This is a genomic window from uncultured Stenotrophomonas sp., from assembly GCF_963519125.1.
Lineage (GTDB): Bacteria > Pseudomonadota > Gammaproteobacteria > Xanthomonadales > Xanthomonadaceae > Stenotrophomonas.
In genome coordinates this window covers 115344-170443 of the sequence record NZ_CAUQLJ010000010.1, presented here as the reverse complement: position 1 = coordinate 170443, position 55100 = coordinate 115344, and the positions used below count along the sequence as shown (strand labels likewise).

The 55100-nt window shown below is 67.4% G+C and carries 54 protein-coding genes and 1 pseudogene (1 of these 55 only partly in view); 3 read left to right on the top strand and 52 right to left on the bottom strand.

All coding sequences use genetic code 11. From position 1 onward, the window contains the following. The 52 genes and pseudogenes from RYM47_RS10970 to RYM47_RS10715 form a co-directional block, all read right to left on the bottom strand. Nucleotides 1-595: pseudogene (locus RYM47_RS10970) on the bottom strand (hypothetical protein); the annotation flags it as partial. Beyond that, on the bottom strand, nt 592-1374 hold the full coding sequence (locus tag RYM47_RS10965; RefSeq protein ID WP_315387859.1) for a ParA family protein: 783 nt from the start codon (nt 1372-1374) through the stop codon (nt 592-594). The gene RYM47_RS10965 and the pseudogene RYM47_RS10970, both read right to left, overlap by 4 nt. A gap of 4 nt (nt 1375-1378) precedes the next feature. After that, entirely contained in the window at nt 1379-2377 is a 999-nt protein-coding gene (gene motD / locus RYM47_RS10960; RefSeq protein WP_315387858.1) for a flagellar motor protein MotD, read from the bottom strand. A gap of 1 nt (nt 2378) precedes the next feature. Further along, nucleotides 2379-3119, bottom strand: a complete 741-nt coding sequence (locus RYM47_RS10955; RefSeq protein ID WP_315387857.1) for a flagellar motor protein — start codon at nt 3117-3119, stop codon at nt 2379-2381. A 137-nt stretch (nt 3120-3256) separates the two neighbouring features. Continuing rightward, a complete protein-coding gene (locus RYM47_RS10950) occupies nt 3257-5071 on the bottom strand; it encodes a chemotaxis protein CheA (RefSeq protein WP_315387856.1) in 1815 nt (604 codons plus the stop codon). Between the two features lie 4 nt (nt 5072-5075). Then, a complete protein-coding gene (locus RYM47_RS10945; protein ID WP_315387854.1) occupies nt 5076-5690 on the bottom strand; it encodes a protein phosphatase CheZ in 615 nt (204 codons plus the stop codon). Then, complete coding sequence (gene cheY, locus RYM47_RS10940) at nt 5690-6082, bottom strand: chemotaxis response regulator CheY (RefSeq protein ID WP_017357461.1); 393 nt, start codon at nt 6080-6082, stop codon at nt 5690-5692. The genes RYM47_RS10945 and cheY overlap by 1 nt, the downstream gene beginning before the upstream one ends. Before the next feature lie 16 nt (nt 6083-6098). Then, the gene (locus tag RYM47_RS10935; protein WP_311184469.1) at nt 6099-6845 is read right to left on the bottom strand and encodes an RNA polymerase sigma factor FliA; all 747 of its coding nucleotides are present in this window, start codon (nt 6843-6845) and stop codon (nt 6099-6101) included. Further along, nucleotides 6842-7729: a MinD/ParA family protein gene (locus RYM47_RS10930; RefSeq protein ID WP_315387852.1), complete on the bottom strand. Its 888-nt coding sequence runs from the start codon at nt 7727-7729 to the stop codon at nt 6842-6844. Before RYM47_RS10930 ends, RYM47_RS10935 begins: the two co-directional genes overlap by 4 nt. Further along, on the bottom strand, nt 7716-9665 hold the full coding sequence (locus RYM47_RS10925) for an AAA family ATPase (protein WP_315387851.1): 1950 nt from the start codon (nt 9663-9665) through the stop codon (nt 7716-7718). Before RYM47_RS10925 ends, RYM47_RS10930 begins: the two co-directional genes overlap by 14 nt. Nucleotides 9666-9813: 148 nt before the next feature. Beyond that, nucleotides 9814-11871, bottom strand: coding sequence for a flagellar biosynthesis protein FlhA (flhA, locus tag RYM47_RS10920; protein ID WP_315387867.1), 2058 nt, complete (start codon nt 11869-11871; stop codon nt 9814-9816). Nucleotides 11872-11915: 44 nt separating this feature from the next. After that, a complete protein-coding gene (gene flhB / locus RYM47_RS10915; RefSeq protein ID WP_315387850.1) occupies nt 11916-13046 on the bottom strand; it encodes a flagellar biosynthesis protein FlhB in 1131 nt (376 codons plus the stop codon). A 577-nt stretch (nt 13047-13623) separates the two neighbouring features. Beyond that, nucleotides 13624-15765: an EAL domain-containing protein gene (locus tag RYM47_RS10910; RefSeq protein WP_315387849.1), complete on the bottom strand. Its 2142-nt coding sequence runs from the start codon at nt 15763-15765 to the stop codon at nt 13624-13626. A 197-nt stretch (nt 15766-15962) separates the two neighbouring features. Next, on the bottom strand, nt 15963-16769 hold the full coding sequence (fliR, locus tag RYM47_RS10905) for a flagellar biosynthetic protein FliR (protein WP_315387848.1): 807 nt from the start codon (nt 16767-16769) through the stop codon (nt 15963-15965). A gap of 7 nt (nt 16770-16776) precedes the next feature. After that, nucleotides 16777-17046: a flagellar biosynthetic protein FliQ gene (locus tag RYM47_RS10900; RefSeq protein ID WP_017356083.1), complete on the bottom strand. Its 270-nt coding sequence runs from the start codon at nt 17044-17046 to the stop codon at nt 16777-16779. A gap of 7 nt (nt 17047-17053) precedes the next feature. Continuing rightward, on the bottom strand, nt 17054-17836 hold the full coding sequence (gene fliP, locus RYM47_RS10895) for a flagellar type III secretion system pore protein FliP (protein ID WP_315387845.1): 783 nt from the start codon (nt 17834-17836) through the stop codon (nt 17054-17056). Nucleotides 17837-17838: 2 nt separating this feature from the next. Then, on the bottom strand, nt 17839-18165 hold the full coding sequence (gene fliO, locus RYM47_RS10890) for a flagellar biosynthetic protein FliO (protein WP_315387866.1): 327 nt from the start codon (nt 18163-18165) through the stop codon (nt 17839-17841). A 71-nt stretch (nt 18166-18236) separates the two neighbouring features. Further along, nucleotides 18237-18575, bottom strand: coding sequence for a flagellar motor switch protein FliN (gene fliN / locus RYM47_RS10885; RefSeq protein ID WP_315387844.1), 339 nt, complete (start codon nt 18573-18575; stop codon nt 18237-18239). Further along, entirely contained in the window at nt 18572-19579 is a 1008-nt protein-coding gene (gene fliM / locus RYM47_RS10880; RefSeq protein WP_315387843.1) for a flagellar motor switch protein FliM, read from the bottom strand. The genes fliN and fliM overlap by 4 nt, the downstream gene beginning before the upstream one ends. A 9-nt stretch (nt 19580-19588) precedes the next feature. Further along, the gene (locus RYM47_RS10875; protein ID WP_315387842.1) at nt 19589-20107 is read right to left on the bottom strand and encodes a flagellar basal body-associated FliL family protein; all 519 of its coding nucleotides are present in this window, start codon (nt 20105-20107) and stop codon (nt 19589-19591) included. 414 nt (nt 20108-20521) lie between these two features. Further along, nucleotides 20522-21688 carry a flagellar hook-length control protein FliK gene (locus RYM47_RS10870; RefSeq protein ID WP_315387841.1) on the bottom strand — a complete coding sequence of 389 codons (1167 nt, stop codon included), beginning with the start codon at nt 21686-21688 and terminating at the stop codon, nt 20522-20524. Then, nucleotides 21685-22143 carry a flagellar export protein FliJ gene (gene fliJ, locus RYM47_RS10865; protein WP_315387840.1) on the bottom strand — a complete coding sequence of 153 codons (459 nt, stop codon included), beginning with the start codon at nt 22141-22143 and terminating at the stop codon, nt 21685-21687. The genes RYM47_RS10870 and fliJ overlap by 4 nt, the downstream gene beginning before the upstream one ends. A 3-nt stretch (nt 22144-22146) precedes the next feature. Then, nucleotides 22147-23529, bottom strand: coding sequence for a FliI/YscN family ATPase (locus RYM47_RS10860; protein ID WP_315387838.1), 1383 nt, complete (start codon nt 23527-23529; stop codon nt 22147-22149). Beyond that, nucleotides 23526-24161, bottom strand: coding sequence for a FliH/SctL family protein (locus RYM47_RS10855; RefSeq protein WP_315387836.1), 636 nt, complete (start codon nt 24159-24161; stop codon nt 23526-23528). Before RYM47_RS10855 ends, RYM47_RS10860 begins: the two co-directional genes overlap by 4 nt. Next, nucleotides 24158-25171 carry a flagellar motor switch protein FliG gene (gene fliG / locus RYM47_RS10850; protein WP_171966696.1) on the bottom strand — a complete coding sequence of 338 codons (1014 nt, stop codon included), beginning with the start codon at nt 25169-25171 and terminating at the stop codon, nt 24158-24160. Before fliG ends, RYM47_RS10855 begins: the two co-directional genes overlap by 4 nt. After that, nucleotides 25164-26810 (bottom strand): flagellar basal-body MS-ring/collar protein FliF, encoded by a 1647-nt coding sequence (gene fliF, locus RYM47_RS10845; RefSeq protein ID WP_315387833.1) that lies wholly within the window; start codon nt 26808-26810, stop codon nt 25164-25166. The genes fliG and fliF overlap by 8 nt, the downstream gene beginning before the upstream one ends. Before the next feature lie 13 nt (nt 26811-26823). Further along, on the bottom strand, nt 26824-27180 hold the full coding sequence (gene fliE / locus RYM47_RS10840; protein ID WP_315387831.1) for a flagellar hook-basal body complex protein FliE: 357 nt from the start codon (nt 27178-27180) through the stop codon (nt 26824-26826). Between the two features lie 276 nt (nt 27181-27456). Continuing rightward, complete coding sequence (locus RYM47_RS10835) at nt 27457-28563, bottom strand: YadA-like family protein (RefSeq protein WP_315387830.1); 1107 nt, start codon at nt 28561-28563, stop codon at nt 27457-27459. A 385-nt stretch (nt 28564-28948) separates the two neighbouring features. Continuing rightward, on the bottom strand, nt 28949-30436 hold the full coding sequence (locus RYM47_RS10830) for a sigma-54 dependent transcriptional regulator (RefSeq protein WP_315387828.1): 1488 nt from the start codon (nt 30434-30436) through the stop codon (nt 28949-28951). Next, nucleotides 30433-30813, bottom strand: coding sequence for a response regulator transcription factor (locus tag RYM47_RS10825; protein ID WP_315387826.1), 381 nt, complete (start codon nt 30811-30813; stop codon nt 30433-30435). Before RYM47_RS10825 ends, RYM47_RS10830 begins: the two co-directional genes overlap by 4 nt. Before the next feature lie 12 nt (nt 30814-30825). Next, the gene (gene rpoN, locus RYM47_RS10820) at nt 30826-32235 is read right to left on the bottom strand and encodes an RNA polymerase factor sigma-54 (RefSeq protein WP_315387824.1); all 1410 of its coding nucleotides are present in this window, start codon (nt 32233-32235) and stop codon (nt 30826-30828) included. 265 nt (nt 32236-32500) lie between these two features. Next, nucleotides 32501-33133 (bottom strand): response regulator transcription factor, encoded by a 633-nt coding sequence (locus tag RYM47_RS10815; protein WP_102945480.1) that lies wholly within the window; start codon nt 33131-33133, stop codon nt 32501-32503. 139 nt (nt 33134-33272) lie between these two features. Continuing rightward, nucleotides 33273-33857, bottom strand: coding sequence for a PilZ domain-containing protein (locus RYM47_RS10810; protein ID WP_315387822.1), 585 nt, complete (start codon nt 33855-33857; stop codon nt 33273-33275). Further along, nucleotides 33854-34171: a hypothetical protein gene (locus tag RYM47_RS10805; protein ID WP_315387820.1), complete on the bottom strand. Its 318-nt coding sequence runs from the start codon at nt 34169-34171 to the stop codon at nt 33854-33856. The genes RYM47_RS10810 and RYM47_RS10805 overlap by 4 nt, the downstream gene beginning before the upstream one ends. Further along, nucleotides 34171-34587 carry a flagellar export chaperone FliS gene (fliS, locus tag RYM47_RS10800; protein WP_315387818.1) on the bottom strand — a complete coding sequence of 139 codons (417 nt, stop codon included), beginning with the start codon at nt 34585-34587 and terminating at the stop codon, nt 34171-34173. The genes RYM47_RS10805 and fliS overlap by 1 nt, the downstream gene beginning before the upstream one ends. A gap of 104 nt (nt 34588-34691) precedes the next feature. Next, nucleotides 34692-36050: a flagellar filament capping protein FliD gene (fliD, locus tag RYM47_RS10795; RefSeq protein WP_315387816.1), complete on the bottom strand. Its 1359-nt coding sequence runs from the start codon at nt 36048-36050 to the stop codon at nt 34692-34694. 192 nt (nt 36051-36242) lie between these two features. Next, the gene (locus RYM47_RS10790) at nt 36243-37463 is read right to left on the bottom strand and encodes a flagellin (protein ID WP_315387815.1); all 1221 of its coding nucleotides are present in this window, start codon (nt 37461-37463) and stop codon (nt 36243-36245) included. Nucleotides 37464-37682: 219 nt separating this feature from the next. Beyond that, nucleotides 37683-38924, bottom strand: coding sequence for a flagellin (locus RYM47_RS10785; RefSeq protein WP_315387814.1), 1242 nt, complete (start codon nt 38922-38924; stop codon nt 37683-37685). A 193-nt stretch (nt 38925-39117) separates the two neighbouring features. Continuing rightward, complete coding sequence (locus RYM47_RS10780; protein ID WP_315387813.1) at nt 39118-40347, bottom strand: flagellin; 1230 nt, start codon at nt 40345-40347, stop codon at nt 39118-39120. Between the two features lie 194 nt (nt 40348-40541). After that, nucleotides 40542-41720 carry a flagellin gene (locus tag RYM47_RS10775; RefSeq protein ID WP_315387812.1) on the bottom strand — a complete coding sequence of 393 codons (1179 nt, stop codon included), beginning with the start codon at nt 41718-41720 and terminating at the stop codon, nt 40542-40544. A 242-nt stretch (nt 41721-41962) separates the two neighbouring features. Continuing rightward, entirely contained in the window at nt 41963-43168 is a 1206-nt protein-coding gene (gene flgL / locus RYM47_RS10770) for a flagellar hook-associated protein FlgL (protein ID WP_315387810.1), read from the bottom strand. Beyond that, the gene (flgK, locus tag RYM47_RS10765) at nt 43165-45042 is read right to left on the bottom strand and encodes a flagellar hook-associated protein FlgK (protein ID WP_315387808.1); all 1878 of its coding nucleotides are present in this window, start codon (nt 45040-45042) and stop codon (nt 43165-43167) included. The genes flgL and flgK overlap by 4 nt, the downstream gene beginning before the upstream one ends. 8 nt (nt 45043-45050) lie before the next feature. Continuing rightward, entirely contained in the window at nt 45051-46268 is a 1218-nt protein-coding gene (gene flgJ / locus RYM47_RS10760) for a flagellar assembly peptidoglycan hydrolase FlgJ (RefSeq protein ID WP_315387806.1), read from the bottom strand. Further along, nucleotides 46268-47404, bottom strand: coding sequence for a flagellar basal body P-ring protein FlgI (locus RYM47_RS10755; RefSeq protein WP_315387805.1), 1137 nt, complete (start codon nt 47402-47404; stop codon nt 46268-46270). The genes flgJ and RYM47_RS10755 overlap by 1 nt, the downstream gene beginning before the upstream one ends. 7 nt (nt 47405-47411) lie before the next feature. Further along, entirely contained in the window at nt 47412-48104 is a 693-nt protein-coding gene (flgH, locus tag RYM47_RS10750) for a flagellar basal body L-ring protein FlgH (protein ID WP_315387804.1), read from the bottom strand. A 23-nt stretch (nt 48105-48127) separates the two neighbouring features. Next, entirely contained in the window at nt 48128-48913 is a 786-nt protein-coding gene (gene flgG / locus RYM47_RS10745; RefSeq protein WP_068851734.1) for a flagellar basal-body rod protein FlgG, read from the bottom strand. A gap of 105 nt (nt 48914-49018) precedes the next feature. Further along, nucleotides 49019-49771 carry a flagellar basal body rod protein FlgF gene (locus RYM47_RS10740; RefSeq protein ID WP_315387802.1) on the bottom strand — a complete coding sequence of 251 codons (753 nt, stop codon included), beginning with the start codon at nt 49769-49771 and terminating at the stop codon, nt 49019-49021. Nucleotides 49772-49803: 32 nt separating this feature from the next. Beyond that, nucleotides 49804-51027, bottom strand: coding sequence for a flagellar hook protein FlgE (flgE, locus tag RYM47_RS10735; RefSeq protein WP_315387800.1), 1224 nt, complete (start codon nt 51025-51027; stop codon nt 49804-49806). Nucleotides 51028-51059: 32 nt separating this feature from the next. Beyond that, on the bottom strand, nt 51060-51743 hold the full coding sequence (locus tag RYM47_RS10730) for a flagellar hook capping FlgD N-terminal domain-containing protein (RefSeq protein ID WP_049436369.1): 684 nt from the start codon (nt 51741-51743) through the stop codon (nt 51060-51062). A 23-nt stretch (nt 51744-51766) separates the two neighbouring features. Then, on the bottom strand, nt 51767-52174 hold the full coding sequence (flgC, locus tag RYM47_RS10725; RefSeq protein WP_315387796.1) for a flagellar basal body rod protein FlgC: 408 nt from the start codon (nt 52172-52174) through the stop codon (nt 51767-51769). Between the two features lie 3 nt (nt 52175-52177). Next, entirely contained in the window at nt 52178-52573 is a 396-nt protein-coding gene (gene flgB, locus RYM47_RS10720; RefSeq protein WP_102946870.1) for a flagellar basal body rod protein FlgB, read from the bottom strand. 169 nt (nt 52574-52742) lie between these two features. Next, a complete protein-coding gene (locus RYM47_RS10715) occupies nt 52743-53687 on the bottom strand; it encodes a chemotaxis protein (protein WP_315387794.1) in 945 nt (314 codons plus the stop codon). 104 nt (nt 53688-53791) lie between these two features. Here RYM47_RS10715 and flgA point away from each other — a divergent pair, with 104 nt between their 5' ends. The 3 genes from flgA to RYM47_RS10700 all read left to right on the top strand — a co-directional run. Then, on the top strand, nt 53792-54454 hold the full coding sequence (gene flgA / locus RYM47_RS10710) for a flagellar basal body P-ring formation chaperone FlgA (protein WP_315387793.1): 663 nt from the start codon (nt 53792-53794) through the stop codon (nt 54452-54454). A gap of 82 nt (nt 54455-54536) precedes the next feature. Next, nucleotides 54537-54839, top strand: a complete 303-nt coding sequence (gene flgM, locus RYM47_RS10705; protein ID WP_315387792.1) for a flagellar biosynthesis anti-sigma factor FlgM — start codon at nt 54537-54539, stop codon at nt 54837-54839. A 2-nt stretch (nt 54840-54841) separates the two neighbouring features. Beyond that, nucleotides 54842-55100 carry the 5' portion of a flagellar protein FlgN gene (locus RYM47_RS10700; RefSeq protein WP_315387865.1) on the top strand. Its footprint extends 74 nt past the window's final position, so 259 of the gene's 333 nt are visible here — the first part of the coding sequence; its start codon is at nt 54842-54844; its stop codon lies off the right edge, out of view.

Sequence of the window (55100 nt, the reverse complement as noted above, 5' to 3'; positions counted from 1 at the left end):
GCTGCGGCGCGGGCGCAGGCACTGCGCGGGCGACGGGGGCTGCAACCGGTGCAGCAACGCGGGGCGGTGCCGGCGCGGCAGGCGACGCTGCTGCGGGCGCGCGGTCGTGCAGCGCCTCGTCGGGCAGGTCGTCCCAGCTCGGCCGCGCAGCGTCCACGACCGGGCCCAGGGCGGGATCGTTGAGCAGTTCGTCCAGCAGGGCGAGATTGGCCGGGGCACCGGGTGACGTCGGGGTATCGAAGCCGGGAGCGGCCGGTGCCGCGACCGGGCCAAGCGCCGGGTCGTTGAGCAGTTCGTCAAGCAGCGCCAGGTTCGCAGGCGCGCCCGGGGATGTCGGCGTTTCGAAGGCGGGGACCGCAGCTGCCTCCACCGGCCCCAGCGCCGGGTCGTTCATCAGTTCGTCGAGCAGGGCGAGGTTTGCGGGTGCGCCGGCTGACGTCGGCGTTTCGAATGCCGGCGCTGCAGCGAATTCCGCGCGGATCGCCTCGGCAACGCCTGCAGCCTCGACCACATCGGCAACGGCAACGGTCGCGCTCGGCACCGCATCGCCCAGCAGCTCTTCCAGGTAGTCGTCCAGCACGCCGACGTTACTCATGCCGCACGCTCCATCTGCTGTGCGTCGTCGGCCAGGATCCATTCCAGCGCGCGGCGGTAGGCCAGCAGGCCGCGGCCGGGGTAGTCGTCGGAGGTGAGCGGCACGGTCAGGCCGGCGGCATTGGAGATGCGGGTGTCGACCGGGATGGCGTCTTCCCAGACGCGCTGGCCGTGGCGGTCCTGCATCTGTTTCAGGGTTTCGTTGCCGGCACGGGTGCGGCGGTCGAACAGGGTGGGCAGGATCGACATCGGCAGCGGACGACGGCGCGAGCGCTCGACCATCTCACCGGTCCGGACCATGCCGTCCAGGCCATGCAGCGCCAGCGGTTCGGCCTGGGTCGGAATGATCAGGCGGTCGGCGGCGGCCAGCGCGTTGATCATCAACAGGCCCAGGGTGGGCGCGCAGTCGAGCAGGATGTAGTCGTGCTGGCCCTGGTGGCGGGTCATCGCCTGCTGCAGGGCCAGGCCGAGGCCCGGCTGGTTGGCGCTGCGGCGTTCCAGGGTGGCCAGCGCCGCCTGCGCGCAGATGTAGTCCAGCCCAGGCACGGTGCTGCGGTGGGCGAGGGCGGCGAGCTCGGCAGGCGGGGTGCCGAACAGCTCCAGCACGCCGGCCGGCGGCGGGTCCAGTGGCACGTTGAAGGCGCGGGTCAGCGACGAATGCGGATCGAGGTCGATCAGCAGGACGCGGTGGCCCAGCGTGGCCAGGCCGCGGCCCAGCGCGAGGGTCGTGGTGGTCTTGCCCACGCCGCCTTTCTGGTTGGCGATTGCCCAGATACGCATCGGTTCACTCCTTCATTGCAGGGGGAACGGCGGCGCCCACATGGCTGCCGGCCGGCACCGGTGGCAGCTGCACCGGGGCGAGGGGGGAAACAGGAGGGCGCGCAGCCGGCGATGGCGCCGGTGCGGTGTTGGATTCGGCGGTGAGCTGGGGACCCAGCGGGTCCACGCCCTGCGCGGTGTCGGCGAGGATGATGACCATCACCCGACGGTTGCGGTTGCGGCCCTGCGCACTGGCGTTGTCCTCACGCGGGCGGAACTGGCCGTAGCCGACCATCGCCAGCCGTGCCGGTTGCACGCCCTGGTCGGCGAACAGGTGCACCACGCTGGCCGCGCGCGCCGCCGAGAGTTCCCAGTTGGAGGGGAACAGCGCGGTGGCAATCGGCACGTCGTCGGTATGGCCTTCCACGCGCACGCCATTGGGCGCGTCGTGCAGGACCTGCGCGAGCGACGACAAGGTGTCGCGCGCCTGCACGTCGAGCGTGGCCGAGCCGGTGGTGAACAGGATGTCGCTGTTGATCTCCACCTCGATCCACAACTCGGTGCGGCGCACGGTGATCATGCCGCGGTCGATCAGCGGCGCCAGCGTGGCGGTGAGACGGTCGGCGATGCCATTGAGCTGGCGCTCGGCGCGCTGCAGCTGTTCCTGGTTGTGCACGGAGACCGGCATGCGCATCTGCGAGGCCATCGCCGGCAGCAGGGTGGGGTCGTTGCTCGGCGAGGGCGCGGACGGACCGACCCGGTTGCCGGCCTTGATCACCGAGGGACTGTCCCAGCCGCCGCCCTGGACCTGCTGGTTGCCGACCTGGACTGGATTGATGGTGCGCGGCGCGCCGCCGAAGGCAGTGGTCAGCGCGTCGGCCATGACCCGGTACTTGCCTTCGTTGAGCGAGGAGATGGCGTACATCACCACGAAGAAGGCAAGCAGCAGCGTCATGAGGTCGGCGTAGGGAATCGCCCAGGCCTCATGGTTGGCATGCTCTTCGTGGGCCTTGCGCCGGGCCATCTCAGTGCAGGAACCCGGACAGGTTGGTTTCGATGTTGCGCGGGTTCTCGCCCTGCGCGATCGAGATCAGGCCTTCGATGATCATCTCGCGGTCGCGGCTGTTGTGGTGGATCACGCTCTTGAGCTTGGCCGAGACCGGCAGGAACAGCAGGTTGGCCGAGGCGATGCCGTAGATGGTGGCGGTGAACGCGGCGGCGATGCCGTGGCCGAGCTTGCTCGGGTCGGCGAGGTTCTTCATCACCGCGATCAGGCCGAGCACGGCACCGATGATGCCCAGGGTGGGCGCGTAGATGCCCATGCCTTCGAACACCTTGGAGGCGGCGAGGTCGCGGCTTTCCTGGCTGCTCAGTTCGATTTCCAGCATGTGCCGGATGGTTTCCGGTTCGACGCCGTCGACCAGCAGCTGCAGGCCCTTGCGCAGGAAGGGGTCGTCCTGGGCGTCCACCTGGGTTTCCAGGCCGAGCAGGCCCTGGCGGCGGGCGATGTTGCTCCACTCGACGATCTGGCGGATCAGTTCGCTGCGGTCGGTGCTCGGCGGGCGGATGATCCAGCTGACGATCTTGAAGGCGTGCTTGAACACGGCCGGGGAGGTGTGCAGCAGGATCGCGGCAAGCGTGCCGACGATGACGATGACGAAGGCAGCGGGGGACCACAGCGACGCCAGACCGGCACCCTTGAGGATGCTGCCACCGACCAGCGAGGCCAGGGCGAGGAAAAGTCCGATGAGGCTGAGTCTGTCCATTGGTTCGATATCGGCTTGCGTATGGGGGACTTGAGTTGGGGCGGTGTTGGGTTGGTCGGTGGTTCAGCCACGCAGGGCGTGGCTCTACCGGGGCGGTGGAACGGTGGTAGAGCCACGCCCTGCGTGGCTGCGACGGTTTACCGCAACCCGTCAACATCCAGGATCAAGGACATGCGGCCGTCGCCGATCAGGGTGGCGCCGGCGTAGCCGCGGAGGCCGCGCAGGGCCTTGGGCAGCGGTTTGATCACCACCTCCTCGCGGCCGCGCACCTGGTCCACCACCAGGCCGAAACGCGCTTCGCCGGCCTGCAGCACCACGATGGTGAGCAGCGGCGAGGCCGCCGGTTCGACGTCCAGCCAGTGGCGCAGGTCGACCAGCGGCAGCGTGTGCGACTTGCGGTCCAGCACCGCGCGGCCGTCGAACCAGCCCAGCGAGGTGTTGGGGGCATGCAGCACTTCCATCACGCGCGCCAGCGGCAGCGCGTAGATGTCCTCACCGGCCTGGACCAGCAGGGTCGGCAGGATCGCCAGGGTCAGCGGCACGCGGATCAGGAAGCGGCTGCCGCGACCGAGCTCGGACTGGATCTGGATCTGGCCGCTCAATTCGCGGATGCGCGACTGGACCACGTCCATGCCGACGCCACGGCCGGAGATGTCGGTGACTTCCTGCTTGGTCGAGAAGCCAGGCAGGAACACCAGGTGCAGGCATTCTTCGCTGCTCAGGCGGGCGGCGGCTTCGGGGTCGATCAAACCCTTTTCACGGGCCTTGGCGCGCAGCCGCTCCGGATCGATGCCGGCGCCGTCGTCCTGCACTTCAATGCTGACGTAGTCGCCTTCCTGCTGCGCCGAAAGCCGCACGTTGCCGCTGCGGGTCTTGCCCTGCGCCTCGCGCAGCTCGGGCATTTCGATGCCGTGGTCGATTGCGTTGCGCACCAGGTGCACCAGCGGGTCGGCCAGCGCTTCGACCAGGTTGCGGTCCAGCTCGGTTTCCGCGCCGATCAGCTCCAGCTCCACTTCCTTCTTCAGGTTGCGGGCAACGTCGCGGGCGACCTTGGGGAAGCGCGAGAACACCTTGCCGACCGGCTGCATGCGGGTGCGCATCACCGCCGACTGCAGGCGCGCGGTGGCGATGTCCAGGGTCGACACGGCGCGGTCCAGCTCTTCGTCATGCAGGCGGGCGCGCAGGGTCTTGAGCCGGTTGCGCGACAGCACCAGTTCGCCGATCAGGTTGACGATGGCGTCCAGTCGCTTGGTGTCCACGCGCACGGTGTGCTCGGCTTCGGCCACCGGCTTGTTGGCGGCAGGCTTGGCCGGTGCCGGTGCGGCCACCGGGCGCGGCGCGGGCGCCACAGCGGGGGCAGCGGCCTGCACCGCACCCGGCGCGGCGCCGCCATGCAGCTGGTCGAGCAGCGCTTCGAATTCGTCTTCGCCTATCAGGCCGTCGTTTTTCGTGGGCGTCACGGCGGTCGGTGCCGCGCCGCCGTGCAGGGTGTCCAGCAGCGCTTCGAACTCGTCGTCGGTGATCAGGTCGCTGCTGGCTGGCGCAGCGGCCGCCACCGGTGCAGGCACGGCCGGACCATTGACGTCGAACTGCGCGATCAGTTCCGGTGGCGCATAGCCCGGCTCGGTACCGGCCGACACGGAATCCAGCATCGACTGCAGGTAGTCCAGCGACTGCTGGCCGGCATCGAAGTGATGCGCCTGCAGCACCGCTTGGCCGGAGCGCGCCATGCCCAGGGTCTCTTCAGCGGCATGGCACAGCTCCACCATCGCCTGGATGCCGAGGAAGCCGGCACCGCCCTTGAGCGTGTGGAAGCCGCGGAACACCGCGTTGAGCTGGTCGCTGTCCTGGGGCGACTGCTCCAGCGACACCAGCTGTTCGCCAAGGCGATCCAGGATCTCCTGGGCCTCGAGGATGAAGTCTGCAGCAATGTCGTCGGGAACAGCACTCATGGTTTCAAAGCCCCAGATCGGAAAGCAGGTCGTCGGCGTCGACCTGCGACACCTGGTGGCGGTCCAGCCCGGTCACGGCCGGGCCGGCCAGGCCGTTGTCGCGCTTGCTAGCGGTCTCGTCAGGCGGCGGCAGGCCGAGCGCGCCGAAGCCTTCGTGCACGCGGCGCACGATGCCAACGACGCGGCGGATGATCTGCCCGGTCAGATCCTGGTAGCTCTGGGTGAGCGCGATTTCGGTGAGGTTGTGGCGGATGCGGTCGAGCTGCACGTCCTGGTCCGGACTCAACCCGTTGGCGCGCAGCTGTTCGGTCAACGACCGGCATTCTTCAGCCAGGTCCAGGGTGCGGTGGGTGGCCTGTTCGGTCATCGCCACAACGTGGTCTAGGCGCGCACAGGCGTCGTCCAGCTCACCCGCCTCGCTGGGCAGGGTAGGGAGTTCGCCGAGGGCTTGGCCGAGCTCGCGGGCCAGTCGGTTCAGACCCGCCATCATCGGCTGGGTGCGCAGCGCGGCCAGCGCGTCGATTTCCCGACGCCAGCCGGCTTCGTCACCGCTTTCCAGCGCGGCAAGGGCATCCTGCAGGCGCTGCACCAGCGCCGATTTGTCGCGAAGGGTTTCCATCAGGCACTCGCCGCCAGTCGCTCGAAGATCTTGCCGAGCTTTTCTTCCAGGGTCTGCGCGGTGAACGGCTTGATGATGTAGCCGTTCACGCCGGACTGGGCGGCTTCGATGATCTGCTCGCGCTTGGCTTCGGCGGTGACCATCAATACCGGCAGGGTCTTGAGCTTGGCGTCGGCGCGGATCGCCTTGAGCAGGTCGATGCCGGTCATCACCGGCATGTTCCAGTCGGTGACCACGAAATCGAACGGCTGGCTCTGCAGCAGGGCCAGCGCGGCATGCCCGTCCTCGGCTTCGGCCGTATTGGTGAAGCCCAGATCGCCCAGCAGGTTCTTGACGATACGACGCATGGTCGAGAAGTCGTCGACGATCAGGATGCGCATGTTCTTGTTCAAAGGTCGTTCCTCGGTATCAATTGTTTTCGAGGCCGGCGTCGGCCGCCTCGAAGATCTTCAGTCGGCCACGCAGGCGCAGCACGGCCTGGCCATGGATCTGGCAGACGCGCGATTCGCTGACTCCTAGCACCGCGCCGATCTCCTTGAGATTCAGCTCCTGCTCGTAGTAAAGCGACAGCACCAGCTGTTCGCGCTCCGGCAGCAGGCCGATCGCATTGCCCAGTTCGCGGCCGAATTCGCCGCGCTCCAGTACCTGCTGCGGGGTCGGGCCGCCTTGGGCGACGGTGTCGAGCTCGCCCTGGTCTTCGATGCGCGATTCCAGGCTCAGCACCTGGCCGCGCGCGGCGTCTTCCATCAGGCGCAGGTAATCCGGCAGCGGCATGTCCATCGCCGCGGCCACTTCGGTGGCGCTTGCGGCGCGGCCGGTGCTCTGCTCCAGGCGGCGGATGGTGGAGGCGGCATCGCGTGCACGACGGTGCACCGAGCGCGGTACCCAGTCGCCGCGGCGGATCTCGTCGATCATCGAACCGCGGATGCGGATCGAGGCGTAGGTTTCGAACGAGGCGCCCTGGTCGGCGTCGTAGCTGCGCGAGGCCTCGATCAGGCCCATCATGCCGGCCTGGATCAGGTCGTCCACTTCAACGCTGGCCGGCAGTCGCGCGGCCAGGTGGTGGGCAATGCGCCGGACCAGGTCCGAGTGCTGGGCAATGCACTCGTTGGCGGCGGCGCGTTGCACCTCCTTGTATTGTGCGGCGCCTTTCATGCGGCCACCCCGCGCTGCTTGAGGATGCGTTCCAGGAAGAACTCGACGCCGCCACGCGGCTCGGTCGGGGCCTGCCAGCGCGCGGTGCGGCGGGCGATCTCGGCGATCGCCTGCGCGGCCGGGCTGGACGGATAGGCCTTGACCACCGGCTGCTGGCGCTGCACCGACAGGCGCAGCCAGTCGTCCTGCGGCACGCAGCCCAGGTAGTTGAGCGAGACGTCGGCCAGGAACTTTTCGCAGACGCGGCTGAGCTTTTCGTACAGCACGCGGCCTTCATTGGGGTCGCGCACCATGTTGGCCACGACCTGGATGCGGTCCACGCCACGCTCGCGCGAGAGCACCTTGATCAGTGCGTAGGCGTCGGTGATCGAGGCCGGTTCGTCGCAGACCACCACCACGGTGTCCTGTGCGGCCTGGCAGAAGGTGAGCACGCCGTCGGTGATGCCGGCGGCGGTGTCCACCACCATGAAGTCCAGCTCGCGTTCCAGTTCGGAGAACACGTTGACCAGGCCCACGTGCTCGGCCGGCTGCAGTTCTGCCATGTGCCGGCGCCCGGACGCGGCCGGGACCACCAGCACGCCGTTGGGGCCTTCCAGGATCACTTCTTCCAGGGTGCAGCGCCCGGCGACCAGGTCGGCCAGGGTCAGCTTGGGCTGCAGGCCCAGGATCACGTCGATGTTGGCAAGACCCAGGTCGGCGTCCAGCAGCAGCGTGCGCTTGCCCATGCCGGCCAGCGACACGGCCAGGTTGGCCGAGACGTTGGTCTTGCCCACGCCGCCCTTGCCGCCGGTGACGGCGATGGTGCGCACCGGGCCCAGCGGCTGGGGCCGGGTGGCCGACAGCGGGAAGGTCCTGGTCAGGTTTTCGTACTCACGCGACGGCATGGTTCAACTCCGGGTTGCAGGGCATATCGGCCGCGCGGCGCAAATCTTCAAGGCGAAGTACAAGATTGGCCGCACTGGCCCGGTGCAGGTCTTCGGGAACGTCCTGGCCGTCGGTCACCCAGGTGATCGGCAGACGGTGGTCCACGGCCACGGACAGGGCGGTGCCGAAGCGGCCGGTCTCGTCCAGCTTGCTCAGCACCACGCCCTGCGGGTTGGCGGCGCTGAAGCGGCGGACCACTTCGTCCATGTCGCTGAAACTGGTGTTGGCCGGCAGCACCAGCAGGGTGCGGATCTGCTCGGAGGCCCGCAGCCACTGCAGCTGCGCGGCGAGGGCACGGTCGCGCGGGCCCAGCCCGGCGGTGTCGATCAGCACCAGCTTGTAGTCCTTCAGGCGCTCCAGCAGCTGGGCCAGGTCGCTGCCGCTGTTGGCTTCGTGCACCGCGATGCCGAGCTGGCGACCGAAGCCGTACAGCTGTTCGCGGGCACCGATGCGGGCGGTGTCGGTGGTGACCAGGGCCACGTCGCGGGCGGCATGCGCTTCGGCGAAGCGCGAGGCCAGCTTGGCAATCGTGGTGGTCTTGCCGGCACCGGTGGGGCCGACCAGGGCGATCACGCCACCCGCCTCGAGCGGATCAACCGGGGCGATCGGCAGCTTCTTCGACAGCAGGCCGAGCATCAGCCCGCGACCTCGGTGGGCTTCGGTGTCGAGCGGGATCTGCAGGGCCACGTCGCGGCAGATGCCGGCGTCGAAGCCGTATTCGTCCATCAGGTCCAGTGCGGCGGCACGCACCGGCGAGCCGCGCAGGCGTTCGTCGGTGAAGCGGTTCATTTCGCGCTCGATCACGTGCCGCATGCCGGCCACTTCATGGCGCAGCTGGCGCAGTTCCTCGTCGTCGCGGACCAAGGTGACCGGGGCGGGGGCAGGTGCGGCGACCGGGGCAGCGGCAACCGGTTCCGGGGCAGGAACTGCCACGACCTCAACGACCTCGGCCGGGGCCGTCGGTTCGTTGGCGGCCTGCATCGGCGGCAGTGCCGGCGGGGCAATCATCATCGCTGCCACCGGAGCAACCGGGGCAACCGGAGCAATCGGAGCAACCGGAGCGTAAGTTTCAATCATCGCCATCGGTGCCGGCGGCACGAACACGGCGGAGTCGTCGATGTCGAAGCGCTCGCTGAGCGGGGCCGGGACCACCGGCACGGTTTCCCACAGCGGGGCGATCGGCGCGTCGAACACGGCGCGCTGCATCTGCTGGGCGGGCATCTGCGGCAGCTGCGGCGGCAGGGTGCGGGCGGGCGGGGCGTGCATTTCGAACAGCGGGGCGTCGTCCTGCGGCGGGTCGATGATGAAGCGGGCACGGTTGGACGGGACCGGTGCGGCCGCGCGGACCGGAGACGGTGCGTCTTCGATCATGGGCCGGGCAGGGCCCGGCGCTACCGCGTGGGCGGCGGCCTGTTCGACATTGAAGGGGGCAAAGATCTGTTCCGGCAGCGCTTCCAGGCTACGGCTCGGCGCGACGGCAGCGCGGGCCAGGGTCGCGGCGAAACCGGGGCTGCCCGGCGGCGGCACGATTTCGTTGGCGGTGTCGAGGGTGCGACCGGTGGCGCCGACGGCGGCGCGGGCCAGCGCGGCGACTGCCGACGTGGTGGCGGCGACCGGTTCCGGCGCGGCGACCGGTGCCTTGCGGCGGGTGACCGCGGCAATCACCGCGTCAGCAGCGTTGCGCGGGCGCGGGGCCGGCGGCGGCGGGGCGACGTCCTTGCGGGCCGCTTCCAGTGCGCGCTGCACCGCGCCTTCGTCATAGTTCGCCGCGGCCACGATCTCCACGCCTTCCTCGATCCGGCGATTGGACAGGATCACCGCATCGGGACCATGTTCCTTGCGCACCAGGTTCATGGCCGAGCGCATATCGGGAGCGACGAAGCGTTTGATTTTCATGCTGTGGTACCGGGACGGGGTCTGGGGGGAAGAAGGGAGGCTCTGGTTGTCGGTGGTCTGCACGGTCCGGGGTTCCCTTCTTGTCCTGCTGCGGTGATGGCGAAATGGGTGTGTCTGTTTTCTGACGCGTTGCTGTCGGTGTTCCGGCTCAGCTGATCGTGCCGACCAGCTTCAAGCGCTTGTCTTCCGGCACCTCGCTGTAGGCCAGCACGGACAGCGACGGAACGCTGTGGCGTACCAGCCGTGCCAGCGCGGCACGTACCGGACCGGGCACCAACACCACCGCGGGCTCGTTCTTCGCTTCCTGCTTGCCGACACATTCGGCCAGGCTCTGGTGCAGTCGCTCGGCGAGTCCGGGTTCCAGCGCTGCGCCGTTGCCCTGAGTGGACTCCTGCAAGACACGTTCCAATTGCGGGTTGAGGGTGAACACCGGCAACTCCGCCGACATGCCGGCGATTTCCTGCACGATGAAACGGCCCAGCGCGTTGCGCACGGCGGCGGTGAGCACGCCCGGGTCCTGGCTGAGCGGCGCGTTCTCGACCAGCGACTCGGCGATCTTGCGCAGCTGGCGTACCGGGATGCGCTCGATCAGCAGGTTCTGCAGCACCCGCACCACCACCGACAGCGGCAGCGCCTTGGGGGTGAGGTCTTCAACCAGCTTGGGCGCGCTCTTGGCCAGGTTGGCCAGCAGCTGCTGCACTTCTTCGTGACCGAGCAGTTCCGGCGCATGCTCGCGGATCAGGTGGGACAGGTGGGTGGCGACCACGGTGGCAGGATCGACCACGGTGTAGCCCATCGATTCGGCGTGGGCGCGCTGGTGCGGCTGGATCCACGTGGCGTCCAGGCCGAACGCGGGGTCCTTGCCGGCAATGCCTTCCAGCGCGCCGAGCGCGCTGCCCGGGTCCAGCGCCAGTTCGCGGTCGGGGTGGATCTCGGCAGTCGCCACCGGCACGCCGTGGATCAGCAGGCGGTAGGCGGTGGCGCCCAGTTCCAGGTTGTCGCGGATGTGCACCGAGGGAATCAGGAAGCCGATGTCATGGGTGAGCTTGCGGCGCACGCCCTTGATCCGCGCCATAAGTTCGCCGCCCTGGTTCTTGTCCACCAGCGGAATCAGGCGGTACCCCACTTCCAGGCCCAGCGGGTCGACCGGACGCAGTTCGTCCCAGGTCAGTTCGGCGGTGGGCGAGGGCGTACCGGCCGGCAGGCCGAGTGCGGTGGTTGGGCCGGCGGCTGGGGTGGCGGCGGCCTGCTCGGCGGCCTGGCTCTTCTTCCAGAGTTTCCAGGCGATGAAGCCGAGGATGGCGGCCAGCGTCAAGAAGGCGACGTTGGGCATGCCCGGGACCAGGCCGACCAGGCCCAGGATCGCCGCGGCAATCGTCAGCGCACGGTGCTGGCCGAATACCTGGCCCATCATGGCCTGGGCCATGTCCTGCGAACGCGACGCGCGGGTGACCAGCATCGCCACGGCCGAGGACACCAGCAGGGCCGGCAGCTGCGCCACCAGGCCGTCACCGATCGACAGCAGGGTATAGGTGGCCGCGGCTTCGCCAAACGGCATGCCGTGCTGGAGTACGCCCACGGCCAGTCCGCCGAGCATGTTGATGAACAGGATCAGGATGCCGGCGATGGCGTCGCCGCGGATGAACTTGCTGGCGCCGTCCATGGCGCCGTAGAAGTCGGCTTCCTCGCGGACTTCTTCACGGCGCAGTTTGGCTTCTTCACGCGTCAGCAAACCGGCGTTGAGGTCGGCGTCGATCGCCATCTGCTTGCCCGGCATGGCGTCCAGGATGAAGCGCGCGGTCACTTCCGAGACGCGGCCGGCGCCCTTGGTGATGACCACGAAATTGATGATGGTCAGGATCGCGAACACCACGATGCCGACCGCGTAGTTGCCACCGATCACGAATTCACCGAACGCGGCGATCACCTTGCCGGCCGCGTCGTGGCCGTTCTGGCCGTTGAGCAGGATCACGCGGGTGGACGCCACGTTCAGCGCCAGCCGCAGCATGGTGGTGATCAGCAGCACGATCGGGAAGATGGTGAAGTCCAGCGGGCGCTTCACGTAGACCACCGCCAGCAGCACCATCAGCGAGATGGCGATGTTGAAGGTGAACAACGCGTCGAGCACGGGGGCGGCCAGCGGCACCACGACCATGGCCAGCAGGGCCAGCACGATCAGCGGTGCGCCAAGGCCCTGGCGGATCATTTCCAGAGCGCGGCGGGTGTTGAAGCCGGCGGAGGGATGGGCGCTCACGGGCGGCCTCCCTTGCCGAATTCATCCACCTGGATGTGCGGGGCGTCCGGCATCGGGCCAGTGCGCCAGGCGCGCAGCTGGTAGACGTAGGACAGGACCTGGGCGACGGCCGAATACAGTCTCACGGGGATTTCCTTTCCGAGTTGGCCTTCCCGATACAAGGCGCGTGCCAAAGGCGGGGCAGAGACGATCGCCACCTTGTTGCCGTCGGCCACTTCACGGATGCGCAGGGCGGTCTCGTCCACGCCCAGGGCGACCACGGTGGGGGCGTTCATGGCACCACCTTCGTACTTCAGGGCCACCGCGTAGTGGGTGGGGTTGACCACCACCACGTCGGCGGTGGGCACCGCCTCCATCATCCGGCGGTTGGCCATCTGCTGCTGCAGCTGGCGGATGCGGCCTTTCACCTCGGGGCTGCCCTCGCTTTCCTTCATTTCCCGGCGCAGCTCTTCACGGGTCATCTTCAGCTTGCGCATCCAGTTCCAGCGCTGGTACGGGGCGTCGATGGCGGCCAGCAGCATCATCGCGCCGCCGGTAGCGAGCATCAGTTTCAGGGTGAAGCCCAGGCCGTTGACGATGGCCGCTTCAAGCGGCTGGTGGACCAGGTCGCGCAGCGGGCGGATGCCGTGCCAGACCACCAGCCCGGCGGCGGCGCCGACGAACAGGATGCGCAGCAGCGACTTGATGAACTCGGCGATGGCTTCGGCCCCGTACAGGCGCTTCATGCCGGCCATCGGGCTGAGCCGGTTGAACTGGGGCATCAGCGATTTGTTGGACCAGCGCAGCCCGCCCATTGCCACCGGCGCCAGGAAACTGGCCAGCAGGCAGATCAGCAGCAGCGGCCACATCGCCAGCATCAGCTGCAGGAACAGGTGGCCGAAGTGGCTGAACAGGCCATTGGGTTCGAAGCGCAGGCCGGGTTCGGGGCTCAGCGCGGACTTCATCCAGGCCTTGCCGCCGGCCGCCATGCTCCCGGAAAACGCCATCAGCGCCAGCACCGAGGCACCGAACACGGCGGCCGTCGCCAGCTCACGCGAGCGGGGGATGTTGCCCTCTTCACGGGCATCGCGCAGGCGTTTTTCGGTAGGTTGTTCGGTCTTTTCGCCGGCTGATTCGTTTTCGGACATCGGGAGGGGGTACCGGAAGGGTCACCCGGGGTGGTGCAAGAACTGTTCCGTTCTGGATCGCGTGGCCCTCGAACGGCGACGGCCTTCTCCGTTCAGGGTCATGCCTCACAGAACGTGGGCAATCCACGTGCGGTCGATTGGGATGCGACCCTACCCATGCCGGTCCGCGCGATGTTTGTGTCCGTGCGCGGCGTGGATCCGGTGGTGTCGGCGCTGCGCGAGACGTCGATCGTGTTCGCGGTGATCATTTCCGCAGTGGTGCTGCGCGAGCGGGTGCGGCGGCAAAGGTGGCTGGCGGCCGGGCTGATCGTGGTAGGAGTGGGGGGGGCGGTTAGCAGGGTGATTCCGGGGTCGGTTACCTGCGGTAGGGTCGGTCCCCAGACGACCGCACGGAACGGTTCCACGTTCTGTAACGCATGACCATCGAACGGCAAGAGCCGTTTCCGTCAATGTTCATGCCCAAACCGGTCGCGGCACCGTTCCGTGCAGTCGATTGGGATGCGACCCTACCAAAACGGGTTCCACGCAGCCGGCTGTTGCGCGTCCGGGTAGAGCCGCGCCCTGCGTGGCTGCGCCCTCAATCCAGGAAATGCCCGCCCTGGCTGGCCTGCAGTTCCGGCGCGACCACCATGCGCGGGCGGGGCAGGTCGTGCAGCTGCATGAAGCGTTCGGGGTCGACCGGGCGGCCGAGCAGGTAGCCCTGCAGGAAATCGCAGCCCAGCCGCTCCAGATAGGCGCGTTGGCCGGCGGTTTCCACGCCTTCGGCGACGATGTCCATGTCCAGCGCGTGGCCGAGCGCGACGATCGCCGAGACGATCACCACGTCTTCGGAACTGCTTTCCAAATCGCGCACGAAGGCGTGGTCGATCTTGATCTCCGTAGCCGGCAGGCGCTTGAGGTAGAGCAGGCTGGAGTAGCCGGTCCCGAAATCGTCGATGGAAATGCCCACGCCCAATCGCGCCAGCGACTGCAGCAGGCGAAGGCTGGTGTCGGTGTCGCGCATCACCGCGCTTTCGGTGATCTCCAGTACCAGCCGACGCGGTTCGACCCGGTGGGTTTCCAGTGCAGCGCTTACTTCCTGCAGCAGGTGCGGCGAGCTGAACTGGATCGGTGACAGGTTCACCGACACCGACCAGGTGTCGTGGCCGGCGTCGTGCCAGCGCCGCAGCTGGCGGCAGGCTTCGTTCAATGCCCAGCGGCCGATATCGTTGATCACGCCGCTGCGCTCGGCGAGGCGGATGAAGCGATCGGGTGGAATCAGCCCCTGGTCGGGGTGCTGCCAGCGGATCAGCGCCTCGGCACCGCTGACCTGGTGGGTGCTGACCCGCACCTTGGGCTGGTACTGCAGGAACAGCTGGTTCAGCTCGATGGCGCGGCGCAGGTCGGCCAGCAGCCGGAACTGCTGTTCGGCGCTGTCGCTCATCCATTCGGCAAACACCACATACGCGTTGCGCCCGGCCTCCTTGGCCTGGTACATCGCCGCGTCGGCGTAGCCCATGAGCTGGCGTTCGGTCGCGGCGTGGTCGGGGCAGATCGCGATACCGATGCTGGCGGTGACCTGGAGTTCGTGACCGGGCACCAGGTTGCCCTGGGCGATGGACTGGATGATGCGGCTGGCGACGGTGACCACGTCTTCGTCGTCTTCGATGCCGACCACAAGCACGAACTCGTCGCCGCCCAGGCGTGCCAGCACATCGGTCGGGCGCAGCAGCTGGCGGGTGCGCGCGGCGACCGCGACCAGCAGCGAATCGCCGGTCTGGTGGCCGTACGCATCGTTGACCTGCTTGAAGCCGTCCAGGTCCATGAACATCACCGCGAAGCGGCCGCCACGCAGCTCGGCGTCGATAAGCGCCTGGTCGATGTGCTGCTGCAGCAGCAGGCGGTTGGGCAGGTGGGTGAGCGGGTCGTGCAGTGCGGCCTGGCTGAGTTCGGCTTCTGCGTCGTCCAGCGAGCTGCGCAGGCGCTGGTTGCGCAGGCGCAGCAGTTGGGCCTGCTGGCGCTGGTCCAGCCAGGACACCAGCAGTACCACCGCCAGGATAGCGATGGTCAGCACCATCACCAGTGCACCCAGCCACTGGGTCTGCAGGCCGTCGCCAGCAGCGGCGCCGCACACGCTGTTGGCCGGGAACTGTGCGGCGGCCATGCCGGTGTAGTGCATGCCGACGATGGCCACACCCAGCAGCACCGCCGGTACGATCCGGTGGTGCAGACGGGTGTCGTTGTGACGCAGCCGGAAGGCCACGAACAGCGCGACCCAGGACGCGGCCACCGCGACGATCACCGACAGGATGAACCAGCCGCTGTGATATTCGATACCCGGCCGCATCAACATCGCCGACATGCCGATGTAATGCATGCTGGCAATGCCGCACCCCATCAGCAGCCCGCCCAGCGCGAGGCGCGAATGCGGCAGGGTGGGACGTGAGACCAGCCACAGGGCAAAGATGGACGAGGCCACCGCCGCCAGCAGTGACGCGCCGGTCAGGCCAAGGTCGTATCCGAGGGGAATCGGCAGGCGGAACGCCAGCATGCCGATGAAATGCATGGACCAGATGCCCAGGCCCATGGCGCAGCCGCCACCGACCAGCCACAGCACGCTGATGCGCGAGGAGGGCGCTGTAGTGACCCGGTTGGCCATGTCCAGCGCGGTGAATGACGCGAGGATGGCGACCAGCAGCGAGACCACGACCAACCATGGGGTGTAACTGCCGATGAGCATGCTGACTCTCCCTGGCGTACGCAGCAGATTGCACTGACCAGCACGCGCGTATGGCGATGCCGGCTGCTCCGGCACGTTTCCCCCTGCCGTAGGCGCATGAGACGACAGGCGTGGGGCGAAGGCAAGCGCAAAATCCGCCAAAATTTTCATCCGCCGATCACGCAGCCATCACTTCATGTGCGTACGAGGCAGTATGGCTAGGGTGCAGCGTGCGGTTGGGTCACGCTGTCGGCGGCCTGGAACGCGGCGTCGAACAGCCGCTGCACGGGGGGGGCCATTTCACCGGCGAGCACCGTGAGCAGGAAAAGTCCCAGCAGCAGTGCGACCGGCAGGCCAAGCTGGATCGGATTGAGGGCCGGCGCGGCCTTGGAGAGCACACCGAAGGCGAGGTTGATCGCGAGCATGGCCACGGTGAGCGGCAGGGCCAGGGTCAGCGCCCCGCGCAGCACCTGCAGCAGGAACATCGGCGCGACGTTGAGGAAGGCGTCGATATCGGGCAACGACGTGCCGATAGGGACTGCCTTGTAGCTGTCCATCAGCAATGAGATCAGTGCAAGGTGGCCATTGGCGGTGAAGAACAACAGGCCGAACAGCAGGTAGAACCACTGCCCGATCACGCCGGAGGTGCCGCCGCGCATCGGGTCGCTCATCTGCGCGAACGCCAGGCCGGTGCCCTGCGAGACCAGTTCGCCGGCCATGGCGCCGGCTTCGAATACCAGCCGCAGCAGGAAGCCGATGGAGACGCCGATCGCCAGTTCGCGGGCGATGCTGAGCACGGTGGCGGCGTCGAACCCGGTCCAGGCCGGCACCGGCGGCAGCATCGGCGAAAGCGCGATGGCGAGTGCGCCGGACAGCATCACACGCACGCGTGCGGGCACCGCGCGGCTGCCGACCAGCGGCATGGCCATGATCATCGCGCCGATGCGCAGCATGGTCCACAGCACGGTGCCGATCATGCCGAAGGCATTGAGCCCGTCGGCGGCCATCTGGGTTGCCGAATCCATCGCGGTGCTATCCGATCAGGTGCGGTATGCGCTGGAACAGCAGGGTGGTGTATTCGACCAGGTGGCCGATCAGCAGGCTGCCGAGTGCGAACAGGACGGCGGTGAGCGCGGCAGCCTTGGCGACGAAGGCGATGGTGGGTTCGTTGAGCTGGGTCGCGGCCTGCACCACGCCGACCACGACGCCGACGATGAGGACGGTGAGCAGCAGCGGGCCGGCCACCCAGAGCACGGTGATCAGGCCACCGCGCAGTTCGGTCAGGGCAAGTTCGGGGGTCATGGCGGCCTCAGACGGCGTTGAAGCTGGCGGCCAGGGTACCGACCACGAGGACCCAGCCGTCGACGAGGACGAACAGCAGGATCTTGAAGGGGGCGGAGACCAGCATCGGCGAGAGCATCATCATGCCCATCGACATCAGCACGCTCGCTACGACCAGGTCGATGATCACGAACGGGATGAAGATCAGGAAGCCGATTTCGAAGGCGGTCTTCAGTTCGCTGGTGACGAACGAGGCGACCAGCACCGGGAACGGGATGGCGTCGGGGCTGGCGTAGGTGCCGTGCCCGGCCATGCCGGCGAAGGTCATCAGGTCGGTCTCGCGGATCTGGGCGAGCATGAAGGCGCGCAGCGGCTGGGTGGTGAGCGTCCAGGCGGTCTGGAAGTCGATCTCGCCGTTGAGATAGGGCGCCATGCCGCTGCCCCAGGCTTTCTGCCACACCGGCAGCATGACCATGGCGGTGAGGAACAGGGCAAGGCCGAGCAGGACCTGGTTGGAGGGGGTCTGGCCGGTACCCAGTGCCTGGCGCAGCAGGCCGAGCACGATGATGATGCGGGTGAAGGCGGTGAGCACCAGCAGCATCGACGGGATCAGGGTGATCGCGGTCATCAGCAGCAGGGTCTGCAGCGGCAGGCTCACCGGGGCACCGCCAATCTTGCCGACGTTCACGTCGGGCAGGTTGGGCATGGCGGGTGCGGCAGGTGCGGCCATGGCCAGCGCGGGCAGGGCGCACAGCAGCAGGGCGAACAGCAGCGGCAGGTATCGGGTCCAGGAAGCTCGGGGGCCACGCATGATCATTTGTCCTTGCGCAGCCGCTGTTGCAGGAGCTGGGCGAAATTGGGCAGGTTCTTGAAATCCGGCAGGCGCGCCGGTTCCGGGGTGGGCAGGGGTTCGGGCAGGCGGTGCAGGGTGTTGATGCCGCCGGCGGTGACGCCGAGCAGCAGCTGTTCGCCGTTGACGTCGACGACGACGACACGTTCCTTGGCACCCACGTTGAGGCTGGCGACCACGCGCAGGCCTTCGGCGGGTTTGAAGCCGCTGCCGGGCATGCGCTTGAGCAGCCAGCCGAGGCCGACGATCAGGGCGAGGACGGCCAGCAGGGCCAGCACGGCGCCGAACATGCTCGGTGCGGCGGCTGCGTGCTGGCCGACCTTGGTCGCGGGCGCGCCGGTGGCGATGAGTGCCAGGGCGATCAACGCAGTCTCCGGATCCGTTCGCTGGGGCTGACGACGTCGGTGAGGCGGACGCCGAAGCGGTCGTTGATGACGACGACTTCGCCGTGGGCGATCAACGTGCCGTTGACGAAGACGTCGAGCGATTCGCCGGCGCCGCGTTCGAGTTCGACCACCGAGCCCTGGTTGAGCTGGAGCAGGTTGCGGATGGGCAGGCGGGCGCGGCCGACTTCGAGCGACAGGGTGACCGGGACGTCGAGGATGACGTCGAGGTTCAGGTCGGGACCGCCGTCGGCGTCGTCGGAGTGCAGGGTGGTGAACTGCGCCGGTGCCGGTTCGTTGGAGTCGATGTCGTTCATTGCGGGTCTTCCTGGATGACGGGTACGCGCGGGCGGGTGCCGGGCGGATGGGTAGCGGTGATCTTTACGGCGTTCATGCCGTTGGCGACGCCGAACTGGCCGGTGAAGACGGGGATGTTCTCGACGCAGACGGGAACCTGGTTGGGCAGGTCGATGGGCAGGATGTCGCCGATCTTCAGGGTGGTCAGGTCGCGCAGGCTCATGCGCTTGGTGGCGAGGACGCTGGAGAGGGTGACTTCGGCGACGTTGAGCTGTTCGCGCAGCATGGTGCCCCAGCTTTCGTCACGATCGTTGCGGTCGCTCTGGATGCCGGCATCGAGCAGTTCGCGGATCGGTTCGAGCATGGAATACGGGAGGGTGACGTGGATGTCGCCGCCACCGCCGTCGAGTTCGACATGCAGGCGGCAGACCACGACGTATTCGCGGGGGGTGACGATATTGGCGAAGTGGGGGTTGATCTCGGAGTTGATGTATTCGAAGTCGACATCCATCACGGGTGCCCAGGCTTCGCGCAGGTCGGCGAAGGTCTGCTTGAGCAGGAGGTGGATGACGCGCATTTCGGTGGCGGTGAATTCGCGGCCTTCGATGCGGGTGGGGTAGCGGCCGTCGCCACCGAAGAAGTTGTCGACGATGGCGAAGACGAGGGTGGGCTCGAAGACGATCAGGCCGGTACCGCGCAGGGGCTTGAAGCGAATGAGGTTGAGGTTGGTGGGGACGTACAGGGAGTGCATGTAGTCGTTGAACTTGATCAGTTCAATGCCACGCACGGAGAGTTCGGCGGAACGACGGATGAGGTTGAACAGGCCGATGCGCCAGAGACGGGCAAAGCGCTCGTTGACCATTTCCAGGGTCGGCATGCGGCCGCGGATGATGCGGTCCTGGCTGGCGAAGTCGTAGTTGCGGGCTTCGCCGGGGGCGATGGCATCCACTTCGGTTTCGACGGCACCGGAGTCGACGCCGTGCAGCAGGGCGTCGATTTCATCCTGGGAGAGCAGGTCGTTCATGGGCGGCCTTTACTGGGTGACGAAGCTGGTGAACAGCAGTTCGTCGACGCCCTTCTTGCCGGTTTCGGCCTTGAGGAGCTTCTGGACTTCGGCGAGGGAGTCGGCCTGGAGCTTTTCCTTGCCGGCCCGGTCCGCGATCTGCGCCGGTTCGACCTGGGAGAAGAGCATGAGCAGCTTGGCGCGGATGGCCGGGGCGTGAAGCTTGATGGCTTCAAGGGCGGCGGGGTCGCGGGTCATGAGCTGGACTTCGACCTGGAGGTAGCGGGGGCCGTCGAAGCTGCTGCTGAGGTTGACGACGAACGGGGGTTCGAGGCCGAAGTACTGGGCGGGCGCGGGCACGGCGGACTTGGCCTTCTCGGCGGTGGCCGGGGCCTTTTCGTCATGGGACTGGGTGAAGTACCAGACGCCACCACCGGCGGCGGCAGCGGCAACCACGGCAATGAGGGCCGTGATCAGGAGCGGGCTGCGCGGCTTGGCGGCCTTGTCCTTGTCGGCGGATTTCTTGGTTTTGTCGGCGGCTGCGGCCACTGGGAAGCTCCATTGGATTGCTTCCTGGCTACATGCAATTGGCGTGCCGAACGGTGGCTTGCTGTCGTTGTCGGGTTTTTGACGTGAAGGTCAACGTCAACGTCAACGTCGACGTCAAAGGCGTCGGCTCTGCGCTGCCGCCTGGCTGGGCGGGTCGGTATGGGTTTGTGGGGGACGCCGTAAATCCATCCATGGAGGCTAAGTCGCGGCATCCATGCCGCTCATTCCCCCACAAACCCATACCGACCCACCCCTGAGACCGTATGGGTGACGGATGGGAACGCGGGGGTTGGCCGCTCGGACAATGACATTCTGGGGAACGGTAGGGTCGGTTCCCAAACGACCGCCGATAACCGTGATCGGCCCTTTAACGCATGGACCTCTAACGAAACCTTGCCTCCGCGCTCGCGCTGGTTACGCGTACGCGTCAACCAACCCACGCTGACGCATCAACTGGGCTGGCGACACGATGGTTTCCGTGATCGCCATCTCGCCGTCGCTGCCGCCTTGTCCATTCTGTCCACCACCCGCCTTTCCATCCTGCGCGGTGTGCTGCTGGCCCACGTCCGCATTGCCCAACTGGAACCCCTGCTCATTCAACATTTCACGCAAACGCGGAATGCTGGATTCGAGGGCGTGGCGGACGTCGGCGTGTGCACTGCTGAAGGTGGCGTGCACCTTGTCGCCGTCCATCTGCAGGCGGACTTCGATCAGGCCAAGGTCGTGCGGGGTCACTTTGATGGTGGCGTGGCCGATCTTCTGGTCGGCCAGCCAGCCGATGCGGGCGCTCATGGCGTCGTCGAAGTCGTCGCCCCCGACGTGCGGGGTGGCGGTGGGCTCGCCGGCGAACGGGGCGTTGGTGGCGTTGGCCTTGAGTTCGGCGGCGGCGTGCAGGGCGTGGAGTAGTGGCGTGGTGGGCGCGTCTGCACCGGTGTCGCTGCTGGCGTTGGCGATGGCGTCGGCGAATGCCTCCGGCAGCGGGGCGTCTTCGGTGGCGCTGGCGTCGAGCGGCAGGGCTATCGGGCCAGGGGCAGTGTCCGCGTTGGCGATGGCTGCTGCGGGAAGGGCGGGCGCGCCGGGAACGGGCGCTGCGCCGGGCAGGGCGCCGGGCAGGGGATCGGCCTTGGCAGCGGTGGCGCTTTCGGCGTTGGCGGCCGGGGCGGCGAGGACGGTGACGGCTTCGGGGCCGGCCAGGGCGAGACCGGCCAGGCCCAGCGGGGGCCAGGGGGCGGTGTCGGCGTCGTCGGTGGGTTCGGGGGTGGCGGGCTTGTCGCTGGCTGCCGAACCGGTGGCCGTGGCGGCGGTGGTGCTGTCGCCGGACGGGGTGCTGCCGGGACCACGCGCGGTGTCGTCGGTGGCGTTGCTGGCGGTGTCCGCGCCGGACTGCCTGGCGTTGCCGTCGGGCTTGGCCGGCGTCCTGTCGGCTTTGCTGGACGTCTGTTTGCGGGCGGGCTCGGCGTTGAGCAGGGCGTCAAAGTCCCGACGGTCGCTGCCGCTCGTGCTGTTGCGCGCGCTGGTGCCGGTGGCGGACGTGCTGCTGCCGGTCGCGCTGGCGCTGCTGCCAAGGAAGGTCGGGGTCATCGCTGGGTCTCCCCGCTGTCGGTGTCTTCGGCGCGGGCGGCGCGGCTGCGGCGGGCGCCGATGTCGTCCATCTCGCGCTGGTCGCGGCGGTCGACCAGGACTTTTTCCTGGGCGCGGTAGCTGGCGGCGAGCTGCTCGAGCACGGCCTTGTCGCGGCTGGCCAGGATCAGGCGGGCGCGTTCGGCTTCGACCTTCTCGCGGTTGGTATCCACGGTCTGGCGCTGCTGGGCGACGGCGGTGTCGAGGCGGTCGAGGAAGGCGCGGCGGTTGAGCAGCTGGGCCGGGCTGGTGGCGGCCATCTGGGCGTTGGCGTACTCCTCGGCGTAGCGGCGGAGTTCGTCCAGGCGCGAGAGGTGGGTATCGAGCAGGCGCTGGCGTTCGGCGAGGTCGCGGGCGACTTCGTCTTCATGGTCCTGGGCCCGCTTGAGCAGGGGATCGATGCGCTTGGATTGCATGGCTTAGCCCTCAGGTTCCACCAGGCGCTTGAGCGCGGCCTGGCTGTGCGGCAGGTCGGCGGCTTTGCCGACGTCCTGGCCGAGGAAATCGACGATGTCCGACCAGCGTTCCAGTGCTTCGTCGGTGGCTGGATCGTTGCCGCGCTGGTAAGCGCCGATGGCGATCAGGTCGCGGTTGCTGGAGTAGGCCGAGACCAGGCGCTTGAGCTTGCGGATGCGCAGGCGCCAGGGTTCGTCGGCGATTTCGGTGACCACGCGGCTGACCGAGGATTCGACGTCGATGGCGGGATACAGGCCACTGTCGGCAACCCGGCGCGAGAGCAGGATGTGGCCATCGAGGATGGCGCGCGCGGCGTCGGCAATGGGGTCCTGCGGGTCGTCGCCTTCGGTCAGCACGGTGTAGAAGGCGGTGATCGAGCCGCGCCCCTTGGCGCCGTTGCCGGCACGTTCCACCAGCGCCGGCAGCTTGGCGAACACCGACGGCGGGTAGCCGCGGGTGGTGGGCGGTTCGCCGACCGAGAGGCCGATTTCGCGCTGGGCCTGGGCGAAGCGGGTCAGCGAGTCCATCAGCAGCAGGACGTTCAGGCCCTGGTCGCGGAACCATTCGGCAATGGCGGTGGCGCGGTAGGCGCCGTGCAGGCGGGCCAGTGGCGGGCGGTCGGCCGGGCTGGCCACGACCACGGCGCGGCGCAGGCCTTCTTCGCCCAGGGTGCTTTCGACGAAGTCGCGCACTTCGCGGCCACGTTCGCCGATCAGGCCGACCACGATGACGTCGGCAGCGGTGTAGCGGGTCATCATGCCGAGCAGGGTCGACTTGCCGACGCCGGAGCCCGCGAACAGGCCCACGCGCTGGCCGCGGCCGATCGGCAGCAGGGCGTTGATGGCGCGTACGCCGACGTCGAGCGGCTGGGTGATCGGTTCGCGGGCAAGCGGGTTGATCGCAACGCCTGCCATGCCGACCGTGCCTTCGGCGCGGATCGGGCCCTTGCCGTCGAGCGGCACGCCGTCGCTGTCGATCACGCGGCCGAGCAGGCCTTCGCCCACTTCCACGCCGCCGCGGCCCAGCGAAGGCACCACGCGGGCGTTGGGCAGCAGGCCGTGCAGTTCGGCGCTGGGCATGAGGTAGGTGCGTTCACCGGCGAAGCCGACCACTTCGGCGTCGACCCAGCCGCCGTCGGCGACTTCGACCTTGCAGCTGGCCCCCATCGGCGATTCGCAGCCGACCGCTTCCAGGGTCAGGCCGACCGCGCGGCGCAGCACGCCTTCACGGATCAGGCCGCGGCCATGCGCGCCGTCGGGCTTGATCGTGTCCAGGCGCGCGGCAAGGCGCAGGTTGCGCGCGGCCGCCCAGTCGGCGGCGGGCGGGGGCAGCGGTTCGGTGTTCATGCGCTGGCTCCGGACTTGCGAAGGACCGCGTCCAGCGCGCCACGCAGGCGCGCCTCCAGCGTGCCGTCGATGCGTACCGCTTCGGCGTGCACGCGCAGGTCGCCGCGGCTCAGGCTCAGGTCCGGGCTCAGGCGCTGGGTGGGCGACAGCTGCAGCAGCGGGGCCAGTGCGGCGATGTCGTCCGGGTGCAGGCGGACTTCCACTTCGCGGTTGGCGCCGCCCACGGCGTCGACTGCTTCACCGACCAGCTGCGCGAGCAGGGACGGGTCGGCCTCATAGGCGCGGCCGACCAGGGTGCCGGCGATGCGCACGGCCAGTTCACCGAGTGCGGCTACCACCTCGTTCTCCAGCCGCACCAGCGGCCGGCTGAAATTGTCCAGGATGCCTTCGATCTGCGCGACCAGGCGGCGGACTTCGGCCTGTCCCTGGGCGTGGCCGTCGGCATGGCCCTGCTCGAAGCCGTCTTTCTGCGCGGCGTCCTGGATCCCCTGGATTTCTTCCAGGGTAGGGAGCTGCAGCAGCGGTTCGGGGTCGTGTTCAAGTTCGATGGCCTGGTCGTCGAAGTGCTCTTCCTGCACGGCGGACGGGTCGGCCAGCAGGTCGGGCGCAAGCCAGCGCACGGCGTTGTTCACAGCATGGCCTCCGCGTTGCCGCCCAGGGTGACGGTGCCTTCATCGGCCATGCGCTTGACGATGGCGAGGATCTCGCGCTGCGCCGCTTCCACGTCGGAGAGGCGGACCGGACCGCGCGCTTCCATGTCTTCGAGCAGGATTTCGGCCGCGCGCTGGGACATGTTGCGGGTGATCTTGTCGCGCACCTTGATGTCGGCGCCGCGCAGGGCCAGGCCCAGGCGTTCGCCGCTGACTTCGCGCAGCACCAGCTGCAGCTCGCGATCTTCCAGGTCGATCAGGTCGTCGAACACGAACATCTTTTCCTGGATGCGCGCGCTGAGCGGGGCGTCAATGCGCGAGATCTCGCCCAGGATCGCCTGGTCCTGGCCGCTGTCCATGAAGTTCAGGATGTTGGCCGCGCACTGCACGCCGCCGATGTTGGACGACTTCAGGTTCTGGTTGCCGGCGAACTGGCGCTCCATGATTTCGTTCAGTTCGTTCAGCGCGTTCGGCGGAATGCCGTCCAGGGTGGCGATGCGCAGCAGCACGTCGACCCGGGTGCGTTCGGGCAGCAGCTTGAGCGCGTCGGCGGCCTGGTCGGTTTCCAGGTGGGCCATGACGATGGCGATGATCTGCGGGTGTTCGTTGCGGACCAGGTCGGCCACCGCACGCGGGTCCATCCACTTCAGCGCGTCCAGGCCGGTGGTGTTGCGGCCGAGCAGGATGCGGTCGATCAGGTTGCCGGCTTTTTCACTGCCCAGCGCCTGCACCAGCATGTTGCGGATGTAGTCGTCCGAGCCAACGCCCAGCGAGGTCTTGGAGCCCAGCTCGGTGTTGAACTGGTCCATCACCCGCTCGACCTGCTCGCGGGTGATGTCGCTCATGGTCGCCATGGCGATGCCGATCTTCTGGACTTCCTTCGGCTCCATGTGGCGCAGCACGTCGGCCGCTTCCACTTCACCGAGCGAGAGCAGCAGCACGGCGGCGCGCTGTACGCCGCTGAGCGGGGGAATCGCGGTGGGATCAATCATTGGCCACCCACCCCTTCACCACCTGGGCCACGCGCTTGGAATCGGTCTTTACAGCTTCACGCGCCATGCGCAGTCGTTCCTCGTAGGAGTCCACCGGCAGGGCCAGCGGCTCCTGTCCGGAAAGATGTACCCGGTCGGCACCCAGTGCCGGCAGGCCCTCGCCGTCGTCCACCAGCTGCACGTCGGCGCTGTGCGGTTCCAGGCTGCCCTCGTGGGCCAGCTTCTTCGGCGTGCCGGTGATCGAGCGCAGCGCCGGGCGCAGCACGCCGAACACCAGCGCCAACACCACGATGGCGCCGAGCAGCAGGCGCAAGCCGTCCTGCACGTATGGCAGCTCCCACCAGTTCGGTGCCTCGACCGGCGTGGTTTCGCGCACGAACGGGGCGTTCATCACCGACACGGTGTCGCCACGTTCGGCGTTGAAGCCCACCGCCTGCTTGACCAGCGCTTCCACGCGGGTCAGCTCTGCGGCAGAGAGTGGCTGTTCGGTGGTCTTGCCGTTGGCGCCCGGGCGCGGCACGTTGTCCAGCAGCACGGCGACGGAGACGCGTTTGATGCGACCGGCCGGCTGACGGGTGTGCTGCAGGGTGCGGTCCAGTTCGTAGTTGCGGGTAGCGTTGCGCGCGGTTTCGGTCGGCGTTGCGGCGGTGGCCGGCGCGGCGGCCGGGCCGGGCGGGGTGTTGCTGGCCGCACCCGGCACGCCCTGCGGGCCCGGGGTGCTGGTGCTGTTTTCGCTGGTCTGCTCGCTGCGCAGCTTCTGCGGCTCGCCGTTGTACAGCTCACGGGCTTCTTCGGTGACCGAGAAGTCCATGTCCACGCTGACTTCCGGGTTGACCCGGCCCGGGCCGGTCATCGGCTCGAGCAGTTCGCGGATGCGCTGGTTGAACGAGGTTTCCTGGCGGCGCACCTGGTCGAACTGGGCGGCGTTGACGGCCGCCTCGCTGTTCGGATCGGACACGCTGAGCATGCGCCCGCTCTGGTCGACCACGGTCACGCGTTCGGCGGTGAGGTCGGGAATGCTGGCCGCGACCATGTGCACGATGGCGTCGATCTGGCCGCGCTCAAGCTGCTGGCCGCCGCGCAGTTCCAGCACCACCGAGGCGCTGGCCACGTCGCGCTGGCGGGTGAAGGCGCTGGGCTTGGGAATGGCCAGGTGCACGCGCGAATCGCGCACCGGGCGCAGCGTGTTGATGGTGCGCGACAGCTCGGTTTCCAGCGCATGCTGGTAGCGCGCGCTTTCGACGAACTGGCTGACGCCGAAGCCGGGGTCGCGCTCCATCAGCTCGAAGCCGAGCTTGCCGCTGTCGGTCAGGCCGGAGCCGGCCAGCTTCAGGCGCGCGTCGTGCAGGTTCTTTTCCGGCACGGTGATGCCACCGGTGGCCGGGTCGAGCGCGAACGGAATCTGCGCGGCGCGCAGCAGGTCGGTCGCTTCAGCGGTCGCCTTCTGGTCCAGGCCGGTGTACAGCGGGACCATGCCCGGCTTCTGCGACCAGAAGAACACGGACAGGCCTGCCGCCACCGCCACCGCGATCATCGCCATCAGGCCCAGCCGACGGGTGATCTGCAGACTCTGCAGGCGGTCGAACCATTGCCCGGCCTTTTCGGCGTTCAGGCTGTCCTTGGAGAGCGTCAGTGCCATGCGTCTCTATTCCTTACAGCGGCATGTTCATCACGTCCTGGTAAGCCTGGACGAGACGGTTGCGGACTTCCACGGTGGCGCGGAAGGCGATCTGGGACTGCTGGGAGGCGACCATCACCTTTGCCAGGTCGGCGCCCGGTTCGCCCAGTTCGAAGGCGCGGGCGAGGGCGCCGGACTTCTGCTGGGCCTCGTTGACGCCGGCGATGGCGCCGCGCAGGGTGTCGGTGAAGCTGGCGCCCTGGATGTCCTGCGGCGCGGCCAGACCCTGCAGCGCATTGGTCTGCGGGGTTTCCAGCGGACTGACCGGCTGGGTGGCCTGGGTCTGGTAGCTGCGGATCTGGGAGAGAATCGAGGTGACGGAGTGTGACATCTGGAACGTTCCGGCTGATTTGGGGGATCTCGGGTGATGACGTTGCAAGCCCCGTGCCGAAACGGCTGAGCGGTTCAGTGTTGTGGTGATGACGGTCTGTGAAGGCCTGTTGGGTGGTGAGGCGCTGGCCCGCTGTGACGGATTACCGCTGCGGCATGCCGCCGCAGGGCAGGCGCCGGAAGCCCGGCGTCGGGAAACTGGCGCGCCGCCGGAGCGCGGATGTGAAAACGCCCGGAGGGCCCGGGCGTCGTTGCAGAACGGCAGTGGGCGAGGGCGTTACCAGGTGACGCCCATGCCGACCGCAACCGCGCTTTCATCGCCGCTGCGGGAGGCGCCGACCGAGCCGGTGAAATGCTCGGTGAAGCGGCGACGGAAACTGGCGGCGAGCGCCTTCTCGCCTTCAGACCAGCCCACGCCTGCGCCGAGGTAGTTCTCGCCCACGTCGGGCATGCCGGAGCTCTGCACCAGGGCCGCCGACATCGCACCCTGGCGGCTGATCCGCCGGTCCATGACCCGCAGGGCGTCGTCCATGCCGTTGAGGCGCTCATCGATGCCGGCGAAGCGGTCGTTGGCTTCGGCCTTGAACTGCGCCAGCGCGTCGTTGGCGCCGGCGGCCAGGCTGCTCAGCTGGTTGACCTGCTGGTCGGTGTACTGGTTGGCCGCGACCAACGTGTCACCTGCCACCGTGTCGGTGTAGGTGTTGGCTTCGCCCAGCGTGGCGTCGGCCTGTTCGTCCGTGTACTGATTGGCCGCGGTCAGGGTGTCTGCCGCCGATTGCTTGAGCTGGCTCACGTTGACCCCGTCGGTGTCGGCAGTACCAGCGGCCATGTTGACCACGCGCCGTTCCGAGCCGGCCACGCCGAGCGAGACGGTGTTGGCTTCGGTGGCCACTGCGCCTGCGCCGAGGGCGATGGAGCTTACGCCGGAAGCATTGGCGCCCTGGCCGATGGCGATCGCGTTTTGTGCGGTAGCGTTGGTCCCCACGCCAAACACCATGGCACCTTCCTGGGTGGCGGTGCTGTTGACGCCAATCGCGACCGTGTCGCGGCCGGACGCGGTGTTGTTGTAGCCCAACGACGTCGAAGCGAACCCGGTCGCTTTCGCGTCGCGACCGACCGCCGTGCCGAACTGTGCGCCGCCATTGGCGTCGGTACCTACGGCGGTCGAGTGCGCGCCATTGGCGACGGCGCCGTCGCCGCAGGCGAACGCACCGTCGCCAGCAGCAGTCTGAGCAGCACCGGATTGCGTACAGGTGGCCTGCGCCAGGACGGGCGAATTCATGGACAGGAACACGCCCAGCGCAGCACTGGCGAGGAGGAGGGAACGGGCGAAGGAGGCGCGCGAAACACCACGCAATGCATTGCGATACCAGGAACGATCCATGGCAGGAATCCTCGGGTGGCAGCGCACCTGGCCGGTTAAGTTCCGGTTTGGCGTTCTGCGTGAATCCCCCGATTCCCCGTAGCCGGAGCGTGTTTTTGAAGCCCCAGCACACGGCTGTGGGCGACGCTATTCCCGGGGCCGTCACGGCGAGGTGAAGGGCAGCGCGATGTGGCCGAAGCCCGCGCCGCCGTATCCATGCCTCACCTGCGCCCGTAGCAATTCGTAGCGCCGGGCTCTGCCCGGCGACCGCGCGCAGCGCGGCGCAAGCGTCCGAAGACCGCAGGTCGTCGGTTGTCGGCATGTAACCGACGTTTATAGGTTCCGGAGCCGCGCGTCAGGCGCCCCGATCCAAACGCATCGATACGGGGCGCGATTTACACGTACATCAACCAGCCAGCTCTGCCTGGTCCCGCTCAATTCCGTACTTCCGCAATTTTTCCACCAGCGTGGTGCGACGCAGCCCAAGCAGCTGCGCGGCATGCGCAACCACGCCCTGCGTACGCTCCAACGCCTCGTTGATCAGCGTCAATTCGATGCTGGCCATGTGGTTGCGCAGGTCCAGTCCCGCATCAGGCAGGGCCGGCGCACGTTCTCCCGGATTCGCCGCAGCCGCAGCCGCACCGGCCGCCGGGGTATGGAACGAGAAACTGCGCAGGTCCAAGCGCTCGTCGCTGCCCGCGTCCGGGGCAACTGCCGGCACCGGTGCGGCGACCGCGAAATCACCGCGATACTTCGCCGGCAGGTCCTGCACACGCACGCTGCCGCCCGGATGCAGCACCGCCAGGCGCTCCACCAGGTTGGTCAGTTCGCGCACGTTGCCCGGCCATTCGTAGGCGGCCAACGCCTGCAGCGCCTCAGGACTGAAACGCACTTCGCCACGACCGGTGCGGGCCAGCTGGCCGGCAATGGTGGTGACCAGTGCCGGCAGGTCTTCGGCGCGCTCGCGCAGCGCCGGAACTTCGATCGGGAACACGTTGAGGCGGTAGAACAGATCCTCGCGGAACTTGCCGTCGGCAATGCGCGACTCCAGGTCGCGGTGGGTTGCGGCGATCACACGCACGTTGCAACGGATGGTCTGGTTGCCGCCGACGCGCTCGAAGCTGCGCTCCTGCAGCACGCGCAGCAGCTTTACCTGCATCGGCAGGCTCATGTCGCCGATTTCGTCCAGCAGCAGGGTGCCGCCTTCGGCCATTTCGAAACGGCCCTTGCGCGCGCTCAGCGCACCGGTGAACGCACCCTTTTCGTGACCGAACAGTTCGCTTTCCAGCAGGTCGGCCGGAATGGCACCGCAGTTGATGGCCACGAACGGGCCATCGCGACGCGGTGAGCGCTGGTGGATCGAGCGCGAGACCACTTCCTTGCCGGTGCCCGATTCGCCCAGCACCAGTACGGTGGTGTCGAACGCGGCGACCTGCTCGATCATCTGGCGCAATGCGCTTACCGCCGCACCGTCGCCGGTCGGGCCCTGTTCCTGCACGGCGCCGGCCTGGTGTTCGGCGTCCAGCCGCTTCAGGCTGGCGCGGCGCAGCAGCGCTTCCATCTGGGCGTGGCGCAGCGGGGCTTCCAGCGACCACACATTGGCTTCATGCAGGCCGTGGCGTTGCGCGAACGCGCCGGCGTCGCCGTCGATCAGCATCACCGGCGGCGGCAGCGCGCCCTGGCCGGCCCAGGCAAACAGCGCTTCGCTGCGCTCGCCCGGCTCCAGCCCGCCGATGATCACCGCCATCCAGTCGGTGGCGCGGTGGCGGCGGGTGTCGAAGTCGGCCGGGTCGGCGACCCAACGCGGGTTGAAGTCCATGAATTCCAGCAGGCTGACGGTGCGCTCGGCGCGCACGGCGTCGTTGTCCAGCACCAGGATGCGCGACTCGCTCATGGCGTGGCCTCCGGCTTCAATCCTTCCAGAATCGGCATGACCTCCTGGATGTAGGACAATTTGCTGACGAAGTTGTTGGCACCGGCCCGCAGGGCGTGGTCGCGGTGTTCGGCGTCATCGAAGTGGCTGGCGATGACGATGTAGGGCGCGTCGTCCTGGCTCTTGATCAACCGGGTGGCCTGCAGCCCGCCCATCTCCGGCATGGCCAGGTCCATCAGCACCACCTGCGGACGCAGCGCTTCGGAACGCTCGATGGCTTCCAGGCCGTTGCCGGCACTGCCGACCACGTGCAGCCACTCGACCTTGCGGAAGTGGCGCATGGCCGCGTTGATGAAACCTTCGTGGTCGTCCACCAGCAGTACGGTGAGCTTGTTCATGTGTGTACTTCCTCAGCCCACCCGGGCCAGTAGCGGGGTGCGGGCACTGTGCCGGCGGCGTTCACGGGCCGGCGCGATGTCCAGTTGTTCGCGGTATTTTGCAACGGTTCGGCGGGCAATATTCACCCCCTGGCGTGACAGAAGTCCTGCAATGGCTTCATCGGCCAGCGGTTTGCCGGCCGGCTCGGCGTCGATCAGGCGGCGGACCATGGCCTTCACGGCCTGGCCGGAGACGCTGGCACCTTCCAGCCGCACCGCGAAGAAGTGCTTCAGCTCCAGGGTGCCGCGCGGGGTCTGCAGGTACTTGCCGGTGGTGATGCGCGAAACGGTGGACTCGTGCATGCCGATGGCGTCGGCTACTTCCTTCAGGGTCAGCGGTGCCATCGCCTCCTCGCCACGGGTCAGGAAACCGGCCTGGCGCTCGATGATGACCCGGGTGGTGCGCAGCAGGGTGTCGTAGCGCATCGAGAGGCCGCGGGTCAGCCAGCGCGCTTCCTGCAGCATGTCGCGCAGCGGCTGGGCGCTGTCGCCGGCATCGGCCAGGGCGTTCTCATAGGTGGGGTTGATGCTGAGGCGGCGGCTGGTGGCCGGGTTCAGCGCCACGCGCCACTGGCCGTCGGCGTGCCAGGCGACCACGTCGGGAATGACCGCGCCGGTGCTGTCCGGCAGCAGGCTGTCGCCCGGGCGCGGCTGCAGCGACAGGATCAGGCGAACCGCTTCGTGGATGTCGGCCACTTCGGCGTCGAGCTGGCGGGCGAGGGCGGGGTAGTCGTGCGCGGCCAGCGCCTCCAGCCCGTTGTCCAGCACGCGCTGGGCCAGGTGCCGGGCCGGCACGCGGCCGTGCAGGGCCCGCAGCTGTACCGACAGGCACTCGTGCAGGTCGCGCGCGGCCAGGCCGGCGGGGTCGCCGTGCAGGATCTGCTGGCGCACCGCTTCCACGCCGGCGGCGTCGACATCGCAGTGCGCACTGGCGAGCAGGGTCAGCTGCGCCAGCGGCGCGTCCAGGTAACCGGCGTCGTCGCAGTGCTCCAGCCAGAAACGGGCGACGGCCAGGTCGCGTGCGTCCAGTTCCAGCGACAGGCGCTGCAGGGCGCGCAGCTGCGGGTCGCTGGACTCGTCGGCGGCAATGCGCTGCAGGCGATCATCGTCGCCGTCGTGCCAGCTGGCACCGGCCACGTCCCACATCGCCGGTTCGGGCAGCTCATCGAAGGCCGCCACGTCCACCGTGGTGCCGGCTTCGTCGGTGGTCGCCGATTCCTGCGCCGGCGCTTCTTCCAGCTCCAGCAACGGGTTGGTCTCCAAGGCACGGCGGATCTCCAGCTCCAGCTGCATGCCGTCCAGCTGCAGCAGTCGGATCGACTGCAGCAGTTGCGGCGTGAGGTGGAGCTGCTGACCCAGCTGGGTCGACATGGTCGGCTTCATTGCGGTGTTCCCCGTCGCACCGTGTCCCCGGTGCGTTATGGAACACATCTTGCTTGTGATCCCTTGAGGGGGAAATCAGGGGGTTCCTGAGTGGGGTCGTCAGGTTCCCGACAGCGTGTAGGGAGATTCCCTACCGTATTCCAGTTCTTTGACGCTGCTTGCCGCTGGAACCCTTGTGGTTGCGTGGGCGGGCGAGGGGGCTGCGATTCAGAATTCCGACGGCGACGGGTGCGGAGCCTGTCCGGTGTCGGGGAACCGTCGCCGTTTATTCCAGCTCGTGCTGGTGACGGGCGGCCAGCAGCAGCAGGTCGTTGGCGCGGCGGCAGCCGAGCGACTCCATCATGCGGGCGCGATGGGTTTCCACCGTCTTGACGCTGATGCCGAGGTCAGCGGCGATTTCCTTGTTGCTTTCGCCCTTGCCGATCTGGCGCAGGATCTCGCGCTGGCGTGGCGACAATGCGGCAACGCCCACCGGCTTTTCCTTGCCCAGCATCGGCGCCAGCATCTTGGCCGAGATCTGCGGGCTCAGGAACACCTGCCCGGCATGGGCGGCGCGCAGGGCAAGTTCCAGTTCCTGCGGGGCGGCGTCCTTGACCACGAAGCCGACCGCGCCGCGGTCCAGCGCATCGCGCACGTGCACGGCGTCGTCGTGCATGGTCATCATCACCACGCGGGTGCCGGGGGCACGCACCAGGATGTCGCTCAGCGCTTCCAGTCCGGTGCGGCCGGGCAGGGAGAGGTCCATCAGGATCACATCGGGTGAATGCAGCAGCGCCATCTGCAGGGCCTGCTCGGCGTTGCTGGCCTCGGCGGCCACGTCCACGTCGGCAAAGCCCTGGAGCAGGCGACTGAGGCCGGCGCGGACCAGGGTGTGATCGTCGACGATGAGAACGCGCACGGGCAGGATGGGTGTGAAGGTCAAGAAGTTCTTCACATTACCCGACGCAGGGGCGGGAGCCAAGCGGTAGAGCCGGGCTCTGCCCGGCATTTGAACGATGAGGGTCCGTCTTGAGCCGGGCAGAGCCCGGCTCTACCGGTCAGCCGTCCCGTGACCGCCGGCTTTCTGCGACCTGCCTTCTGTGCAGCCTGAACAGGTGACGCTCGAGCGCCATTTCCAGCGCCTCGCTCATCGGCTGGAAGCGCAGCCACAGGAAACAGGAGCCGGCGCCGCTGGCCGCCTCAGCCAGGATCGACACGGGCAGCTCGATGTGGTCGGGCAGCCAGTCGCAGGGCTGCAGGCGGATCACGCCGAGGCTGCCGGTCTGGGCGCCGGTGCGGCTGCCCAGCTCCAGGCGGATGCCGCGGCGCGACCAGCGCAGCGGGCGCAGGTCCAGTTCCTGGGTGCTCTGTCGGACCAGCCGGCCGAGCAGCACCATGGTCAGGTCCAGCTTCGCTTCCAGGCGCTGCAGCTGGGCGCTGTCGCCGCGCTCGTCATGGCCGTCGTCGACGCGCGCGTCTTCGACCAGGGCGACGCTGCGCAGCAGGGTTTCGGCGCTGCCCGGGCGGATCACCGCGCTGCCCAGGCGGAATTCGGCCGGCAGGGCGAGATCGCAGCTCAGCGTTTCATCGAACAGCTCGCTTTCAGCCGGATGATGGATTTCGCTGGGGCGCTGTTCGCTCATGAGAGGGATTCTGCCCGCAGGTAGGCGAGCGACGCGCGAACGGCGCGTCGGTCGGCGGTGAGGTGGCTGCCGGCCTCGTCGCGACGGCTGGCCATGCGGATGCTGACCTGCTGCTGGCGGGCGATCAGCCCACGCAGCGAGCCGGCATCGATGCGGGCATCGTACTGGTCCAGGTAGTACCGCACCTGGCCATCGTAGGCGTCCATCAGGCGCTGGGTCAGGTCGTGGTCGTCCCCTTCGACCGCGCGCGCCAGCTCGTCCAGCGCGTCATGCAACGGCTGCAGCAGGTCCGGACCGGGCGGGGGGGCGTGCATCAGGCGCCTGCCGCAGCGGGTTGGCGCTGGTCGTGCGGGATCGCATTCCACGCGGCGTCGATCTCGCCCAGCAGCTGCAGCGCTTCCTGCAGCGCGGTGCCATCGTTGTGGAGATTGGCATCGGTAAGCCGCTGCATGACGTAGTCGTACAGCGCCGACAGGTTGCCCGCGATATCGCCGCCGGCTTCGTGGTCGAGCGAGCCGTTGAGGTGGCCCACGATCGCGCAGGCCTCGCCGATCGCCTTGCCCTTGCGAGCCTGGTCGTTGCGCTCCAGGCAGGCCTCGGCCAGGCGGATGCGCTCGCAGGCGCCGGACAGCAGCATCGCAACCAGCTTGTGCGGGTCGGCATCATTGACGGCGCTGGATACGCCGACTTTGCGGTACTGCTCTGCGTACTGACGGCTGGAACCGTACATGGGGTATTTCTCCTCGGGGCCGACCCACGCCAACATCAGGTGGTGGGTGCTGCCATCAATATCGGCGAAGCCAGGTGGAAACTTGAGCGCTATGGCGCGCCGGCTCAGCTGCTGGTCTTCTTGGCCAGCGCCTGGGTCAGGCTGTCGCTGGTGGTCTGCATCTGCGTGACCAGCGTCTCCATGGCGGTGAACTGTTTGGTGTAGCGGTCGGAAACCTTTTCCATGCGCGCATCGAGCGCGTCCAGGCGGGTTTCCAGATCCTTGATCTGTTTGTTCAGCGAATTGGTGCGCTGGGTCAGGGTGCCGGTTTCCTTGTCAAGGTTGCTCTTGATCAGGGTGTCCATCGGCTTGGCGATGGCGCCGTCCTTGCCGAACAGGCGGGCCACGGCATCGGGGTCCTTGCCGATGGCGGTTTCCATCTTGGCCGTGTCGACCGCCAGGCTGCCATCAGCCGCCAGGGTGACCCCCATTTCCTTCAGCGCATTGACGTTGGTGCTGAACTGGCTGCGCAGCTGCTGTTGCAGGCCACGCACCATGGCGTCGCCGGTCAGGGCGGCGGCCGTCTTGCTGGTGGTGTTGTAGGCACTGGTGGACTTCAGTGCGGTGTTCATGGCGTTGTACGCCGTGACGAAGGTGGCCATGTCCGCCTTCACCGACGTGTTGTCGCGGGTGATGGTCAGGGTCTGGGTCTTGCCGACCTCGGTACCGGCCTTGGTCAGGGTCAGGTTCACACCGGGAATGATGTCGCTGATGGTGTTGGAACTGGAGGTGCGGGTGAAGCCGTCGACGATGACCACCGCATCCTTGGGTTCGACGGTCTGGGTCATCGGCGAGCCGGCGGTACCGTCGTAGGTCAACGCGTCCAGCCCGCCATTGCCGCCCGACGCGGTGATCTTGACCGCACCGGCCAGGCCGCTGTCGACGGCGCTCAGCATCAGGTGCTGGCCATCGTCGGCGGTGATGACGCTGGCGCTGACGACCTTGCCGCCGGCGGCCTTGTTGATGGCGGCGGCGATGTCGCTGAGTTTGCTGTCGGCATTGACCGTGACTTCCAGGGTCTTGTCGCCGTAAGCGATGGTGAGCGTGCCGTCACCGACCACCGCGTCCTTGGCAAACGCGCCGGAACTGAGCTTCTGGCCCTGTGCCAGCGATTTGACTTCCACCTGATGCGTGCCGGCGGAGGCCGATGCGGCGCCTTCGCTGGTGTCGATGGTGGCACTGAAATTCGAGTCGGTGATGGTGCTGGCCTTGAACGACGGCTTGTCGGCGTTCTTGATCAGGCTGGCCAGGGTGGACTGCAGGTTGGTCATGCCACTGGTCAGGGTGGCCAGTGCCGACAATTTGGCACTGGCAGCGGTACCGGCGCTGTTGATCTGGTTTTCCTGCGGCTCGCGCTCCTTGGCGACCAGCTGGGCCACCAGGGTGGGAATATCGAGGCCGGTACCAATGCTGCCAATCGCCATGTCTGCTGTCCTGTCTTGGAGTGGGCACGCACCTGCCTGCGCTTCCTGCAGGTGTTATCGGCCCGGAACGTGAAGGCTTGAGCCCGCCTGCCGGGTCGGCGGGCGTGCGGATGCAGATACGGATGCAACTGCCGTGCCATAAAGGAAAACCCCGCCGAAGCGGGGTTCCCTGTTCCACGTGAAAGACCGGGATCAGCCGTTCAGCAGGCTCATCACGCTGGACGGCGACTGATTGGCCTGGGCCAGCATCGCGGTACCGGCCTGCTGCAGGATCTGCGTGCGGGTCAGCTCGGCGGTTTCCTTGGCGTAGTCGGTGTCGCGGATACGGCTGCGCGATGCCGACAGGTTTTCGGACGTGGTGTTGAGGTTGGCGATCGTGGAAGTGAAGCGGTTCTGGATCGCACCCATGTCGGCGCGCGAGGAGTTCACCGCCTTCAGGGCGTTGTCGACGATCGCCAGCGAACGCTGCGCGCCAGCCACCGAGCTGATGTTCAGGTCGCCGACCGAGGTCTTGGTGGTCGAAACCGTGCCGCTGTTGGCCGCGGTGCTGGTTTCGGTCAGGCCGAGGCCGGCCGCGCTGGCGACGGTGGCGCCGGCGGTGGCGGTGCCACCGTAGGCGACGTCGAAGGCCTGGCCGTCCTTGATGCCGCCCAGGGTGATCACGCCGCTCTTGACCGAGGCGTACACGCCGGTGGTATCCATCTTTTCGTTGATCGCTGCAGCGGTGGCGGCAGTGATCGACTGGCCGGACTTCACGGTGAAGTCGGAAATGGTGACGGTCTGCGCGGTGCCGCCCTTCGGGGTGTAGGAGATCTGCAGGCCCGTGTAGGTGGTGTCGGCGGTGGCGGCGTCGGCGGTGGCCAGGCTGGTACCCACGTAATCGCCGGCGAAGGCGCCGCTGCCCAGCTTGCTGGTGCTGGCGTCGACGATGCTGTTGATGCCGATGGTCTGGCCCGAATCGGCACCGACCTGGAACAGCGCGCCGGAGAACGAGCCGTCCAGCAGCTTGGTGCCGTTGAAGTTGGTCTGGCGCGAAACGCGGTCGATTTCCGAGGTCAGCTGCTTCACTTCGGCGTTCAGCGCTTCACGGTCGCTGTCGGAGTTGGTGGCGTTGGCCGACTGCACCGACAGTTCGCGGATACGCTGCAGGTTGTTGCCGATTTCGACCATCGCGCCTTCGGCGGTCTGGGCCAGCGAGATGCCGTCGTTGGCGTTGCGCACGGCAACGTCCAGGCCACGGATCTGGGTGCTGAAGCGCTCGGAGATGGCCAGGCCGGCCGCGTCGTCCTTGGCGCTGTTGATGCGCAGGCCCGAGGACAGGCGCTGGATGGTGGTGGCCAGGCTGGAACCGCTCGTGGAGAGGTTGCGCTGGGCGTTCAGCGACATCACGTTGGTATTGATGACTTGTGCCATTGTCTTGCTCCTGGTGGCGATGATGTCGCCGGGTGGAAGAGGTGTTCGCTCCTTGCGGAGGTGCCATGCGTCATGTCATGTGCTGGCTGAAATCATTAGCGACATAATGTCAACAACCTTTAGCCGATAGACGCTGGAAAACGCGGTTTTTCGACGCGGCCATGAATGCAGAAAGCCCCGCTTTCGCGGGGCTTTCCGTTCACGCAGGTTCTGCCCGGATCAACCCTGGAGCAGGCTCATCACGCTGGACGGCGACTGGTTGGCCTGGGCCAGCATCGCGGTACCGGCCTGCTGCAGGATCTGCGTGCGGGTCAGTTCGGCGGTTTCCTTGGCGTAGTCGGTGTCGCGGATACGGCTGCGCGAAGCCGACAGGTTTTCCGAGGTGGTGCCGAGGTTGGCGATGGTGGAGGTGAAGCGGTTCTGGATCGCACCCATGTCCGCGCGCGAAGAGTTCACCGCCTTCAGCGCCTTGTCGACCACGTCGATGGCCTGCTGGGCACCGACCACCGAGGAGATGTCCAGGCCTGCCGCGTAGCTCTTGGTGGTGGGGGCGGCAGTGGACGCGGTGAAGGTCGGTGCGGTCTTGGTCGCCGGGGTGGCGGCGGTGTCGGTCCAGGTGCCGGCGGTCACGGTGAAGGCCTTGAAGGCGCCAGCCGAATCGGTGCTGTCCTTGATCGCGGTCAGGTTGACCTTGGTCGCGTCGGTCTTGTCGACTTCGGCGTAGACACCGGACTGGTCCATCTTTTCGTTGAGGGCAGCAGCCACGGCCTTGGCGGCCGCACCCTGCATGTCGGCGGCGGTGGTGCCGGTCGCCTTGACTTCAATGGTGCCCAGGTCGATCGCCTTGCCGTCCGAACCGGTGACCTTCATGCCGGTGATCTTCAGGCCCTGGCCTGCGGTCACGCCGGCAGCAGCGACGGTCAGCGAGTTCTTGTCGAACTGCGAACCGCCCAGCGAGCCGGCGCTGGCGTTGACGATGCTGTTGATGCCGATGGTCTGGCCCGAATCCGCACCGACCTGGAACAGCGCACCGGAGAACGAACCGTCCAGCAGCTTGGTGCCGTTGAAGTTGGTCTGGCGCGAAACGCGGTCGATTTCCGAGGTCAGCTGCTTCACTTCGGCGTTCAGCGCTTCACGGTCGCTGTCGGAGTTGGTGGCGTTGGCCGACTGCACCGACAGTTCGCGGATACGCTGCAGGTTGTTGCCGATTTCGACCATCGCGCCTTCGGCGGTCTGGGCCAGCGAGATGCCGTCGTTGGCGTTGCGCACGGCAACGTCCAGGCCACGGATCTGGGTGCTGAAGCGCTCGGAGATGGCCAGGCCGGCCGCGTCGTCCTTGGCGCTGTTGATGCGCAGGCCCGAGGACAGGCGCTGGATGGTGGTGGCCAGGCTGGAACCGCTGGTCGACAGATTGCGCTGTGCGTTCAGCGACATCACATTGGTGTTGATGACTTGTGCCATTTCCGTGCTCCGGGGTGCGAAGGTGATGCGGGTTGAGTGGGTTGCCCGGCTCGGGCAACGGGCGAAGTGCCCTGGTTGAAGTCATTAACGACACGCCGGCGGGAACCTTTAGGCCCGGCGAGGCCTTTTTCTGCATTTGTCAACAAAAAAACCCCGCCGAAGCGGGGTTTCCTGGACGCCGGATGGCCGGGGATCAGCCCTGGAGCAGGCTCATCACGCTGGACGGCGACTGGTTGGCCTGGGCCAGCATCGCGGTACCGGCCTGCTGCAGGATCTGCGTGCGGGTCAGTTCGGCGGTTTCCTTGGCGTAGTCGGTGTCGCGGATGCGGCTGCGCGAAGCCGACAGGTTTTCCGAGGTGGTGCCCAGGTTGTTGATGGTGGAGGTGAAGCGGTTCTGGATCGCACCCATGTCGGCCCGCGAAGAGTTCACCGCGGTCAGTGCCTTGTCGACGATGGACAGGGCCTGCTGGGCGCCGGCGACCTTGGAGATGTCCAGGTCGGCGGCGAAGTTCATCTTCAGCGCGGCCTGTGCGGTGGCGTCGCTCGGGGCGTAGGCCGTAGCGGGCAGGGTAACGGCGGTGCCCGAGTCGAGGGTGCCGAAGTCGACGTCGATGGCGTTGAACACGCCCTTGTCGTTGACGCTGTTCTGCACCGAGGTCAGGTTGATGGTGCCGTTGGCGGCCGTCTCGGCGTAGACGCCGGTCTGGTCCATCTTTTCGTTGATCGCGGCGGCGATGGCGGCGGCGGTGGCCTTCTGGGTGCTGGCAGTGTCGGCGCCGGCCTTCACGTTGATGTCCGACAGCGTGTACGCCTTGCCGTCGGCGCCGGTGATTTCCATGCCGCTGATCTTGACGTCGCTGTTGGTCGCACCGGCACCGATCGCGAAGCTGCCCTTGTCGAACTTGGCGCCGCCCAGTGCGCTGGCGCTGGCGTCGACGATGCTGTTGATGCCGATGGTCTGGCCCGAATCCGCACCGACCTGGAACAGCGCACCGGAGAACGAACCGTCCAGCAGCTTGGTGCCGTTGAAGTTGGTCTGGCGCGAAACGCGGTCGATTTCCGAGGTCAGCTGCTTCACTTCGGCGTTCAGCGCTTCACGGTCGCTGTCGGAGTTGGTGGCGTTGGCCGACTGCACCGACAGTTCGCGGATACGCTGCAGGTTGTTGCCGATTTCGACCATCGCGCCTTCGGCGGTCTGGGCCAGCGAGATGCCGTCGTTGGCGTTGCGCACGGCAACGTCCAGGCCACGGATCTGGGTGCTGAAGCGCTCGGAGATGGCCAGGCCGGCCGCGTCGTCCTTGGCGCTGTTGATGCGCAGGCCCGAGGACAGGCGCTGGATGGTGGTGGCCAGGCTGGAACCGCTGGTCGACAGATTGCGCTGTGCGTTCAGCGACATCACATTGGTGTTGATGACTTGTGCCATTTCCGTGCTCCTGGATGAGAAGGTAGTGCCGTCTGGATGGGGTGCCCCGGGGGAGGCAATGGGCGATGTGCCCTGGTTGAAATCATTAACGACACCCCGTCGCGAACCTTTAGGGCCAGTGCCCTTGTTTTTTTGCAGGCAAGCAGAAAAACCCCGCCGGAGCAGGGTTTTTCGTCACGCAACAGCGGGTGGAATCAACCGTTCAGCAGGCTCATCACGCTGGACGGCGACTGGTTGGCCTGGGCCAGCATCGCGGTACCGGCCTGCTGCAGGATCTGCGTGCGGGTCAGTTCGGCGGTTTCCTTGGCGTAGTCGGTGTCGCGGATACGGCTGCGCGAAGCCGCCAGGTTTTCCGAAGTGGTGCCGAGGTTGGCGATGGTGGAGGTGAACCGGTTCTGGATCGCACCCATGTCGGCGCGCGAGGAGTTGACCGCCTTCAGGGCGTCGTCGACCACCGAGAGGGCACGCTGTGCGCCTGCAACGCTGGAGATATCCACGCCGCTGACGGTGTCGCTGACCGTAGCGTCGACCTTGGTCGCCGAAATGCCGGCGAATGCCGGGGCGAGGTCGGCGTCGGTGGTGGTGCCTGCGGTGAATTCGAAGGCCTTGTCCGACTTCAGCGAGGTCAGGGTGAGCTTGCCCGCGCTGTCCATGGAGGCGTACACGCCGGTCTGGTCCATCTTGTCGTTCAGGGCATTGACGGTCTTCTTGCCGACTTCAAGGGCGGATTCGCCGGCCTTGAACGACACGTCGCCAATGTCCACGCCGTTCAGCTTCAGGGCGGTGACCTTGCCGTCCGCAGCGGCAGCATCGCCGTACATGGCGGCGGTGCTGGTCTGGGTGGCGGCGTACTTGCCGTTGCCCAGGCTGGCGGTGCTGGCGTCGACGATGCTGTTGATGCCGATGGTCTGGCCCGAATCGGCACCGACCTGGAACAGCGCGCCGGAGAACGAGCCGTCCAGCAGCTTGGTGCCGTTGAAGTTGGTCTGGCGCGAAACGCGGTCGATTTCCGAGGTCAGCTGCTTCACTTCGGCGTTCAGCGCTTCACGGTCGCTGTCGGAGTTGGTGGCGTTGGCCGACTGCACCGACAGTTCGCGGATACGCTGCAGGTTGTTGCCGATTTCGACCATCGCGCCTTCGGCGGTCTGGGCCAGCGAGATGCCGTCGTTGGCGTTGCGCACGGCAACGTCCAGGCCACGGATCTGGGTGCTGAAGCGCTCGGAGATGGCCAGGCCGGCCGCGTCGTCCTTGGCGCTGTTGATGCGCAGGCCCGAGGACAGGCGCTGGATCGTGGTGGCCAGGCTGGAACCGCTGGTCGACAGGTTGCGCTGAGCATTCAGCGACATCACGTTGGTATTGATTACTTGTGCCATTTTTCTCTTTCCTGTGGGCGAGTTCCGGCCGCGGCGTGCACCCGGACTGACGCAGAGACCGCACCCGAGTCGGATGCAGTTGTTGCAGGAGAGATAACGGCGGCTTGCCCGGGGGCTTGAGAAAAAATACGCAGAAAACATCACCCGGGCAGGGTGATGGTCGGTGGTTGCGCGTGCCCGGAGGTTGTCCGGACGCGCGGAATTGCCTGTAACGCGGGGCGTTCAGCCCGGCGCGCGTGACGTCATCGGATGGCGTTGAACAACGACATCTGCTGCATCTGGGTAAAGATGGTCTGGGCGGCCTGCAGCGAAATCTGCTCCAACTGGTACTGGCCGATCGCTTCGGCGTAATCCAGGTCGCGCATCGCCGACAGCGTGGTTTTGAGGGTCACGCCGTTGGCGTCGCGCAGCGCACCGGCATCGTCGATCGCCTTCAGCTGGGCGCCGCCGGCGGCGCGGGCGTCGATGAACTTCTCCGAGGCGCGCGCCACGTCGCGGATGCCCGCCTGCAGGATGTTCTGCTGGCGCGCCACGGCGGTCGGGTCATCGGCGGCGTTGTCGAGTGCGCTGATCATGCCGTCCAGGGTCGAGAAGATGTCGCGGGCGCCGGCGCTGCCGATCCCGAAGCTGTCGCCGGCCTTGGGTTCGCCTTCGATACGCATCGAAACGCCTTCGAACGTGATGTCTTCGCCAGCCTTGAAGGCGCCGCTCTTGACCACGGTGTTGGTCGCATCGACCACTTCATACGCGTCCGGGCCGGTGAAACGCAGGGTGTAGCTGGCGCCATCCCAGTTGCCGGATGCGGCGTCCTTGCCGAAGGTGGTCAGCACGCCGGTACCGGCGTTGGTCGCGGCGGCGCTGCCGTCCAGGCTGCCGTCACCGGTGCGGATGCGCAGGAAGATCTCGCTGCCGGGCAGGGCGTCCTTGACGAAGGTGTCCGGTGCTACTTCCACCTGTCGCTGGGTCTGGTCGCCGTTGTAGGTGACCACGCCATTGGCGAGTTTGAACGGCGCGTCGGCGTCATCGGTACCACCGAACAGGTAGCGGCCGGTACCGTCGGTGCTGTTGGCCAGCGACAGCAGGCCGTCGCGCACGCTCTTCAGTTCCGAGGCGATCGACTTGAGGTCGGCTGCGGAGAGGGCCGGGTTGTTGGCCTGGATGGTCAGCTCGGTGATGTGCGCCATCATGTCGCCGGCCTGGGCCAACGCATTTTCCTGCAGGCCCAGCCGGTTCTCCACCACGTCGCCGTTGCGCGCGAAGCGGTCCAGCTCGGCTACGGCGCGGTCCAGCCCGACCGCAGTGCCCGCCGCGACCGGATCGTCCTTGGCGCTGACCAGCTTCTTGCCGGTGGCCAGCTGCTGCTCTAGGTGGTTCATCTTGCTCTGCTTGGCCATCATCATCGAGATGGACTGGTTGAACATCATCCCGGTGGAAATGCGGTTGTTCATCGCGAAACGGCTCCCAGGATGGTCTGGAACATGGTGTCGGCAGTGGAGATCAGCTGTGAGGCGGCCTGGTAGGCCTGCTGCAGCTTGAGCATGTCGGCGGCTTCTTCGTCCAGGTTGACCCCGGACACCGAATCGCGCGAGGCCTGCGCCTGGTCGGTAATGACCTGCTGGGCCTGCAGCGAATAGTCGGCGGCACGTGCGGCCGAGCCGACCAGGGTGGTCAGGCCACCCAGTGCGCCGTTCAGTGTCACCGTGCCGGCGTTGAAGGTCTTGGCGTCTTCAACCTTGGCCAGCAGCAATGCGTTGGTGTTGTCGCTCGACCCGGCCGGGGTCGGGCTGATGTTGAAGCTGTCGCCGACCTTGGGCGCCCCATCCAGCACGAAACTCCAGCCATTGGCGCTGATGGTCTGCCCGGCGGTGTAGGTGAACGGTCCGGCGCCATCCACGGTGTACTCGGTGGCGCTGGTGAAGACGATGGCGGCCGGGTTGCGCAGGTTCGCGTTGGTGTAGTCGGTCACGGCCACGCCGCTCACCTTCCCGGTACCGGTATTGGACAGCCCGGCGGCGGCCTTGACGGGTGCTGCAGCGGCAATGCGCGAGGTGTCGGTGATCGCCACCGACAGGCTGCCGGCCACGCCGGCGGTGGGCTGCAGCAGGAAGCGGTCGTTCTGCGCCGGGGTGCCGGACATCACCAGCTCCACGCCGTTGAGTACCAGCGGGTCGGCGGTGGTGCCGGTACCGGTCATCGGCACCGCGGCACCGGTGTCGGCGCGCGTGGCCTGCCAGGTGCCGCCGTCGAACTTCAGCACGATGTTCTGGCCGTCCAGCTTGGACAGGTCGCCAAAACTCGCGCTCACGCTGGCCGAGCCGGTGTTGCCGGTGTTGCCGGTGACGCGCGGGCTGCCGAAGTTGAAGAAGTCCGCCCCCATGTTGCCGTACAGGTCGACACCCTGGTGATGGGTTTCGTTGAAGCTGCTGGCCAGGCCCACGGCCAGCTTGCCGAGTTCGGCCTGGGTCGGGGTCAGCACGTTGTTACGGAATTCCAGCAGGCCACCGATCTGGCCGCCGAGGCTTTTCGGGTCCAGGGTCACCTTCTGGCCCTGGGTTTCCATGGCCAGCTGCAGGCGCTCGGGCTGGTACGGGTCGGTGACCGTGGTGACCTTGCTCGCGCTGGTGCCCACCACCACGGCCTGGCCGCCGGCGGTGTAGACGTTCATGAAGCCGCCGTCCTGGATCACGGCGGTCCCGCCGGTGTAGCCGATCAGGTTGGCCACCAGCTGGTCGCGGCGATCAAGCAGGTCGGGTGCGGCGGTGTTGGCGTTGCTGCCGATGGCGCCGTTGAGCTGGGCGATCTCGGCGGCCAGCCGGTTCACTTCGGAGGCACCGGCGATCAGGCCGTTGTTGACCTCGCCATTGAGCGAGTTGAGGCTTTCATTGAGCTGTTTGAAGCGGCTGGCGAGGGTGCCGGCGTTGTCCAGCAGGTTCTGCCGGTCGGCAGTGCCCGAGGCATTCGAGGACAGGCCGCTGACCGTATCGAAGAAGTTCGACCACACGCCGGACACATTGGTGGCGGTGTCGGAGAACAGCGAATCCACGCGGTCCGCCAGGGTAGACAGCTGCTTCAACCGCGCCAGTTCACCGCTGCTGTCGAGCAGCCGTGAGATCGCCAGCTGGTCGGCGACGCGACGCACGTCGGAGATCCGGGTGCCGTTGCCGATATCGCCGTAGCCCAGGTTCTGCGGGGTGGCGGTGGCGAAGTCCACCTTCTGCCGGCTGTAGCCGGGCGTGTTGATGTTGGCGACGTTATGGCTGGTGGTGGCCAGTGCGCGCTGGAAGGCGAGCAGGGCGCTGGTGCCGGTGGAAAGTACGGACATGGGTTACCTCAACGACGGATTGCCCCCAGCCCGGCAGGGCTGGCGGTGCTGGCAAAGGTGCGGCCCAGGCGCTGGCCGGCGTCGTCCACGGCGGCGATGGCGCGCTCGATGGTCGGGCCACCGGCGATCGCGGCGATCTTCGCCGCGTAGCGGGGGTCGGTGGCATAACCGGCGCGCTGCAGGCCCTGCGCGAATCCGCGCACGTCGCTGCCGGCCTGCAGGGCATTCTGGTAACGCGGGCTGTTCTTGAGCAGTTTCACGTAGTCGGCGAAGCTGTCGCCGACCGAGCCGTAGGCGCGGAAGCTCGCGGTTTCGTTACGGCGCACGCCGTCGACATATTCATGGGTGCCGCTGGTGGCACGCTCGCCGCTCCAGCCGGTGGACTTGATCCCGAACAGGTTGTGCGAGCTGCCGCCGCCATTGCGCTGCACCAGCTTGCGACCCCAGCCGGTTTCCAGCGCGGCCTGGGCGACCAGCGCCTTGGCGTCCACGCCGAGTTCGCGGGCGGCCTGCTGCGCATGGCCCCAGATGCTGGCCACGAAGCCTTCCGGGGTGTGCGGGCCAAGCTGCGCGGCAGCGGTACTGGCGGCGAGCGTGTCGACCGCGCCAGGTGCGGTGCCGGCGTTGCGCACATTGCTCCAGCGATCGTCGGCCATCGCCCAGTCGGCACTGGCGGCATCCTGCGAGGGCATCGCGCCGTAGGCATCGCTGCGGCCGATCGCATCGTGCATCTGGCTGCTTTCGCGCCCGGCGATCAGGTCCAGCGCGCGTTCCATCGGCTGCAGCACCGCAGACGGAGCACCGCCGCTCATCTTCTGCAGCAGGTCCACTTCGCTGGTGCCGGCGGGCATTGCGTCGCTGGTCGGCAGCGCCATCGGCGCTGCGGCCGGCGCGTTGAGCCGGTAGGCGCGCAGCGCGGCGTTGGGGTTGAGCGTAGTGTCGGTGGGTTTGGCCGCTTCGCCTTCGCCGCCGCCGAGCTGGCGCGAGATCATTGCCGACAGCCCCAGGCCACGGCCACGGGTCATCGCTTCGGCGATCTTCTGGTCGTACATGTCGCGGAACATGGTGTTCTCGCCTGGCAGCAGCGAGTCGCCGAAGCTGGCATCGCGCATGCTCTTGACCAGCATCTGCGCGAACTGGCCCTCGAGCTGGCGCGCGACTTTGTCGACCTTGGCCGGGCTGTTGGCCTGGGCCGGGTTGAGTTCCAGCGACGGTTGGATGCGCATCAGATGACCTCGAGCTCGGCACTGAGTGCGCCAGCCTGCTTGAGCGCCTCCAGGATCGCGATCAGGTCGCCCGGGGCCGCGCCGACGGCGTTGACCGCATGCACGATCTCATCGAGGGTGCTGCCGCCATTGAACTTGAACATGCGGCTGCCATCGTTGGTGGCGGTGATGGTCGACTGCGGCGTAACCACGGTCTGGCCGCCGGCAAGCGCGTTCGGCTGGCTGACGTTGGCGTTCTCGTTGATGGTCACGGTGAGCGAGCCGTGCGAGATCGCCGCGGCGCCCACGTGGACCTGCGACCCGATCACGACCGTGCCGGTACGCGAGTTGACCACCACCTTGGCCGGCGCGCTGCCGGGAGTGAGTTCGAGATTCTCGATACGCGCCAGCATGCCGATACGGGCACCGGGGTCGGTGGGCGAGCGCACCGCGACGGTGACGCCATCCACCGCACGCGCGGCACCTTCGCCGAACGCGTTGTTCAGCGCGGCGACCATGCGCGAGACGGTGGTGAAATCGTTCTGGTGCAGGTTCAGGGTGATGTCGCCGCCGGCGCTGAACACGTCGGGCAGGGCGCGCTCAACGGTAGCGCCGTTGGGAATGCGGCCGACGCTGGGCACGTTGACCGAGACCCGCGAGCCGTCCTTGCCCTGCGCGCCGAAGCCGCCGACCACCAGGTTGCCCTGGGCGATGGCGTAGACCTGGCCGTCGGCACCGCGCAGCGGCGCCATCAGCAGCGAACCGCCGCGCAGCGACACCGCATTGCCGATCGAGGACACGGTGATGTCGATCGGCTGGCCCGGCTTGGCGAACGGCGGCAGTTCCGCATGGATCGCCACTGCGGCCACGTTCTTCAACTGCGGGTTGACGTTGGCGGGCACGTTCACGCCCAGCTCGCCGAGCAGGTTCTTCAGGCTCTGCACGGTGAACGGCGCCTGGCTGGTGCGGTCGCCGCTGCCATCCAGGCCCACCACCAGGCCGTAGCCCACGAGCGCATTGCCGCGCACGCCGCCGACCTGGGCCAGGTCCTTGATGCGCTCCGCATGGGCCGACGACATCAGCACAAACGTAGCGGCAAGGAGGTAGAGCGAGGCCCTGCCTCGCTGGCCGAAAACGATCGAAATAAAGTTCTTCATACCCACCTCAGAACGGCACCAGCGCCGAGTTGAAGAACCGGCTCAGCCAGCCCATCGCATTGGACTGCGCCACTGGCCCGCGACCGCCGTACACGATGCGCGCATCGGCCACGCGGCTGGACGCAATGGTGTTGTCCGGGGAGATGTCGGCCGAGCGCACGATGCCCTGCACCTGCACCAGCTCATCGCCCTGGTTCAGGCGCAGGTTCTTCGACCCCTGCACGACCAGGTTGCCGTTCGGCAGGCGCTGCATCACGGTCACGGTCACGCTGCCCTGCAGGCGGTTGCTCTGCGCGCTGGTGCCCTTGCCGGTGAAGTCACGGCTGCCGGACGCGGTGGCACTGAGGATGTCCTTGCCGCCCAGCGTGACCGGCGCGCCGAGCAGCGTCGGGGTGCTCAACGCAAGGTTGGACTCCTTGTCCGTGCTGGTGTTGGCGGTGGTCTGCGCGGTGGTGCTTTCGGTCAGGGTGATGGTCAGCAGGTCGCCGACATCGCGCGCGCGACGGTCCGAGTACAGCTGCAGGCCCGGGCCGGCGGCGTAGATGGCGCCGGCGGTGGCCGGGGCGCTCGGTGCGACCACGGGAACCACCGGGGCCATGGCCGGGTACGGCCGGACGTCGCCGGCGATCACGCAGCCGCCAAGCAGGGCGACCACGCTGGCGGCGGAGAGCAGGCGAAGGGCAGGGGTGAGAAGCAGCATGGCGGGGTCCCGGTTCAAACCGATCAGACGTTGTTGTTGAGGTAACCGAGCATCGAGTCGGTGGTGGAAATGGCCTTCGCGTTCATTTCGTAGGCGCGCTGGGTTTCGATCATCGAGACCAGCTCTTCCACGACATTGACGTTGCTGCCTTCCAGCGCGCCCTGGACCACGCTGCCCAGGCCGTTGAGGCCGGGGTTGCCGTTCTGCGCGGGGCCGGAGGCGGTGGTTTCCAGGAACAGGTTTTCGCCGCGCGCCTGCAGACCGGCCGGATTGACGAAGTCGGTCAGGGTCAGGGCACCGATCTCGACCGAGGCGGCGTCGTCGGCCATCTTCACGCTGATGGTGCCGTCGGTGCCGATGGTCAGCGACTGCGCGCCTTCGGGGATCTGGATGCCGGGCTGCACCGGGTAGCCGCTGTTGGTGACCAGTTCGCCCTGCTGGTTGCGCTGGAACGAGCCGTCACGGGTGTAGGCCGAGGAACCATCGGGCATCTGCACTTCGAAGAAGCCGCGGCCGTTGACCATCACGTCCAGCGCGCGGCCGGTCTGCTGCTGGCTGCCCTGCTCGAAGTTCTTCGAGGTGGCCACCACGCGCACGCCGGTGCCCAGCTGCAGGCCGGTCGGCAACTGGGTCTGCGCCGAGGACGAACCGCCAGGCTGGCGCACCTGCTGGTACAACAGGTCTTCAAAGCTGGCACGGTCCTGCTTGAAGCCGGTGGTGTTGGTGTTGGCGAGGTTGTTGGACACCACCGACATGCGCGTCTGCTGCGCGTCCAGTCCGGTCTTTGCGATCCACAATGCCTGGTTCATGGCGTTGTTCCTGTATTGGTGCGGGTGGCCGCATGGGGCGACCGTCGTTCTGACTGATGCATGGCGCGTGCCAGAACCGCGCCGGGTTTACGTCGCGGGCGTCGGTCAGCTGCCCAGGCGCAGCAGCGAGTTGGCGCTGCGGGCGTTGTCGTCGCCGTGTTTGATCACCTTCACCTGCATTTCGTACTGGCGCTGCAGCTGGATCATCTGCACCAGTGCGCCGGCCGCGTCCACATTGCTGCCCTCCAGCTGGCCGCTGTCCAGCGACTTGCCCTGGGCCTGCACGAACGGCTGCTGCGGGTCGGTGTTGCGCATCAGCCCGTCCAGCCCGCGCTCCAGCCGCGCATCGTCGGCCTGGACCACGCGCAGGCGGCCGATCACCGCCATGGTCTGCGGGCCTTCGCCCTGCGGGATGATCGAGATGGTGCCGTCGTTGCCGATGTCCATCGCCTGGTGCGGCGGCACCGCGATCGGCGCGCCGTTCTCATCCAGCACCGGGTGGCCGCCGGCGGTGACCAGCTGGCCATTGGGCGTGATCGACAGCGCGGCGCCACGGGTGTAGGCCTCGCCGCCGCCGGTGGGGGCCTGCACCGCCAGCCAGTTGCCCTGGTCGAGCGACAGGTCCAGTGCGTTGCCGGTGATCTGCTGCGCACCCTGGCGGCGGTTGAAGCCTGCGTCCACGTGCAGGGCGTCCACGCGCGAGGCGAAGCCGGTGCCCTTGATCGGGAACGCCTCGGTGTTGGCCAGCGCTTCCTTGAAGCCGGGCGTATCGGTATTGGCCAGGTTGTGCGACAGCGTGCCCTGCGCCTGCAGGGACGCACGTGCACCGGTCATCGCAACGTAGAGCGCCTTGTCCATCGTGATAGTCCCGAGCTGCGGTCAGTGGCTCATCAACGGATGTTGATGATGGTCTGGGTGATCTGGTCCATGGTCGAGACCATCTGCGAGTTGGCCTGGAAATTGCGCTGGGCGGTGATCATGTTGACCAGCTGCTCGGTCAGGTCGACCGTGGAGGATTCCAGCGAGCCGGCCTGGACCTTGCCCAGGTTGGAGCTGTCCGGTGCGCCGGTGCGCGGGGTGCCGGAGCTGAAGGTTTCCACCCACAGGTTGTTGCCCTTGGCTTCCAGGCCCTGCGAATTGTTGAAGGTGGTCAGGGCGACCTGGCCCAGCGGCTTGTCGTCGCCGTTGGTGTAGCGGGCATAGACCACGCCTTCCTCGGACACGGTGATCTCGTTGAGCTTGCCGGCCGCATACCCGTCCTGCTGGGTGTTGCGCAGGGCGAACTTCTCGCCGTACTGGGTCGAACCGGTCACGTCCAGGGTCATCGCCAGGGTGCCCGCGCCGGTGGTCGGGGTGAACGGGTCCATCACGATCTGGCCGTTGGCCGGGTTGGTCAGCGCGCCGGCGTTGTTGAACGCCACCGTGGTCGGCGTACCCACGGCCTGGCCGTCCACGTAGTTGTATACCTGCCATTCGTTGACCGCAGCGGTCTTGACGAAGTACGAGGTCTGGGTGTGGCTCACGCCGAGCGAGTCATACACGGTGACGCCACCGGTGGACTCGCTGTAGCTGTTGGAGTCGGTCGGGTCGAACGGGGTCACGGTCGGCTGGGTTGCGTTGGCCGGAAGGGTAAAGGCCACGTTGACCTTGCCGGTCTGCTTGGGCGGGCTGTCGGTGGTGAGCAGCTGCAGGTCGGTGAGGCGGCCGCTGTCGAAGCTGGTGCCGTCGGCATTGGGCGCGAACACCTGCAGGCGTGCGCCCTGCGGGTTGGTCACGTAACCGGCCTGGTCGGTCTGGAAGTTGCCGGCGCGCGAGTACACGCGTGCACCGTTCATGTTCATGGTGAAGAAGCCCTCACCGGAAATGGCCATGTCCAGGCTGCGCCCGGTCTGTTCGTTGTTGCCCTGCGAGAACTGCTGGGCCACGTTGGTCAGGCGCACGCCTGAACCCACCGCATTCTTGGACAGGCCGTAGCTGGTGGCCGAGAACAGGTCGGCGAACTCGGCGCGCGATTCCTTGAAGCCGGTGGTGTTGACGTTGGCGACGTTGTTGGCAGTAACGCTCAGGTCGGAATTGGCGGCATTGATGCCGGACAGCGAGACATTGAAGCCCATGGGATGCTCCTGATAAGTACGGGGTGTGCGGCTCAGCTGACGCGGAGCACGTAGTCGATCGGGGCCGTGCCCAGGCCCTTGAGGTTCAGGTACAGGCCGTCGGAACCGACGGTCACGCTCTCCACCGGTGCCTGTACGTAGGTGGACAGCTTGGTGCTCTTGCCGGCGGTGTCGACGTGGTTGGCGACGACCGAGTACTTGCCCGGTTCCATGCGCTTGCCGTTGGCGTCCTTGCCGTCCCACTGGAACGCGGTTTCGCCGGCGGCCTTGGCTTCAACGCTCAGCGAAGTGACCTTGGTGCCGTTGGCATCGGTGATGTCCACGGTGATGATGCCGGCCGAGGGTGCGGCCACCGTGCCCTCGACGTTGCCTTCCTTTTCCAGCACCAGCTTTTCCGATGGCACCAGTACCTGGTGGCCGACCAGCGCAGCGCCACGCAGCACCTGGTCGCTGGCCATCGACTCCTGGAAGCCCTTCACCGTCTTGTTCAGATCGGTGATGCCCTGCACGGTGGACATCTGTGCCATCTGCGCAACCATCTGCGTGTTGTCCATCGGCTTCAGCGGATCCTGGTGCTGCAGCTGCTCGGTCATCAGGCGCAGGAAATCGGCCTGGTCCAGCGTGTTCTTCTTCTTGGTGGCGTTGCTGTTCGGAGCGTTCAGGCCCAGCGCGGAATAGACGTCCTGGCTGGTCTGGTTGTTGACGGCGGTGGTCATGGCGGTATCCGGTGCTGCGGGCCTCAGCGGCCCATGGTCAGGGTGGCCAGGGCCAGTTCCTTGGCGGTGGTCAGCATCTCCACGCCGGCCTGGTAATTGCGCGAGGTCGAGATCAGGTTGACCATCTGCGCGACCGGGTCGACGTCGGCCTGGTAGATGTAGCCGTCGCCGTCGGCCAGCGGGTGGCCGGGTTCGTAGCGCTTGATCGGCGCAGCGTTGCTCTGGCTGATCTCCTTGACCTGCACCGTGGTCATGTTCGGGTCGGTGCGGCTGGTCACCGCCTGGAAGATCGGTTCCAGCGGCTTGTACACCGCGTCGGCCGAGCCGGCCACGGTGTCCGCGTTGGACAGATTGGAGGCCAGGGTGCTCATGCGCACGGACTGCGCCTGCAGCGCGGAGCCGGCGATGTCGAAAATGGGCAGGTTGCTCATGGCTTATTGCCCCGTGATCGCGGTGAGCATGGAGCGCACCTTGGATTCGACGAAGCTCAGCGAGGCGCGGTATTCCAGCGCGGCGCGGCCGTAGGCGGCGCGTTCGGCGTCCGGGTCGACGGTGTTGCCGTCGATGCTGGGCTGCACGCCTTCCTTGGTGATCTGGAACGGGTTGAGGCCGTTCCCGGTGAGGAAGTGCTGCTCACTGGTGGTGCGCATCAGGCCGTTGCTGTCGGCGCCCTGGGCGTTGCGCAGGGCAGCGTCGAAGTCCAGGTCCTGGGCCTTGTAGCCGGGGGTGTCGGCATTGCTCAGGTTGCTGGCGATCAGCTTCATGCGCTGCTCGCGCAACGGCATGGCCTGGGCATGGACACCCAGATAGTCGGAAATCAGGTTGGGCACGGCGCTCTCCCACGGGACGATGTGGGGGAGGGTGCAAGCGGCGTGCCAATGACCGCATGCTGCGGTCATTGGTTGGGCATTCTTCCTTAACCCCGCGCCGTTGGCGCGCCCCCTTCAACAAGAAGGGGGCTCTTCCCCAGACGGGGATCGGGGTTCCATCAACGCGGCGTTATGCCGCCTCGGCGACCTTTCGGAGGCGGTCGAGGACGAAATCGGCCAATTCATGCGGGGAATATTTGGCCACGAACGCGTTCGCGCCCACCCGTTCGACCATGGCGTTGTTGAATACGCCCGAGAGGGAGGTGTGCAGCAGCACGTACAACCCGGCCAGGCCCGGGTGGCGACGGATTTCCGTCGTCAAGGTGTAGCCGTCCATGGCCGGCATTTCGATGTCCGAAATGACCATGGCGTACCGCTCGGCCGGGTTCTCGCCGGCGGCATGGATCTGCAGCAGGTGGTCCAGCGCCTGCTTGCCGTCCGAGAGCAGGGTGGCGCCCACGCCCAGCTGGTCCAGCACGCTGCGGATCTGCTGGCGGGCCACGCGTGAGTCGTCCACCACCAGCACCTGCAGCTGCGGGCCATCGGGCGACAGCGCCATGGACGGGTCCAGCACCGCCTCGCCACGCACCTGGGCGATGTCGGCCAGCACGCTTTCCACGTCGATCACTTGGATCAGCTCGCCCTGGAAGCGGGTGACGGCGGTCAGGTAGCTCGATTCGGCGCCCAGCTCCGGCGGCGGGTGGATGTCTTCCACCGCAATGTTGACGATCCGCTCCACGCCGCTGACCAGGAAGCCCTGGATCGAACGGTTGAATTCGGTCACCACCAGGTAGCCCGGGGCCTTGTCCGCGTCCGGCTCGCGCTCGGGGTGGCCGATCGCCAGGCCCAGGTCCAGCACCGGCACCGAACGGCCGCGCACGTCGGCCACGCCCGCGAACTGGCCGGGCAGGCCGGGTACCTGGAACAGGTCCGGGCGGCGCAGGACTTCCTGCACCTTGAACACGTTCACGCCAAAAAGCTGACGTCCGCCAAGGCGGAACAACAGCAGGGCGAGGCGGTTGTGGCCAGCCAGGCGCGTGCGCTGGTCGATGCGGTTGAGCAGGTCATGTGACATGGAGACGGTATCGGCGCCACCGGCATTCCCTTGAGGGCTGCGCGGAAGGTCGCAACGGCACGGCGCTTGCATGACGTTGCGCAATGCCTGCACCCGGAGCCGCCATGCGTATCTATAGCCTCGCCCTGCTGATCGCCGCCGCCGCGCTGGCCGCCGCGCCGGTGCATGCCGCGGGTGGCTGGCAGCCGGTGGAAAGCATCCGCGCCGCCGCCCTGTCCACGCTGCCGGCCGGCAGCGAGGGTGACACCACGCTGGACTCGGCCCTGCGGCTGCCGGCCTGCGGCCAGGGGCTGGTGGCGCAGCCCACCGGCACCACCACGGTGGAGGTCAGCTGCCCGGACGCCGGCGGCTGGCGCCTGTTCGTCCCGGTGAAGGTGCGGCGCAACCAGCCGGTGCTGATCCTCAATCGTGGGGTTGCCGCTGGAGAAACCCTGAGCGCGGCCGATATCACCACTGCACAGCGTGACGTGGCCCGTATCGCCGGTGCCGCCCTGGCCGACCCGGCCGTGGCGGTGGGGCGGGTGGCGCGGCGCACGCTGAGTGCCGGCAGCCTGCTGTCAGCCAATGATCTGGTCGCCCAGCGTCTCATCCGCCGCGGCGACAGCGTAGCCCTGGTCTCCCGCTATGGCGGGGTCGAGGTCCGCGTGGCCGGCAAGGCGTTGGCCGATGCCGGTGAAAATGAACGCGTGTCGGTCGAGAATCTGTCGTCACGCAAGGTGGTACAGGGTACGGTGGCGGCTTCCGGCGACGTAATTGTGACGCGCTGACCACTGCGACCCGTAAATTTTCCTAAAGATGGCGGCCGTGGTGCCGTTATCCCTTGTGAACCGTAACTCCCAGGACATCACCATGAGCCAGAAAATCGACGGCAACCTGCAGGCGCCCACCCTTCTGCGCAGCATTGCGCCGGGGAACAAGCCCAGCGTGAGCACCGATGCCCCGGCGCGCCCGGTGGAAGCTGCCGACAGCCTGCGGCTGACCGGCGAAGCCACCAGCCTGCAGGCGATGCAGCGCGAGCTGAGCACCGCCCCGGCCATCGACGCCGGCCGCGTGCAGGCCGTGCGCGAGTCGCTGCAGAATGGCACCTACAAGATCAATCCGGACGCGATCGCCTCGCGCATGCTCGAGCTGGACCAGCAGCTGCAGGGATGAAGCTGGCCATGAGCGAGCCGCTGCAGCGCCTCAGTGATGCCCTGGACGTTGAACGCCAGGCATTGGTTGAGCACGACGTGCAGTCGCTGATCCGTGCCACCAGTGCCAAGCTCGACGCGTTGCGTGCGCTGGAGCAGGTGCTGCCGGTGGGGCAGAACGAGCGCCTGCAGGAGCTGGCCGAGCGCAACCGCGCCAACGGCGTGCTGCTCTCGCGCCGCCGCCGCGAGGTCAACTGGGCGCTGCGCCAGCTGGGCCGCAGCG

Coding starts and splice junctions, on each gene's coding strand:
- flhA (WP_315387867.1), bottom strand. CDS start 11,871: ATGATCCGCCAGGGCCTTGGCGCACCGCTGATCGTGCTGGCCCTGCTG.
- RYM47_RS10810 (WP_315387822.1), bottom strand. CDS start 33,857: ATGAGCGAACAGCGCCCCAGCGAAATCCATCATCCGGCTGAAAGCGAG.
- flgA (WP_315387793.1), top strand. CDS start 53,792: ATGCGTATCTATAGCCTCGCCCTGCTGATCGCCGCCGCCGCGCTGGCC.
- fliG (WP_171966696.1), bottom strand. CDS start 25,171: ATGATTGATCCCACCGCGATTCCCCCGCTCAGCGGCGTACAGCGCGCC.
- flgG (WP_068851734.1), bottom strand. CDS start 48,913: ATGAACCAGGCATTGTGGATCGCAAAGACCGGACTGGACGCGCAGCAG.
- RYM47_RS10955 (WP_315387857.1), bottom strand. CDS start 3,119: ATGGACAGACTCAGCCTCATCGGACTTTTCCTCGCCCTGGCCTCGCTG.
- RYM47_RS10775 (WP_315387812.1), bottom strand. CDS start 41,720: ATGGCACAAGTAATCAATACCAACGTGATGTCGCTGAATGCTCAGCGC.
- RYM47_RS10870 (WP_315387841.1), bottom strand. CDS start 21,688: ATGACCCCGACCTTCCTTGGCAGCAGCGCCAGCGCGACCGGCAGCAGC.
- fliP (WP_315387845.1), bottom strand. CDS start 17,836: ATGCGTGGCCCCCGAGCTTCCTGGACCCGATACCTGCCGCTGCTGTTC.
- fliD (WP_315387816.1), bottom strand. CDS start 36,050: ATGGCGATTGGCAGCATTGGTACCGGCCTCGATATTCCCACCCTGGTG.
- flgH (WP_315387804.1), bottom strand. CDS start 48,104: ATGCTGCTTCTCACCCCTGCCCTTCGCCTGCTCTCCGCCGCCAGCGTG.
- RYM47_RS10935 (WP_311184469.1), bottom strand. CDS start 6,845: ATGAAAGGCGCCGCACAATACAAGGAGGTGCAACGCGCCGCCGCCAAC.
- RYM47_RS10930 (WP_315387852.1), bottom strand. CDS start 7,729: ATGCCGTCGCGTGAGTACGAAAACCTGACCAGGACCTTCCCGCTGTCG.
- RYM47_RS10715 (WP_315387794.1), bottom strand. CDS start 53,687: ATGTCACATGACCTGCTCAACCGCATCGACCAGCGCACGCGCCTGGCT.
- RYM47_RS10740 (WP_315387802.1), bottom strand. CDS start 49,771: ATGGACAAGGCGCTCTACGTTGCGATGACCGGTGCACGTGCGTCCCTG.
- RYM47_RS10945 (WP_315387854.1), bottom strand. CDS start 5,690: ATGGAAACCCTTCGCGACAAATCGGCGCTGGTGCAGCGCCTGCAGGAT.
- fliR (WP_315387848.1), bottom strand. CDS start 16,769: ATGGATTCGGCAACCCAGATGGCCGCCGACGGGCTCAATGCCTTCGGC.
- flgL (WP_315387810.1), bottom strand. CDS start 43,168: ATGAACAACCGCATTTCCACCGGGATGATGTTCAACCAGTCCATCTCG.
- RYM47_RS10830 (WP_315387828.1), bottom strand. CDS start 30,436: ATGAGCGAGTCGCGCATCCTGGTGCTGGACAACGACGCCGTGCGCGCC.
- flgE (WP_315387800.1), bottom strand. CDS start 51,027: ATGGGCTTCAATGTCTCGCTGTCCGGCATCAATGCCGCCAATTCCGAC.
- RYM47_RS10780 (WP_315387813.1), bottom strand. CDS start 40,347: ATGGCACAAGTCATCAACACCAATGTGATGTCGCTGAACGCACAGCGC.
- fliF (WP_315387833.1), bottom strand. CDS start 26,810: ATGGCACTGACGCTCTCCAAGGACAGCCTGAACGCCGAAAAGGCCGGG.
- RYM47_RS10825 (WP_315387826.1), bottom strand. CDS start 30,813: ATGAACAAGCTCACCGTACTGCTGGTGGACGACCACGAAGGTTTCATC.
- flgC (WP_315387796.1), bottom strand. CDS start 52,174: ATGAGCAACCTGCCCATTTTCGACATCGCCGGCTCCGCGCTGCAGGCG.
- RYM47_RS10965 (WP_315387859.1), bottom strand. CDS start 1,374: ATGCGTATCTGGGCAATCGCCAACCAGAAAGGCGGCGTGGGCAAGACC.
- RYM47_RS10790 (WP_315387815.1), bottom strand. CDS start 37,463: ATGGCACAAGTCATCAATACCAACGTGATGTCGCTGAACGCCCAGCGC.
- fliN (WP_315387844.1), bottom strand. CDS start 18,575: ATGAACGACATCGACTCCAACGAACCGGCACCGGCGCAGTTCACCACC.
- fliJ (WP_315387840.1), bottom strand. CDS start 22,143: ATGCAATCCAAGCGCATCGATCCCCTGCTCAAGCGGGCCCAGGACCAT.
- rpoN (WP_315387824.1), bottom strand. CDS start 32,235: ATGAAGCCGACCATGTCGACCCAGCTGGGTCAGCAGCTCCACCTCACG.
- RYM47_RS10730 (WP_049436369.1), bottom strand. CDS start 51,743: ATGACCACCGCCGTCAACAACCAGACCAGCCAGGACGTCTATTCCGCG.
- fliO (WP_315387866.1), bottom strand. CDS start 18,165: ATGTTCGGCGCCGTGCTGGCCCTGCTGGCCGTCCTCGCCCTGATCGTC.
- RYM47_RS10755 (WP_315387805.1), bottom strand. CDS start 47,404: ATGAAGAACTTTATTTCGATCGTTTTCGGCCAGCGAGGCAGGGCCTCG.
- RYM47_RS10835 (WP_315387830.1), bottom strand. CDS start 28,563: ATGGATCGTTCCTGGTATCGCAATGCATTGCGTGGTGTTTCGCGCGCC.
- RYM47_RS10900 (WP_017356083.1), bottom strand. CDS start 17,046: ATGACCCCCGAACTTGCCCTGACCGAACTGCGCGGTGGCCTGATCACC.
- RYM47_RS10805 (WP_315387820.1), bottom strand. CDS start 34,171: ATGCACGCCCCCCCGCCCGGTCCGGACCTGCTGCAGCCGTTGCATGAC.
- RYM47_RS10785 (WP_315387814.1), bottom strand. CDS start 38,924: ATGGCACAAGTCATCAACACCAATGTGATGTCGCTGAACGCACAGCGC.
- RYM47_RS10950 (WP_315387856.1), bottom strand. CDS start 5,071: ATGAGTGCTGTTCCCGACGACATTGCTGCAGACTTCATCCTCGAGGCC.
- RYM47_RS10910 (WP_315387849.1), bottom strand. CDS start 15,765: ATGCTCATCGGCAGTTACACCCCATGGTTGGTCGTGGTCTCGCTGCTG.
- flgJ (WP_315387806.1), bottom strand. CDS start 46,268: ATGCGCATCCAACCGTCGCTGGAACTCAACCCGGCCCAGGCCAACAGC.
- flgM (WP_315387792.1), top strand. CDS start 54,537: ATGAGCCAGAAAATCGACGGCAACCTGCAGGCGCCCACCCTTCTGCGC.
- RYM47_RS10860 (WP_315387838.1), bottom strand. CDS start 23,529: ATGAACACCGAACCGCTGCCCCCGCCCGCCGCCGACTGGGCGGCCGCG.
- RYM47_RS10925 (WP_315387851.1), bottom strand. CDS start 9,665: ATGAAAATCAAACGCTTCGTCGCTCCCGATATGCGCTCGGCCATGAAC.
- flhB (WP_315387850.1), bottom strand. CDS start 13,046: ATGTCCGAAAACGAATCAGCCGGCGAAAAGACCGAACAACCTACCGAA.
- flgK (WP_315387808.1), bottom strand. CDS start 45,042: ATGTCCGTACTTTCCACCGGCACCAGCGCCCTGCTCGCCTTCCAGCGC.
- fliM (WP_315387843.1), bottom strand. CDS start 19,579: ATGAACGACCTGCTCTCCCAGGATGAAATCGACGCCCTGCTGCACGGC.
- motD (WP_315387858.1), bottom strand. CDS start 2,377: ATGGCCCGGCGCAAGGCCCACGAAGAGCATGCCAACCATGAGGCCTGG.
- fliS (WP_315387818.1), bottom strand. CDS start 34,587: ATGTACGGTTCCAGCCGTCAGTACGCAGAGCAGTACCGCAAAGTCGGC.
- fliE (WP_315387831.1), bottom strand. CDS start 27,180: ATGTCACACTCCGTCACCTCGATTCTCTCCCAGATCCGCAGCTACCAG.